56 protein-coding genes, 3 tRNA genes and 2 pseudogenes (2 of these 61 only partly in view) are annotated in these 56512 nt (G+C 72.1%); 39 read left to right on the top strand and 22 right to left on the bottom strand.

What is annotated here, in order from left to right:
* From O7617_RS05985 to O7617_RS05970, 4 genes are all read right to left on the bottom strand, one after another.
* Positions 1 to 608, bottom strand: partial view of a tyrosine-protein phosphatase gene (locus O7617_RS05985; RefSeq protein WP_282262060.1) — the 5' portion only. It extends 136 nt beyond the left edge of the window; 608 of the gene's 744 nt are visible here — the first part of the coding sequence; the start codon lies at positions 606 to 608; the stop codon falls past the left edge of the window.
* Positions 609 to 664: 56 nt separating this feature from the next.
* Positions 665 to 1123: a PRC-barrel domain containing protein gene (locus O7617_RS05980; protein WP_282262059.1), complete on the bottom strand. Its 459-nt coding sequence runs from the start codon at positions 1121 to 1123 to the stop codon at positions 665 to 667.
* 132 nt (positions 1124 to 1255) lie between these two features.
* Positions 1256 to 1786, bottom strand: coding sequence for a carboxymuconolactone decarboxylase family protein (locus O7617_RS05975; protein ID WP_282262058.1), 531 nt, complete (start codon positions 1784 to 1786; stop codon positions 1256 to 1258).
* 2 nt (positions 1787 to 1788) lie between these two features.
* Positions 1789 to 1965: a hypothetical protein gene (locus tag O7617_RS05970; protein ID WP_282262057.1), complete on the bottom strand. Its 177-nt coding sequence runs from the start codon at positions 1963 to 1965 to the stop codon at positions 1789 to 1791.
* Positions 1966 to 2279: 314 nt separating this feature from the next.
* Here O7617_RS05970 and cimA point away from each other — a divergent pair, with 314 nt between their 5' ends.
* Positions 2280 to 3863: a citramalate synthase gene (gene cimA, locus O7617_RS05965; protein ID WP_282262056.1), complete on the top strand. Its 1584-nt coding sequence runs from the start codon at positions 2280 to 2282 to the stop codon at positions 3861 to 3863.
* A gap of 123 nt (positions 3864 to 3986) precedes the next feature.
* Here cimA and O7617_RS05960 read toward each other — a convergent pair whose 3' ends face one another.
* Positions 3987 to 4994 (bottom strand): endonuclease/exonuclease/phosphatase family protein, encoded by a 1008-nt coding sequence (locus O7617_RS05960; RefSeq protein ID WP_282262054.1) that lies wholly within the window; start codon positions 4992 to 4994, stop codon positions 3987 to 3989.
* 340 nt (positions 4995 to 5334) lie between these two features.
* Here O7617_RS05960 and O7617_RS05955 point away from each other — a divergent pair, with 340 nt between their 5' ends.
* The 9 genes from O7617_RS05955 (at position 5335) to O7617_RS05915 (ending at position 12900) form a co-directional block, all read left to right on the top strand.
* The gene (locus tag O7617_RS05955; RefSeq protein WP_282262053.1) at positions 5335 to 5838 is read left to right on the top strand and encodes a hypothetical protein; all 504 of its coding nucleotides are present in this window, start codon (positions 5335 to 5337) and stop codon (positions 5836 to 5838) included.
* 224 nt (positions 5839 to 6062) lie between these two features.
* The gene (locus O7617_RS05950) at positions 6063 to 7112 is read left to right on the top strand and encodes a MoxR family ATPase (RefSeq protein ID WP_282262052.1); all 1050 of its coding nucleotides are present in this window, start codon (positions 6063 to 6065) and stop codon (positions 7110 to 7112) included.
* A 23-nt stretch (positions 7113 to 7135) separates the two neighbouring features.
* Positions 7136 to 8131: a DUF58 domain-containing protein gene (locus O7617_RS05945; RefSeq protein ID WP_282264649.1), complete on the top strand. Its 996-nt coding sequence runs from the start codon at positions 7136 to 7138 to the stop codon at positions 8129 to 8131.
* Entirely contained in the window at positions 8128 to 9087 is a 960-nt protein-coding gene (locus O7617_RS05940) for a VWA domain-containing protein (protein ID WP_282262050.1), read from the top strand. Before O7617_RS05945 ends, O7617_RS05940 begins: the two co-directional genes overlap by 4 nt.
* 35 nt (positions 9088 to 9122) lie before the next feature.
* A complete protein-coding gene (locus O7617_RS05935; protein WP_282262048.1) occupies positions 9123 to 10007 on the top strand; it encodes a trypsin-like peptidase domain-containing protein in 885 nt (294 codons plus the stop codon).
* An 87-nt stretch (positions 10008 to 10094) separates the two neighbouring features.
* Positions 10095 to 10391 (top strand): hypothetical protein, encoded by a 297-nt coding sequence (locus O7617_RS05930; protein WP_282262046.1) that lies wholly within the window; start codon positions 10095 to 10097, stop codon positions 10389 to 10391.
* A gap of 305 nt (positions 10392 to 10696) precedes the next feature.
* Positions 10697 to 11122 carry an alternative ribosome rescue aminoacyl-tRNA hydrolase ArfB gene (gene arfB / locus O7617_RS05925; protein ID WP_282262044.1) on the top strand — a complete coding sequence of 142 codons (426 nt, stop codon included), beginning with the start codon at positions 10697 to 10699 and terminating at the stop codon, positions 11120 to 11122.
* A 109-nt stretch (positions 11123 to 11231) separates the two neighbouring features.
* Positions 11232 to 12230: an aldo/keto reductase gene (locus O7617_RS05920; protein ID WP_282262042.1), complete on the top strand. Its 999-nt coding sequence runs from the start codon at positions 11232 to 11234 to the stop codon at positions 12228 to 12230.
* A 73-nt stretch (positions 12231 to 12303) separates the two neighbouring features.
* The gene (locus O7617_RS05915) at positions 12304 to 12900 is read left to right on the top strand and encodes a TetR family transcriptional regulator (RefSeq protein WP_282262040.1); all 597 of its coding nucleotides are present in this window, start codon (positions 12304 to 12306) and stop codon (positions 12898 to 12900) included.
* A 15-nt stretch (positions 12901 to 12915) separates the two neighbouring features.
* Here O7617_RS05915 and O7617_RS05910 read toward each other — a convergent pair.
* Positions 12916 to 13164 (bottom strand): annotated as a pseudogene (locus O7617_RS05910) (3-methyladenine DNA glycosylase); the annotation flags it as partial.
* A gap of 49 nt (positions 13165 to 13213) precedes the next feature.
* On the opposite strand from O7617_RS05910, the gene O7617_RS05905 reads away from it, so the two are divergent.
* Complete coding sequence (locus O7617_RS05905; protein WP_282262039.1) at positions 13214 to 14608, top strand: recombinase family protein; 1395 nt, start codon at positions 13214 to 13216, stop codon at positions 14606 to 14608.
* 333 nt (positions 14609 to 14941) lie between these two features.
* Here O7617_RS05905 and O7617_RS05900 read toward each other — a convergent pair whose 3' ends face one another.
* The 4 genes and pseudogenes from O7617_RS05900 to O7617_RS05885 form a co-directional block, all read right to left on the bottom strand.
* Positions 14942 to 15313, bottom strand: a complete 372-nt coding sequence (locus O7617_RS05900) for a hypothetical protein (protein WP_282262038.1) — start codon at positions 15311 to 15313, stop codon at positions 14942 to 14944.
* A 366-nt stretch (positions 15314 to 15679) separates the two neighbouring features.
* Positions 15680 to 16309 (bottom strand): hypothetical protein, encoded by a 630-nt coding sequence (locus O7617_RS05895; RefSeq protein ID WP_282262037.1) that lies wholly within the window; start codon positions 16307 to 16309, stop codon positions 15680 to 15682.
* A 341-nt stretch (positions 16310 to 16650) separates the two neighbouring features.
* Positions 16651 to 17271 (bottom strand): annotated as a pseudogene (locus O7617_RS05890) (3-methyladenine DNA glycosylase); the annotation flags it as partial.
* A gap of 34 nt (positions 17272 to 17305) precedes the next feature.
* The gene (locus tag O7617_RS05885) at positions 17306 to 18514 is read right to left on the bottom strand and encodes a hypothetical protein (RefSeq protein ID WP_282262035.1); all 1209 of its coding nucleotides are present in this window, start codon (positions 18512 to 18514) and stop codon (positions 17306 to 17308) included.
* A gap of 570 nt (positions 18515 to 19084) precedes the next feature.
* Between O7617_RS05885 and O7617_RS05880 the strand changes: the two genes are divergently transcribed.
* The 4 genes from O7617_RS05880 (at position 19085) to O7617_RS05865 (ending at position 20659) form a co-directional block, all read left to right on the top strand.
* Positions 19085 to 19888 carry a fumarylacetoacetate hydrolase family protein gene (locus O7617_RS05880; protein ID WP_282262034.1) on the top strand — a complete coding sequence of 268 codons (804 nt, stop codon included), beginning with the start codon at positions 19085 to 19087 and terminating at the stop codon, positions 19886 to 19888.
* Between the two features lie 108 nt (positions 19889 to 19996).
* Positions 19997 to 20068, top strand: a tRNA-Gln gene (locus O7617_RS05875).
* 134 nt (positions 20069 to 20202) lie between these two features.
* Positions 20203 to 20275, top strand: a tRNA-Glu gene (locus O7617_RS05870).
* A gap of 311 nt (positions 20276 to 20586) precedes the next feature.
* A tRNA-Glu gene (locus O7617_RS05865) sits at positions 20587 to 20659 on the top strand.
* Positions 20660 to 20971: 312 nt separating this feature from the next.
* Here the strand turns inward: O7617_RS05865 and O7617_RS05860 are convergent.
* Positions 20972 to 21658, bottom strand: a complete 687-nt coding sequence (locus tag O7617_RS05860; RefSeq protein ID WP_007456408.1) for an IclR family transcriptional regulator — start codon at positions 21656 to 21658, stop codon at positions 20972 to 20974.
* Between the two features lie 49 nt (positions 21659 to 21707).
* On the opposite strand from O7617_RS05860, the gene leuC reads away from it, so the two are divergent.
* The 4 genes from leuC to O7617_RS05840 all read left to right on the top strand — a co-directional run bounded on the left by leuC (position 21708) and on the right by O7617_RS05840 (position 26729).
* On the top strand, positions 21708 to 23153 hold the full coding sequence (leuC, locus tag O7617_RS05855; RefSeq protein ID WP_282262033.1) for a 3-isopropylmalate dehydratase large subunit: 1446 nt from the start codon (positions 21708 to 21710) through the stop codon (positions 23151 to 23153).
* 15 nt (positions 23154 to 23168) lie between these two features.
* The gene (gene leuD / locus O7617_RS05850) at positions 23169 to 23756 is read left to right on the top strand and encodes a 3-isopropylmalate dehydratase small subunit (protein ID WP_282262032.1); all 588 of its coding nucleotides are present in this window, start codon (positions 23169 to 23171) and stop codon (positions 23754 to 23756) included.
* Positions 23757 to 23928: 172 nt separating this feature from the next.
* Positions 23929 to 24600, top strand: coding sequence for an HU family DNA-binding protein (locus O7617_RS05845; protein WP_348774172.1), 672 nt, complete (start codon positions 23929 to 23931; stop codon positions 24598 to 24600).
* Between the two features lie 143 nt (positions 24601 to 24743).
* The gene (locus O7617_RS05840) at positions 24744 to 26729 is read left to right on the top strand and encodes an endonuclease/exonuclease/phosphatase family protein (RefSeq protein ID WP_282262030.1); all 1986 of its coding nucleotides are present in this window, start codon (positions 24744 to 24746) and stop codon (positions 26727 to 26729) included.
* A 6-nt stretch (positions 26730 to 26735) separates the two neighbouring features.
* Here the strand turns inward: O7617_RS05840 and O7617_RS05835 are convergent, their stop codons facing one another.
* The 5 genes from O7617_RS05835 to cofC are packed head-to-tail and all read right to left on the bottom strand — an operon-like array spanning position 26736 to position 32427.
* Positions 26736 to 27614: an NUDIX hydrolase gene (locus O7617_RS05835; protein WP_282264648.1), complete on the bottom strand. Its 879-nt coding sequence runs from the start codon at positions 27612 to 27614 to the stop codon at positions 26736 to 26738.
* Positions 27602 to 29122, bottom strand: a complete 1521-nt coding sequence (locus O7617_RS05830; RefSeq protein ID WP_282262029.1) for a CYTH and CHAD domain-containing protein — start codon at positions 29120 to 29122, stop codon at positions 27602 to 27604. Before O7617_RS05830 ends, O7617_RS05835 begins: the two co-directional genes overlap by 13 nt.
* A gap of 24 nt (positions 29123 to 29146) precedes the next feature.
* On the bottom strand, positions 29147 to 31504 hold the full coding sequence (locus O7617_RS05825; protein ID WP_282262028.1) for an RNA degradosome polyphosphate kinase: 2358 nt from the start codon (positions 31502 to 31504) through the stop codon (positions 29147 to 29149).
* A 54-nt stretch (positions 31505 to 31558) separates the two neighbouring features.
* Entirely contained in the window at positions 31559 to 31756 is a 198-nt protein-coding gene (locus O7617_RS05820; protein WP_145785123.1) for a cold-shock protein, read from the bottom strand.
* A 23-nt stretch (positions 31757 to 31779) separates the two neighbouring features.
* Complete coding sequence (gene cofC / locus O7617_RS05815; RefSeq protein WP_282262026.1) at positions 31780 to 32427, bottom strand: 2-phospho-L-lactate guanylyltransferase; 648 nt, start codon at positions 32425 to 32427, stop codon at positions 31780 to 31782.
* 128 nt (positions 32428 to 32555) lie between these two features.
* Here cofC and O7617_RS05810 point away from each other — a divergent pair, with 128 nt between their 5' ends.
* From O7617_RS05810 to O7617_RS05790, 5 genes are all read left to right on the top strand, one after another.
* Positions 32556 to 33299 carry a lysophospholipid acyltransferase family protein gene (locus O7617_RS05810; protein WP_282262025.1) on the top strand — a complete coding sequence of 248 codons (744 nt, stop codon included), beginning with the start codon at positions 32556 to 32558 and terminating at the stop codon, positions 33297 to 33299.
* Between the two features lie 62 nt (positions 33300 to 33361).
* A complete protein-coding gene (locus O7617_RS05805) occupies positions 33362 to 34369 on the top strand; it encodes an NAD(P)H-dependent glycerol-3-phosphate dehydrogenase (RefSeq protein ID WP_282264647.1) in 1008 nt (335 codons plus the stop codon).
* A 7-nt stretch (positions 34370 to 34376) separates the two neighbouring features.
* Positions 34377 to 35495: a cystathionine gamma-lyase gene (locus O7617_RS05800; protein ID WP_282262024.1), complete on the top strand. Its 1119-nt coding sequence runs from the start codon at positions 34377 to 34379 to the stop codon at positions 35493 to 35495.
* Positions 35496 to 35584: 89 nt separating this feature from the next.
* Positions 35585 to 36337, top strand: a complete 753-nt coding sequence (locus tag O7617_RS05795; RefSeq protein WP_282264646.1) for a putative protein N(5)-glutamine methyltransferase — start codon at positions 35585 to 35587, stop codon at positions 36335 to 36337.
* A gap of 415 nt (positions 36338 to 36752) precedes the next feature.
* Positions 36753 to 37802 carry an ROK family protein gene (locus O7617_RS05790; protein ID WP_282262022.1) on the top strand — a complete coding sequence of 350 codons (1050 nt, stop codon included), beginning with the start codon at positions 36753 to 36755 and terminating at the stop codon, positions 37800 to 37802.
* Between the two features lie 328 nt (positions 37803 to 38130).
* On the opposite strand, the gene O7617_RS05785 is transcribed toward O7617_RS05790, so the two are convergent.
* Entirely contained in the window at positions 38131 to 38331 is a 201-nt protein-coding gene (locus O7617_RS05785; protein WP_282262021.1) for a DUF397 domain-containing protein, read from the bottom strand.
* 5 nt (positions 38332 to 38336) lie between these two features.
* A complete protein-coding gene (locus O7617_RS05780) occupies positions 38337 to 39182 on the bottom strand; it encodes a helix-turn-helix transcriptional regulator (RefSeq protein ID WP_282262020.1) in 846 nt (281 codons plus the stop codon).
* 278 nt (positions 39183 to 39460) lie between these two features.
* On the opposite strand from O7617_RS05780, the gene O7617_RS05775 reads away from it, so the two are divergent.
* Together O7617_RS05775 and O7617_RS05770 are read left to right on the top strand one after the other, a co-directional pair.
* Entirely contained in the window at positions 39461 to 39679 is a 219-nt protein-coding gene (locus tag O7617_RS05775; protein WP_145785114.1) for a hypothetical protein, read from the top strand.
* 219 nt (positions 39680 to 39898) lie between these two features.
* On the top strand, positions 39899 to 40999 hold the full coding sequence (locus O7617_RS05770) for a D-alanine--D-alanine ligase family protein (protein WP_282262017.1): 1101 nt from the start codon (positions 39899 to 39901) through the stop codon (positions 40997 to 40999).
* A 247-nt stretch (positions 41000 to 41246) separates the two neighbouring features.
* On the opposite strand, the gene O7617_RS05765 is transcribed toward O7617_RS05770, so the two are convergent.
* Positions 41247 to 41960 carry a DUF3515 family protein gene (locus O7617_RS05765; RefSeq protein ID WP_282262015.1) on the bottom strand — a complete coding sequence of 238 codons (714 nt, stop codon included), beginning with the start codon at positions 41958 to 41960 and terminating at the stop codon, positions 41247 to 41249.
* Positions 41961 to 42194 carry an Lrp/AsnC ligand binding domain-containing protein gene (locus O7617_RS05760; RefSeq protein WP_030335303.1) on the bottom strand — a complete coding sequence of 78 codons (234 nt, stop codon included), beginning with the start codon at positions 42192 to 42194 and terminating at the stop codon, positions 41961 to 41963. It abuts the gene before it with no gap.
* Between the two features lie 153 nt (positions 42195 to 42347).
* On the opposite strand from O7617_RS05760, the gene O7617_RS05755 reads away from it, so the two are divergent.
* Entirely contained in the window at positions 42348 to 43280 is a 933-nt protein-coding gene (locus O7617_RS05755; protein ID WP_282264645.1) for a thiamine-phosphate kinase, read from the top strand.
* 29 nt (positions 43281 to 43309) lie between these two features.
* Complete coding sequence (locus O7617_RS05750; protein ID WP_282262014.1) at positions 43310 to 43771, top strand: GNAT family N-acetyltransferase; 462 nt, start codon at positions 43310 to 43312, stop codon at positions 43769 to 43771.
* 85 nt (positions 43772 to 43856) lie between these two features.
* Here O7617_RS05750 and rpmB read toward each other — a convergent pair whose 3' ends face one another.
* Positions 43857 to 44048: a 50S ribosomal protein L28 gene (gene rpmB / locus O7617_RS05745; protein WP_011905179.1), complete on the bottom strand. Its 192-nt coding sequence runs from the start codon at positions 44046 to 44048 to the stop codon at positions 43857 to 43859.
* 287 nt (positions 44049 to 44335) lie between these two features.
* Here rpmB and O7617_RS05740 point away from each other — a divergent pair, with 287 nt between their 5' ends.
* Complete coding sequence (locus O7617_RS05740; RefSeq protein ID WP_282262013.1) at positions 44336 to 45949, top strand: DAK2 domain-containing protein; 1614 nt, start codon at positions 44336 to 44338, stop codon at positions 45947 to 45949.
* On the top strand, positions 45946 to 48144 hold the full coding sequence (gene recG, locus O7617_RS05735; RefSeq protein WP_282262012.1) for an ATP-dependent DNA helicase RecG: 2199 nt from the start codon (positions 45946 to 45948) through the stop codon (positions 48142 to 48144). Before O7617_RS05740 ends, recG begins: the two co-directional genes overlap by 4 nt.
* 348 nt (positions 48145 to 48492) lie before the next feature.
* Here the strand turns inward: recG and O7617_RS05730 are convergent, their stop codons facing one another.
* Positions 48493 to 50001: a cell wall anchor protein gene (locus O7617_RS05730; RefSeq protein WP_282262011.1), complete on the bottom strand. Its 1509-nt coding sequence runs from the start codon at positions 49999 to 50001 to the stop codon at positions 48493 to 48495.
* 305 nt (positions 50002 to 50306) lie between these two features.
* Here O7617_RS05730 and rsmD point away from each other — a divergent pair, with 305 nt between their 5' ends.
* From rsmD to O7617_RS05685, 9 genes are all read left to right on the top strand, one after another.
* Entirely contained in the window at positions 50307 to 50870 is a 564-nt protein-coding gene (gene rsmD / locus O7617_RS05725) for a 16S rRNA (guanine(966)-N(2))-methyltransferase RsmD (protein WP_282262010.1), read from the top strand.
* Positions 50867 to 51349 (top strand): pantetheine-phosphate adenylyltransferase, encoded by a 483-nt coding sequence (gene coaD, locus O7617_RS05720; protein WP_282262009.1) that lies wholly within the window; start codon positions 50867 to 50869, stop codon positions 51347 to 51349. The genes rsmD and coaD overlap by 4 nt, the downstream gene beginning before the upstream one ends.
* A gap of 231 nt (positions 51350 to 51580) precedes the next feature.
* Entirely contained in the window at positions 51581 to 52078 is a 498-nt protein-coding gene (locus tag O7617_RS05715; RefSeq protein ID WP_088991070.1) for a hypothetical protein, read from the top strand.
* Between the two features lie 111 nt (positions 52079 to 52189).
* Positions 52190 to 52753: a YceD family protein gene (locus O7617_RS05710; RefSeq protein ID WP_282262008.1), complete on the top strand. Its 564-nt coding sequence runs from the start codon at positions 52190 to 52192 to the stop codon at positions 52751 to 52753.
* A gap of 5 nt (positions 52754 to 52758) precedes the next feature.
* Entirely contained in the window at positions 52759 to 52932 is a 174-nt protein-coding gene (gene rpmF / locus O7617_RS05705) for a 50S ribosomal protein L32 (protein WP_030335284.1), read from the top strand.
* Positions 52933 to 53043: 111 nt separating this feature from the next.
* Positions 53044 to 54030, top strand: a complete 987-nt coding sequence (locus tag O7617_RS05700) for a phosphate acyltransferase PlsX (RefSeq protein WP_282262007.1) — start codon at positions 53044 to 53046, stop codon at positions 54028 to 54030.
* Complete coding sequence (rnc, locus tag O7617_RS05695) at positions 54027 to 54965, top strand: ribonuclease III (protein WP_282262006.1); 939 nt, start codon at positions 54027 to 54029, stop codon at positions 54963 to 54965. Before O7617_RS05700 ends, rnc begins: the two co-directional genes overlap by 4 nt.
* Entirely contained in the window at positions 54958 to 55815 is an 858-nt protein-coding gene (gene mutM, locus O7617_RS05690) for a bifunctional DNA-formamidopyrimidine glycosylase/DNA-(apurinic or apyrimidinic site) lyase (protein WP_282262005.1), read from the top strand. The genes rnc and mutM overlap by 8 nt, the downstream gene beginning before the upstream one ends.
* A 223-nt stretch (positions 55816 to 56038) precedes the next feature.
* Positions 56039 to 56512 carry the 5' end (the start) of an MMPL family transporter gene (locus O7617_RS05685; protein WP_282262004.1) on the top strand. 1749 nt of this gene lie beyond the right edge of the window, so only the first 474 of its 2223 coding nucleotides appear in the window; it begins with the start codon at positions 56039 to 56041; the stop codon falls past the right edge of the window.

Below are 56512 nucleotides of genomic sequence, written 5' to 3'. Positions count from 1 at the left end.
GAGGCCAGGAACGGCGCCGGCACGTCCACCCCGCCCGGGGTGACGGTGGCCAGCCAGGCGCTGTACCGGGCCGACGCCTCGGTGCTGAGCGCGTAGTCGGCGGTGATGTCCGCGTCGTCGACGCCGAGCACGGCGAGGGTCAGAGCGCAGACGATGCCGGTGCGGTCCTTGCCCGCGACGCAGTGCACCACCACCGGGGCGTTGGCGGAGTCGGCGATCAGCCCGACCGCCTCGGCCAGCCCGGCGGTGCCGGTCTGGGCCAGGGCGGCGTAACGGTCGGCGAGGTAGCGGGCGAGGCTGGCACCCTCCTCGTGCGGCGTACCCGACCAGTCGTCGTGCTCCGGGTGGATGTGCCGGTAGGTCAGCCCCTGGTAGGCGGGCACCCGGCCGTCGCGCTCCACCTCGGTGGGGCGGCGAAGGTCGATGACGGTGCGGATGCCGATCGCGGCGAACGCGTCCCGGTCGGATTCGGTGAGGCGGTGCAACGAGTCGGAGCGGTAGAGGCGGCCCCGGCGCACGGACCGGTCGCCGTGGCCGAGGTAGCCACCGACGTCACGGAAGTTGAAGGTGGCCGGGAGGGAGATCTGGCTGTCGTCGATGGCGTCCACGCTCACACGGTAACGGCCGGTGGGTCGGTGTCCCACCGGCCGTCGAGTGCGAACCGTCAGCGTGCCGTGCCGGGCGGGAGAGCCCCGTACGTCTCGTCGTAGTAGCCGCCCAGCCGATCCCGGTAACTCGGATCGCTGTGGCTGGTCTCGTCGTACTCCGGGGCGGCCTTGATCTGGTCCCGGGTGCGGTCGACGGAGACGGTGCGCTGGTCGTGGTCGACCTGGTTGACGGTGCCGGCCGGCAGCATCACCTTCTTGCCGAAGATCCACGGGCCGGTGTCCACGACCAGATAGCTGCCGTCCACCTCGTGGCTGGCGCTGTCGATCTTGCCGATTCCGCCGTCGGTGGCCTCGACCTTGTAGCCGACCAGGTCGGCGTCGGCCACCCCGGCGTGGTCCCGGTAGCGCCAGGGGTCGAAGGTGCCGGCCGGCGCCCCGCCGGGCACCGCGCCCTGGTCGCCGCCGCGCAGCGGGTCCGGCCCGGCGTGGGTGGCGTGCGGATCGATCCTGTCCATGCCGTTCACTCCTGACTGTCGCCGATCGTCACGGCGTCGGTGGCTGCGTTCCCCGCAGGAGCTACCCGGCCGTCGGGGGCCGGAAACGGCGGGAGCGCCGGTGCTCAGTCGGAGCCACGGTGGGCTCGCTGTTCAGCCCAGTGCGGCCTCGGCGTCCAGGGTGACCGCCGCGGCGTGCACCACGGCGGCGATCCGCAGCGCCTCGTGGACCTGCTCGGTGGTGAAACCCCGGCCGCGCAGCGTCTGCTCGTGCAGCTCCAGGCACACGCCGCAGCCGGCGATGGCCGACACGGCGAGGCACCACAACTTGAAGTCGCCCTTGTCCACGCCGGGCCGGGCGACGACCCGCATCCGCAGCCGGGCCGGCATCGAGGTGTACCGCTCGTCGCCGATGAGGTGCTTGGCCCGGTAGTAGACGTTGTTCATCGCCATGATCGCAGCGGCGGCCTTGGCCGCCTCGACACCGTCCGGCCCGAGGTGCCCGAGCGCCTCGGCCGCGATCTCCCGCACCACCAGCGGGTTGCGGGCCGCCACCGCGCAGGCCAGCGCGGTGCCCCAGGTCTGCGCCGGGGTCAACGTCGAGGCGCCGATGGTGGAGCCCAGGTTGAGCGCGATGTCCTCGGCGTACGCGGGCAGGGCCGCAGTGATGACGTCCAAGCCCATGGTCAGGCCCCGGTGATCCCCGCCGGGCCGATGACTGTGACGTCGATCGACCCGACGGAGACCCCACGCCACATGCCCTCGTGGGACGCGTGGTTGATCGTCGTGGACGCGTTGGTGACGTCCAGCGATACCCAGGCGGTGAGGCTGTGCTCAGGTAAGCGGTTACTGACGGTGAGCACAGGTCCTCCTTGCCGATGGCTCGGTGGCCATCATCGGATCCGTTCCAGATGCTTCCGCACGCCTGTTCCCGCCGGTGAACGACCTGGTTGCCGTGTGAAGCCGATCACGAGCGGGGCTCATGGCTGAACGAACGCTCAGTAACCGTCCCGCCATGTGGATTGTTTCTCCCAAATCCCGTTCGGGGTGGCAGAGTGGCGATCGTGACCAGCACCGTCCTGATTATTGCGACCTAGCGCGCCGGCCCCCCTCCGCCGAGCGCGCAGACCTCCCGCATTCGCGGGAGGTCTTTTTGTTGCTCCGAGAAAGGATCCTGATGACGTTCCAGGTCTACGACACCACGTTGCGCGACGGCGCCCAGCGCGAGGGGCTCACCTACTCGGTCGTCGACAAGCTGGCGGTGGCCCGGCTGCTCGACGAGTTCGGCGTCGGCTTCATCGAGGGAGGCTGGCCGGGCGCGGTGCCGAAGGACACCGAGTTCTTCCGCCGGGCACGCACCGAACTTCAGCTGCGGCACGCCGTGCTCGTCGCGTTCGGCGCCACCCGCAAGGCAGGCGTCGCGGTCGCCGACGACCCCCAGGTGCGTGCCCTGCTCGACGCGCAGACCCCGGCGGTGGCGCTGGTCGCCAAGGCCGACACCCGGCACGTCGAACGCGCGCTGCGTACCACCGGCGCGGAGAACCTCGCGATGATCCACGACACCGTCAGCCACCTGGTCCGCGAGGGCCGGCGGGTCTTCGTCGACGGCGAACACTTCTTCGACGGCTACCGGCACGACCCCGCGTACGGCGCGGCGGTGGTGCAGACCGCGCTCGCCGCCGGCGCGGAGCGGATGGTGCTCTGCGACACCAACGGCGGCATGCTGCCGTCCCAGGTGACCGCCGTGATCGCCGACCTGACCGACAAGCTGGGCATCGACGCCGGACTGCTCGGCATGCACGCCCAGAACGACACCTCCTGCGCGGTGGCCAACACGATCGCCGCCGTGGAGGCGGGCGTCCGCCACGTCCAGGGCACCGCCAACGGCTACGGCGAACGTCCCGGAAACGCGGACATCTTCGCGATCGTCGCCAACCTCCAACTCAAGCTGGGCCTGCCCGTCCTACCGGAGGGATGCCTGGCGCAGATGGTGCGGGTCTCGCACGCCATCGCCGAGATCGCCAACATCGCCCCCGACACCCACCAGGCGTACGTCGGGGCCGCCGCCTTCGCCCACAAGGCGGGGCTGCACGCGAGCGCGATCAAGGTCGACCCGTTGCTCTACAACCACGTGGACCCGTCGGTGGTGGGCAACGACATGCGGATCCTGGTGACCGAGATGGCCGGCCGGGCCAGCGTGGAGCTCAAGAGTCGTGAGCTCGGGCTGGACCTGGCCGGCAGCCCGGAGGCGCTGACCCGGGTCACCAAGCGGGTCAAGGAGTTGGAGGCGGGTGGTTGGTCCTTCGAGGCCGCGGACGCCTCCTTCGAGCTGCTGGTCCGCTCCGAGTTGCCGGAGGGCGGCCCGGCCCGACCGTTCACCCTGGAGTCGTACCGGGTGCTGGTCGAGCACCGCGAGGACGGCGCGGTGGTCTCCGAGGCGACCGTCAAGATCCGGATACGGGGTGAGCGGGTGATCGCCACCGCCGAGGGCAACGGCCCGGTCAACGCCCTCGACGAGGCGCTGCGGGTGGGCCTGGCCCGGCACTACCCACAGCTGCGCGACTTCGAGCTGGCCGACTACAAGGTGCGCATCCTGGAGGGCAGCCACGGCACCGGCGCGGTGACCCGGGTACTGCTGGAGACGGCCAACGGCGCCGGCCGGGACTGGACCACCGTGGGCGTGCACCCCAACGTGGTCGAGGCCAGCTGGCACGCCCTGGTCGACGCCCTCACCTACGGCCTGGCCCCCACCCCCGTCTAACCACCCCCACCCCCGCCCCTCGCTCGGTCGATCATGGAGTTGTGGTGGTGAACAAAACGGGCCTACATCCGCAAAGCACTCACCACACCTCCGTGATCGACGAGAGCGGCCAGGGGGCGGGGGTCAGGGGCGGGGGAGGGTGAGGTTGGCCAGGACGGGGCGGTGGTCGCTTCCCGGTAGGGCGAGCACCTTCACCCCGTGGACCGCTATGCGCCTGTCGACGAGCACGTGGTCGATGGTGACCGGTGGGATGAGGTCCCCGTCGTACGGCCCCCAGGTGCCGGTCAGACCCTTCCCGGTGGCGTCGGCGGCGTCGACGTACCCGGTGCCCAACAGGGCCCGCAGCGGGCCGTGGTCGAGGGTGGCGTTGAAGTCCCCGGCGAGGATCTGCAGGCCACCGTCCGGGGTGGCCGGTGGTTGAGCCTTCAGGTCGGCGCGCCACGCGCCCACCTGGTCCACCGCGTACGGCGCCGACGGATGGGCCGACTCGACACGTACCGGGGGTGCGCCGGGGACGGCCACCGTGCCGTACGCCTGGGTGAAGCCCCAGCCGTTGCGGTTGTGCCGGAGCCCGACGTCGGTCAGCGGCCACCGCGAGTAGAGCCCCGAGCCGGGTGTGCCGATCTCCGCGTTGAGCTGCCGATGCGGTAGCAGCCGGTCGAGACCGAGCTGGTCCAGGGACGCCTGTGCCTCCGGTGTGAACTCCTGCACGGTGAGGACGTCCACCTCGTACCGTCGGACCAGGTCGACGAGTGTCCGCGCGTCACCGGCGCCGGCGAGCAGGTTGGCGGTGAGCAGCCGCACGGTCGGCCCGTCCGCGGTCGGCTGCGGCGCGGCGAGCGCCCGGGGTGCGACGACGCCGAGCAGTGCCACCGCCACCACGGCCGCGAGAGCCGCCGGCCACCAGCGCCGCAGGGCGAGCGCGAGGCCCAGGGTGAGCACGCTGAAGCCCGCGACGTACGGCGTGAAGGCGAGCGCCTGGACCAGCGGCCCCCGGTCCAGGCCGATCAGCCGGACGGCGGCCCAGAGGGCGGTCGGGGTGACCGTCAGCCAGCAGAGGGTCGTGCCGAGCCGAGCGTTGCGACGTCGGCCCGACGTGGGCGCGGGCGGGGGCGACGCGTCGACGATCATGGCGGTGATCCTAGCGCCGACGCGCTCGACGCAATTTCATGAATGGTGAGGCGCTCATCTTTCACAATTGCCTGACGGCTGATTGACAGCTCGAAAAGCGAGATCAACTATTGACTCCCAGCTTTTTCCGGTGCTACGTTCCATTTGGCTCAAACGACGCAACTCTGAGTAGTAATACCAGCTCAGAGGGGGTGTGGAGCGTTGAGGAATCAACCTCTCCGGAGGAAAGCGAAAAGGTCTTCCTTCCGCTCGTCGCCGTCGCCTCGCCTATTAGTGGGCAGTCATCCGTCCCGCCCCGCGGGTCGGCCGAATTCACCCGGTCACACAAGGGGGACCTGTAATGAGTTCATTCTTCCGACGCAAGGCGGCAGCGGTCACATTCGCTGTCCTGGCGCTCAGCCTGGCCGGTGGGGGCATCGCTGTCGCCCAGCCGTCGGCGAAGGCGCCGCAGGAGGCCGTCCAGCCGGCGGCGCGCGGCACCAACGCGCAGCCGCCGGTCACCGCCGAGTCGGCCCGCATGGCGAAGGCCGCGCTGAAGGCCAACTCGACGCTCGTGGCCTCCACCACCATCGTCGTCGTCAACTCCAACGGCACCAAGGCTCGCGGCACCGGCACCGTGATCAAGTACGGCGTCGGTCAGTACGAGGTGCAGTTCGGTCACAACGTCACGGCCGGCGTCTTCGTGGCCACCGTCGGCCGGGCTGACGCCTGCTGCATTCCGCCTGCCGGCGAGATCGCGGTCGCGCCACGGCTCAGCACACCCAACGCGGTCTTCGTGCAGACCCGCACCTCGGCCGGAGTCCCGACCGACCTGGGCTTCCACCTGGTCGTCCACCTTTCCTGATCGGCTCGACGTTCGGCCCCCGCGCATCCTGCGCGGGGGCCGGACCGTTGTGGCCCGTTCTCCGGAACCCATCGGATATCCCGCTCCGCGGGGAGCGGGTGCTCTCGGTCGACTCGCGTCGGTCGTCACCCTTCCGCGCAGTTCATCCCGGTTCGGGGTGCCGACGGCCTTCTCGGCCCGCACAATCCGACGTTTGCCGGGCACCTGCCCGGGAAGCAAGCACCGTGACGGACATCTCGGACACCCTGGCCAGCGTGCCCACCTCGGTCGATCCCGAGCCGGCCGGCGTCGAGCTGGAACAGACCCTCTTCGAGGTCAAACGCGTGATCGTCGGGCAGGATCGCCTCGTTGAACGCCTGCTGACCGCACTGGTCGCCAACGGGCACTGCCTCCTCGAAGGCGTACCCGGCGTGGCCAAGACACTGGCCGCGCAGACCCTCGCCACCGTGGTCGGTGGCACCTTCTCGCGGATCCAGTTCACCCCGGACCTGGTCCCCTCCGACATCGTCGGCACCCGGATCTACCGGGCCTCCAAGGAGACCTTCGACATCGAGCTGGGCCCGATCATGGCGAACCTGGTGCTGGCCGACGAGATCAACCGCGCCCCGGCGAAGGTGCAGTCGGCGCTACTGGAGGCGATGGCCGAACGGCAGGTCTCGATCGGCGGGCGGAGTTGGCCGGTCCCGGAGCCGTTCCTGGTCCTGGCCACCCAGAACCCGATCGAGTCCGAGGGGGTTTACCAACTCCCCGAGGCGCAGCGCGACCGGTTCCTGATGAAGGTGGTGGTCGACTACCCCAGCGACGCCGACGAGCTGACCATCCTCTACCGGATGAGCACCGACCGGCCGAAGCCGCGCCAGGTGCTCGACGCCCAACGGCTGCGGGACCTGCAGGCCCAGGCGGAGAGGGTGTTCGTCCACCACGCGTTGGCCGAGTACGTGGTGCGACTGATCCTCGCCACCCGCGACCCGGGTCGGTTCGGGTTACCGGAGATCGCCCCGCTGCTGGCGTACGGGGCCAGCCCGCGGGCCACCCTGGGCCTGGTCGCGGCCGCCCGGGCGCAGGCCCTGCTGCGCGGACGGGAGTACGTGCTGCCCGAGGACATCCGGGAACTCGCCGTCGACGTACTCGCCCATCGGCTGGTGCTCTCCTTCGACGCGGTCGCCGACGGGGTGTCGGCCGAGAGCGTGGTGCGTCGGCTGGTCGAGGCCGTGCCACCGCCCCGGCTGGCCACCGGGCACCCACAACCAGCGCCGGACCTGGCGGCGGCATGAGACGAACGCCCGCGCCCGCCGTCGTGCCGGCCGACCCCGGCCTGGCCGAGCTGGCCCCCGACCAGCGGTTGCGCCGTCTGGAACTGACCGTCACCCGCCGACTCGACGGTCTGCTGCACGGTCAGTACCGTGGCCTGCTGCCCGGCCCGGGCAGCGAACCCGCCGGCAGCCGCGAGTACCGGCCGGGCGAGGACGAGGTACGCCGGATGGACTGGGCGGTGACCGCGCGTACCGCCGTGCCACACGTCCGGCAGGTCGACGCCGACCGCGAACTGACCACCTGGCTGCTCGTCGACGGCAGCGCCAGTATGGAGTTCGGCACCGCCGACCTGGACAAACGGGAACTGTCCGTGGCGGCCGTCGCGGCGGTCGGTTTCCTGACCGCGGGCGTCGGCAACCGCCTCGGAGCCCAGGTGCTGCGCGCCGACGGGGTACGCCGCTTCCCGGCCCGCGCCGGACGTACCCATCTGCTCGCGCTGCTCCGCGCGCTGCTCGCCGCCCCGCGGGCCACCGCGCCTCCCGACGGCCCGGGGCGTGCGTCCACTGTCGCCCCGCCGAACCTGGCCGACGGCCTCGACGCGGTGCACCGGATCGCCAACCGACGCGGCCTCGTCGTGGTGGTCTCCGACTTCCTCGACGGGCTGCCCGACGACCCCGACCAGCAGGCGCCCTGGGAACGGACCCTTCGTCGGATGGCCGCCCGGCACCAGGTGCTGGCGATCGAGGTGACCGACCCGCGTGAACTGGACCTGCCGGACGTCGGCCTGATCACGCTCGTCGACCCGGAGACCGGCCGCTGCCGCGAGGTGTGCACATCGGACCGACGGCTGCGCGAGCGGTACGCCGAGGCCGCCGCCGCCCAGCGCGTGCAGGTCCAGCAGGCGTTGCGCCGCAGCGGAGCAACGCACCTGCCGCTGCGCACCGACGGGGACTGGAGCGCGGACATCGTCCGGCACGTGCACGCCCAGCGTCGGCTCGCCGCCGCGCCGGCCGGCGGGCGACGGGGAGGTGCCGCGTGATCTGGGAGTCGCCGCTGCGGCTCTGGCTGCTGCTCGGCGTGCTCGCCCTGGTCGTCGCCTACCTGGTGGTGCAGCGCCGACGCAGCCGGTACGCCGTCCGCTTCACGAACCTGCGGTTGCTGGACCGGGTGGCGCCGGAGCGGCCCGCCTGGCGTCGACACGTGCCGGCCGGTCTCTTCCTGGCCATGCTGGCGCTGCTCGTGGTCGGGTTCGCCCGACCCAGCGCCGAGGTCCGGGTGCCTCGGGAACGCGCCACGGTGATGGTGGCGGTGGACGTCTCCACGTCGATGCTCGCCACCGACGTCGACCCGGACCGGTTGGCCGCCGCCAAACAGGCGGCCCGGCGTTTCGTCGACGGCCTGCCCGACGAGTTCAACGTGGGTCTGGTCGCGTTCGCGGGCAGCGCGGCCGTCCTGGTGCCGCCGAGCACCGACCGGGACGCCCTCGACGAGGGGATCGGCCGGCTGGCCGAGGGCATCACCGGTGTGCAGGGCACCGCGATCGGTGAGGCGATCTCCACGTCCCTCGGCGCGGTCAAGAGCCTCGACAGCGAGGCCGCGAAGGAGCCGCCGCCGGCCCGGATCATCCTGCTCTCCGACGGCGCCAACACCTCCGGGATGGACCCGATGGAGGCGGCGGCGGAGGCGGTGACGGCGGAGGTGCCGGTGCACGCCATCTCGTTCGGGACACCGTCCGGGTTCGTGGACCGTGGCGGACGACCCATCCAGGTACCCGTCGACGGGCAGACCCTCAAGGCGGTCGCCGAGGAGACCGGCGGCATGTTCCACGAGGCCAGCACCTCCGACGAACTGCGCGCCGTCTACGACGACATCGGCAGCTCGGTGGGCTACCGAACGGAACGGCAGGACGTCTCGGCCCGGTTCATCGGCCTCGGACTGGTCTTCGCGATGGGGGCCGCCGCCGGCTCGATGCGCTGGTTCTCCCGACTGCCCTGATCGCCGCAGAACGACGTCGACCGTGAGGAGTGCGCATGGCAGTGCAGACCGGACTGGGCGAACCGCGCGGTCCCTGGTTCATCTCACCGGAACTCGACCCGGACGGGCGCGCCTGGTGGGAGCCGCCCGAGCGGGAACCGGGCAGTCGACGGTCCCGACGGCTGCTCGCCGCGCTGGCCGTGGTGGCGATCTCCACGGTGTCGGGCGCCGTCGCCGGTGGCGTGGTCGCTGGGCGGTACGGAGATCCGGGCGCGTCCGCCGCGTCCGCCGCCCCGGTGCCGGCCGAACTGGTCACGGCGGCGGAGCGGACCGTACCCGGGGTGGTGTCGGTGCTGGCCGGCGGCGCGACCGCCGGCTCCTCGGTCGCCGGTTCCGCGACCGGCACGTCCGCGACCGGCTCCGGATTCGCCGTCGACGACCAGCAGCACCTGATCACCAACGACCACATTCTGGCCAAGGGCGGCGGCGGTCCGGTGACGGTTGAACTGCCCGACGGCCGACGGTTCGCCGCCCAGGTGGTCGGCCGGGAGCCACGAAGCGACCTGGCGGTGCTGAAGGTTCCGGCGTCGGCCGGCCTGACCCCGCTACCCCTGGCCAAACCCGGCGCGACCCGGGTCGGCGAGCCGGTCCTCGCCGTGGGTTCGCCGCTCGGTCTGGCCGGGACGGTCACCGCGGGCATCGTCAGCGCGTTGGACCGGGAGGTGCGACTGGGCAACAACCGGCACACCGCCGTGCAGACCGACGCGTCCATCAACCCCGGCAACTCCGGCGGACCGTTGGTCAACGCCCGGGGCGAGGTGGTCGGAGTGAACACCGCCATCGCCACGATCGACGGCAACGGGTCGATCGGCATCGGGTTCGCCATTCCCATCGACCAGGTCCAGCAGACCGCCGACACCATCATCGGCAAGGGTGGCTGAGCTGCCCGGACAGCCGCCAGTGTCAGATATCCGGCCGCACGGCATCGGGCCATGGAAATATCACTGTCGGTCTGGATACTGGCGGAGGTGGAGCGTCCTCTTCTCGCGGTCCTCCTGCTGGTGGGCCTGTTCATCGGATGTGCAGTGGGGTCGGCGTACGCCCGGGCACGACGCGGGTGGAACGATTACCAGACCGTCAAGAAATCGGTGCCGGGCGCCCGTCGAGGCGCCTGGTTGCTGATCCGTGGCGTCGCCGTGAAGGCCGGGGTGATCGCCCTGCTCCTCTTCGGAGCGGTGGCGTACGCGGCCGTCGGCTCGGACGAGGAGACCGCCGGGCCGGCACCCAGCCAGTCCCCGACGCAGAGTGCACCTCCGCGCCGCTAGGACAGCACCTCGGCACCTCGGCGCCGCTGCGCCGCTGCGCCGCTGCGCCGCTGCGCCGCTGCGCCGCTGCGCCGCTGCGCCGCTGCGCCGCTGCGCCAAGATCCGCGCAACTTCCCTGATGGTGCTGCCTCGGGCGGGCGGGAGGCAGCACCATCCCCGATGTTGTGCGGATCTTCCGGACGGGTGCCCGGCCGTGGATGCCGGCGGCCGACGTTGTCGGCGGGGCGCGGCGGACGGCGCAGACCGGCCACGGGGTTGGGCCGGGGCCCGACCTTCGGCGGTTCGTGGCGGGTTAGCCTCAGGGCGTGGACGACGGACTGCGGGTGACCGACCGGTGGGTCGTCCCCGCCGGGGAACTGCGGGAGCGCTTCTCCCGCTCCTCGGGGCCGGGAGGGCAGGGGGTCAACACGGCGGACTCCCGGGTCGAGCTGAGCTACGACCTGGCCAATTCGCCTGCCGTGCCCGAGTCGCTGCGGTCGCGGGCGATGGCCCGCCTGGCCAACCGCCTGGTCGACGGGGTGTTGACGATCGCCGCCAGCGAGCACCGCGCCCAACTGGCCAACCGGGAGGCGGCCCGGGAACGGATGACCGCCCTGCTGCGAGAGGCCGCCGCGCCCCCTCCGCCGGCCCGTCGAGCGACCCGCCCGTCCCGTGGGGCCAAGGAACGCCGACTGGCCGAGAAGAAGCGCCAGTCCCAGCGCAAGCGCGACCGCCGCGCCGACGGCGAGTAGTCGATCCTCCTTCGTAGGGTCGGGCCTGTCGTGCCCGTCACTGACAGAATCTGGAATCTGTCATCTGAAGGGTGTACGTTGATGAGGTCACCCCAGGAGAGGAAGACCCATGAACACCCGCACCCTCGGCACCGCCGGCCCGACCGTCTCCGCACTCGGCCTCGGCCTGATGGGCATGTCCGACCTCTACGGCACCACCGACGAGGCCGAGAGCATCGCCACCATCCACGCCGCGCTCGACGCCGGCATCACGTTGCTCGACACCGGCGACTTCTACGGGATGGGCCACAACGAGATGCTGCTGCGCGACGCGCTGCGTGGCCGCAACCGCGACAACGCGGTGATCAGCGTCAAGTTCGGCGCACTACGCGACATCGAGGGCGGCTGGAACGGCACCGACCTCCGACCCGCCGCGATCAAGAACTTCCTGGCCTACACCCTGCGCCGGCTCGGCACCGACCACGTCGACATCTACCGCCCGGCCCGCCTGACGCCGGACGTGCCGGTCGAGGACGTCATGGGCACCCTGGCCGACCTGGTCAAGGCCGGTCACGTCCGGCACATCGGCCTGTCCGAGGTGAGCGCGGAGACACTGCGTCGCGCGCACGCCGTGCACCCCGTCGCCGACCTCCAGCTCGAATACTCGCTGATCTCCCGCGACCCCGAGGCGGAGATCCTGCCGACGGCCCGCGAGTTGGGCGTCGGCGTCACCGCGTACGGGGTGCTGTCCCGGGGCCTGATCAGCGGTCACTGGTCGCCGCAGCGCCAGACCGGCGTCACCGACTTCCGCAGCCACCTGCCCCGGTTCGCCGGCGCGAACCTGGACCACAACCTCGCCCTGGTGGACGCGCTGCGCACCGTCGCCGAGGCTCGTGGCGTCACCGTGGCCCAGATCGCCATCGCCTGGGTGCTGTCCCGGGGCGAGAACATCGTGCCGCTGATCGGTGCCCGCCGCCGGGAACGACTGACCGAGGCGCTCGGCGCGGCGGCGTTCACCCCGACCGAGGCCGACCTCGCGGCGATCGAGGCCGCCGTCCCGTCCGGCGCGGCCGCCGGCTCCCGGTACGGCGAGGCGCAGATGGCGCTCCTGGACAGCGAGCGGGCATGACCACCGTGCCGTGGCGCGACCGTCGGCCGGGGGTCGCGCCACGGCCCGTGACCCGGTCAGGAAGGCTGGAGTCATGAGCGACGCCACCGCCCTGACGGCCGACCGGATCCTCGACACCGCCGAGGAGGTGCTGCGCCGGTACGGGCCGGCCAAGGCCACCGTGCTGGACGTCGCCCGCGCGCTGAGCGTCAGCCACGGCAGCGTCTACCGGCATTTCGCCAGCAAGGCCGCTCTACGGGAGGCGGTCGCCGAGCGGTGGCTGGCCCGGGTTTCCACCCCTCTGATCGGGGTGGCCACCGGTGACGGGCCCGCGCCGGAGCGGCTCCGCCGCTGGCTGGCGGAGCTGAGCGGCACGAAGCGCCGGATGGCCCGGGAGGACCCGGAGCTGTTCGACAACTTCCACCAACTCGCCACCCTCTCCGAGGGGGCGGTCGCCACCCACCTCGAGGTCCTCGCCGGTCAGCTCAGCGTGATCGTGGCGGACGGGGTGGCGACGGGAGAGTTCACCGTGCCCGACCCGGCGGTGGCCGGTCGGGCGATCCTGCAGGCCACCGCCCGCTTCCACCACCCGGCTCACCGCACCGAGTGGGACGAGTCGGGGCTCGACGACGACCTGGCGGCGGTGGTGGACCTGCTCATCGACGGCCTGCGTACCCGTCCGACGAGCTGACCCGGGCGGCCGAGGTCAGGCCGGGACGGCGTTGAGGAGCCGCTCGCGCAGAACGGCGCCCCGGTCGGCGAAGGCCCGTTGTGCCGCCGCGTACTCGGCCCGACCCTCCGGGGTCTCCACCCGCACCGGCGGGTAGCCCAGCGCCGCCAGGTCGTACGGGCTGGCCCGCATGTCCAGTGTGCGGATCTCCGTGGCCAGCTCGAACGCGTCGGCCACCAGCTCCGAGTCGACCAGCGGGGACAGCTTGTACGCCCACTTGTACAAACCCCTGCGTATCCTCATCCCAGGCAAGTTCGAGGGAGGGAACGCAGGGATGGACGTCGTCATCTACGCACGGCTCAGCCTGGACAAGATGGGTAACGAGCTGGGCGTTGATCGGCAGCTCGAAGCTTGCCGGGAGTTGGCAGCTCGTCAGGGCTGGACGGTGACACGGGAGCTGATCGACAACAGCATCAGCGCCACGACCGGCCGGGTCCGGCCGGCGTTCGAGAAGCTGCTCACCCTGAGCCCGAAGCCGGACGCCATCATCGTGTGGCATCTCGACCGGCTCGTCCGCCTCACCCGTGAGCTGGACCGGGTGATCAGCTACGGCGTACCCGTCCACGCCGTGACCGCAGGGATGCTGGACTTGAGCAACCCGACAGGCGTCCTGATGGCGAACGTGGTCACGGCGTTCTCCCAGTTCGAGGGTCAGCAGAAGGCTGCTCGTCAGCGTCTGGCAGCCACGCAGCGCGCTTCCCAGGGGCGGCCCTGGTGGTCTGCTCGACCCTTCGGATACGAGCGTGACGGAACACCTCGTGGTGGTGAAGCCGAGGCCGTCCAGCGTGCGTACCAGGATCTGTTGGCGGGGCGCTCCCTGTTGTCGATCGCCGAGGAGTGGAACCGTCAGGGCATGGTCACCACCAGGGGGAGGAACTGGACGGGAGCAAGTGTTCGTCAGCTCCTCATGTCCGCCAGGAACTGCGCTATCCGGACGTACGCAGGGGATGAGGTCGGCCCTGGTAACTGGGATGCCCTGGTGCCCGAGGAGATCTACCGGTCCGCTGTCCGTGTGCTCAACTCTCCGACCCGCAAGGCCGGTGGTGGCGGTCCCCGTCGCAGCCTGCTGACGGGCGTCGCTACCTGCGCCAAGTGCGGTGGCCCCATCCGCACGGCATGGCGTGGGCGCAAGGGCGAGGAGGGTAGCTACGCCGTCTATGAGTGCAAGTTCAAGCACTGCGTATCCCACCGTCAGGACGAGGCTGACACCATGGTCAGTGAGCGTGTGATCCGGTTCCTGACCGCGCCGCAGTTCGCGGAAGCGTTCGAGCAGAGCGAGGATGACCTGCCTGTTCAGCAGATGAGGGACGAGCTGGGGAGCCTGCGGTCACGGCTCGACGATCTGGCCACCGACTACGCTGCCGGACTCGTCACGCGCTCGCAGTTCCTGACTGCATCCCAGACCATGCGCAGCCGCGTGGATGAGCTGGAGGATCAGCTGTCCCAACTGGGAGGTGACAGCGCCGTCAAGGGCGTCACCGGGATGACGGACGAGCAGGTGCGCCGTCACTGGGACGGGTTGGACGTAGACCGCAAGCGCTCCCTGATCCTCGCGGTTGTCGTGACCTGTCGTCTCCGCCAGAAGGGGCGTGGCGTCCGCCGCACCGATGAGCGGCATGTCGATGTGTTGTTCAGGGCGGGAGACCCCGCGAAGGTCGCGAGCATCTGAGCCAGGGGAGGAACCGAACCGGGAAGAGGGCCCCGAAGGGGCCCATCTTCGGGTTCCTGATCTTCGGGTTCTCCGCCGACGCACGAACACCAGGGAGCGCAGCGATCCTGTGGCGCGGACGCTTCGCGTCAGTGCCCCTGCATTCCAGTGCTACTGGTATCCAGCTATACAGATAGAGACCCCTTCGGGGTCTATCTAAGATCTACTGCTTAGAGGTTGTAGATCTACAGCAGAACAGCACTACTCCTACGGAGTAGTTCCTTGGTACGCGCACGCGGGGGCGCGCGCCTACGCGCGTAGGCGGTACATCCTCCCCGGCTTCCTGCCGCTGCATCACCCTGCCGACGCTGGCGCTCCTGACAGCTCACACAGCAGTTCCTGCGAGAGCCGCAACGGTGCGAGGAGGTCTCGCACGTATGCCGCACGTTGTTCGTCGCTGGCGTCCTGCCACCACTCGCCGGCCTGAGCCAGGTGAGCGCGGACGGCCTCTACGCGGTGGGGGTGCGCATCGGCGTTCCGCCAGGTGCGCCACCCTTGGCCCGGGTCGGCGGCCTCAAGGGCGTCAACCAGGCGATGCTGGATGGCGGCTATGAACGGGCTGCCTGCGTAGACGCTTCCAAGATCCTCGGAATTGCACTCCATGAGCATCCGATGAAGCGCCAGGACCTCGTGATAGCCCTCGACTCGTACCGCCTCGACATCCACCGCTCAAGCTTGCCCGATGCCGTCGGCCTAGCTCTTGGCCGGCTCCATCACGCCCTGAGGACCTTCAACCCTCCCAGAGCGCCGCTGAGTCATCGAGTTGACCTTGGGTATACCCGTATACCCTCCGGCCCTGAGCGTGGCTCTCAGGCCGGTCTACGGGCTTGTCTGGGTGGTGATCCAACTCCTCATCATACTGCCGCCGCCTCTCCGGGGGCAAGGAGCTGGCCGTTCGAACCCTGTTATGGCTGGCGGGCCAGCGCTGTCTTCCCAGGTCAAGAGCCAGATCCCCGCTTCTGGGCAACCTCGGAACCGGGGCAAGATGGCGGATGCTATGACGTAGCGGTGCGGAGAGGGTGTCTCAGGGGGTCATGCCCCCACCCTTGCCGGTGGCTCCGCTCCCTCAAGCAGCGCCGCACACACATCGATCAACCGGGCGCGTAGTCGGCCCGCGCGCTGCGAGAACTCGCGTTGACGAGCGACGTACTCGGCCTTGCCCTCGGGTGTCTCGATGGCCACCACCGGTTCCCCGTAAGAGGAGAAGTCGTACGGGGACGCCTGCATGTCGAGCAGCCGGATGTCCCTCGCCAACTCGAAGCAGTCGAGCGCCAGATCCCCCGGAACCGCAGGGCCCAGCTTGGCTGCCCACTTGTGGCAGTCCATCGAGGCATGCAAGCAGCCCGGTTGGTCAAGCTCTACCTGGCTCTCCCTCGTTGGTTGGAGCCGGTTGAGGCTGACCGCGTCAGGGGTGAAGAACCGGAACGCATCGAAGTGCGTGCAGCGGATCTGGTGAGACTCGACCACCGCGTCAGTTCCCTCTTGCCCAAGTCGCAGGGGGAGCGGATGCCGATGCTCACGTTGGCGGTACACCATCGCCCACTCATGCAGGCCGAAGCAGCCAGTGAAGGCTGGCCGCGACGCGATCGCGGACAACAGCCGATGGACGAAGCGTACCGACTCAGCCCGGTCGGCGAGGAACGCTGTGACGTCGAAGCTCACGACTCCGTCCGCATCCGTGGCGTACCAACGCCACTGTCGGTGTGGGGCAGAGCCGTTCGGTCCGGGCTCCAAGGAGATGCCGACGCCCGGGTGCCAGCGTCGGAGCACGGAGGGCCTGGTGCCGTAGTAGTCGTACAAGAAGTCATCGATCGCGTGGCGTTCCCTCGTGGCCTTGCGGGCGCGGTGGCCTGCGGTAAGGGAGTCGGCGCGCTTCTCGTGAGCTGCCAAGAGGGGAAGCCAGCTTGCGGCGGGGATGCTGGTCAACGGTTCGGACCCTTGTTGTCCGCTTCGTGCCGCTTGCATACCCCCCACCTCTGAGAGGTGCCTGAGTTGCGCTTACGCAGATCTATGTTGGCGTGCAGGCACCCCGGCTGTTCCAGGGCGTGCTGCGTCTCCCGGGTCGGCGTGAGCAGGTTCAACCGGCGGGCCGGCGGTGTGAAGAACCGGAACGCGTCGAAGTGGCTGCACCGCACGCCCCGCTCCTCGACGACAGCGGCGGTCCGCTCCGGGCTCAGTCGCAGCGGCCAGGCGTTGTGCCGCAGCTCCGCCTGGGTCTGCCGGTAGACCATCGCCCACTCGTGCATCCCGAAGCAGCCGAGGTGTGGCGCCCGCCCGCTGGTGGCCGCCAACAGGGAGCGGATCCAGGTGATCGACTCGCCGCGCCGCGCGCGTACCCCATCGGTGTCGAGGGTGACCCCGGCGGTGGTGGCGCGGTAGTCCCGGCCGAACTCGGCCGGGTCGGCGTCGTGCAGCTCGACCCCGGCCCCCGGATGCCAGCGCCGTAGCTGGGCCGGACGGTGCGAGTAGTAGGTGAACAGGAAGTCGGCCACCGGATGCCGCTCACCGCGCCGGCGGCGGGCCAGGTGCGGTGTCAGCCAGACGTCCACGCGCTCCTCGTGGGCCCGCCGACGGGCCCGCCACTGCGCGGCGTCGAGCACGGCGGGGGCGAGGGCGGCGGTCACGCACCCCAGGGTACGACCGCCGCCCGCGCACCGGTCAGGGCATCTGCACCCGAACCCCGGCGGAGAACACGCCGCTGCGCAACTCCAACTGCCGGGGTGGGTCTCGACCGTCGACGGTGAAGACCAGCGGGAGCACCATCCGGGTGCCCGCCGCCATCGGGGCGGCGAAGACGTCCCGCCCCAGGTTGGCCGCCCGGGTGGCCGGCTCGTCGGTGGTCACCCAACGCCCACCGGGCAGGTACGCCCGTTGCAGTTGGCTGTGCCAGGGCTGGTGGTCGCCGGTGACGTTGCGCACGCCCACGGTGGCCTGGCAGCGGCGGCCGTTGGCCGGTGCCGCACCGCCGTCGGTCTTTCCGGCGGAGCCGGGCGCGCCGCAGGTCATCCGGTACACGGTGAACTCGAACGCCGACTCCCGCAGCGGCACGCCCACCGGACCGGTGACCCCGGTGCCCATCCACGCACCGCTGGTCGGCTGCTTCTGGGTGTCGATCTGCGAGACCTGCCGGGTCGCGGTCCACCCGGCGGTGCCGACGACACCGGCCAGCACCGCGACGGCGGCGCCCACCAACAACCAGACCGGTGGGGTACGCCGACGCCTCGTCGGCCCCGGCGTCGCCGGCCGTGGATAGATCGTCCCCCGTCCACCGGTCGGCCCGCCGCCACCGGCCAGCGCGGCGGCCGTCACCCGACGCCCGCGCCCGCGTCGACGTCGCCACACCCACACCAGGGCCGCGCTGATCAGCAGCAGGACCGCCAACCCGGCGAGCAACACCGGGTACCGCCGCCAGGGTGGTGCCTCGGTGACCTCGGCCGGCGGTGCCGCCGCCGCCTTCCAGGTGGCCGTGGCGCAGTCGTACGGCCGGGTGCCGTCGCTGGTGAACGCACACGCCGGGGCGGTGAGTGGTTGGCCGGGCGCGGTCGCGGCGAACGCCGTACCCAGAGTGGTGGAACTGTGTGCCGGCAGCCTCAACCGCCAGGTCACCTCGCTCGTGGAACCGCCGGCCCGGGTGGATCGGCCGCCGCCGCTGATCGCGGTCGGCGACGAGCCGGGTGGCAGTTCCTGGCGCACGGTGGTCTCCACCGGCGCGTTGCCCACGTTGCGGACATGGATCCGGTACCTCGGCGCCGGGCTGTTCTCCGGCGCGACCGCGACGGTGACCTGTTGCGGCGGCGCCGACGCCGGTGCCCGGGTGGGTGGTGCCATCGCCGGAGGCGCCGACGGTGGGGTGGGCTCGGTCACCATGGCGACCATCGCGGCCGGTGGCCGGGTGGTGGCCGGGGTCCGTGTGGTGGACGTCTCCGTCGGTGGCCGTGCGGCGCTCGGTCGTGGCGTCGCGGCACCGGGCGGCACCGCCGTGGTCAGCCGTGGCGCGCCGGCCCGTGGTCGCGGTGTGGCCGCCGCTGGTGGCGGCGTCCCGGCCGTTGATCGCGGCGCGGCAGTGGATCGTGGCGCCGCCGTCGGTAGTGGCCCTGCCGTTGGTGCTGGCACGCTGGACGTCGGTGGTGACGTGGCGGCCGGTGGTCGTGGCGTGGCCGCCGCCTCCGGCGTCGCGACCGGCAGGGCCGGCACAGCGGCGAGGATGCCGAGGCAGTGCACGAACACTGCGAGGGCCCTGTGGTGTCGTGTCGATGCAGGCATACGAACGAACCTCCGGAGCCGACGGTAGGGGCGCGCCGCATCCGTGCGGGTACGAAGTCCGGAAGACCGCCCCGCTCACCTCCTGCTCCGATAGGGTGCCGCGCGGTGACGGGTTGAGCACATCCCACTGCCGGTAGTGGCCGGTCGAGGTGTCGGCGGGGCTAGATTGGCCGGGTGCGTATCGCTCGTTTCGCCCATGCCAAGGGAATGTCGTTCGGTGCCGTCGAAGGCGAACCGGAGGCCGGGCCGCAGGGCCTGACCATCGCCGAGATCGAGGGGCACCCGTTCGGCAAACTCTCCTTCAGTGGGGCCCGTTGGGCCCTCTCCGACGTTCGGCTGCTCTCGCCGATCCTGCCCAGCAAGGTCGTCTGTGTCGGCCGAAACTACGCCGACCACGCCGCCGAGCTCGGCAACGACGTGCCCAAGGAGCCGCTGCTGTTCCTCAAGCCGTCCACCTCGGTGATCGGCCCCCGGGACGCCATCCGGCTGCCGATCTTCTCCAAGCAGGTGGAGCACGAGGCGGAACTCGCTGTCGTGATCGGGGCGCCGGGCGCGCGCCGCGCCGACCGGGCCGCCGCCGAACGCGCGATCTTCGGCTACACCTGCGCCAACGACGTCACCGCGCGGGACCTCCAGCGCTCGGACGGGCAGTGGACCCGGGCCAAGGGCTTCGACTCGTTCTGCCCGATCGGTCCGTGGATCACCACCGGTCTGGACGTCTCCGACCTGGAGATCCGGTGCGAGGTGGGTCGCAACCCGGAGGAGATGGAGGTACGCCAGCTCGGCCGGACGAAGGACATGGTCTTCGACGTACCGGGCCTGGTGTCGTACATCTCGCACGTGATGACTCTGCTGCCCGGCGATGTCGTTCTCACCGGCACTCCGGCCGGGGTTAGCCCGCTCGTCGAGGGGGATACGGTCACCGTGCGGATCGACGGCATCGGCGAGCTGACCAACCCGGTGGTTCCCGTCGCCTGATTCGCTGGATGCCCCTGTTTCCGCAGCTCAGAGGTGGTTCGGGGGGATCCGATTTGGCCTGCTGGCACCGGGAGGGTAAAGTTCACTCCCGGCGCCGCAAGGGGCCAATGGGGTATGGGGTAATTGGCAGCCCGACTGATTCTGGTTCAGTTAGTCTAGGTTCGAGTCCTGGTACCCCAGCGCTGCTGGAATTCGTAAGAATTTCAGACGCTGGATTCTGACGGAGTTCGGCTCCGCCCTTCCGGGGGCGGAGAGTGGTCTCTGGTAGAGTGCAGCTCCTCCGCCCGCGAGGGTGGGGGAGCGAAAGTTGTTCTGGCCCCGTCGTCTAGCGGCCCAGGACGCCGCCCTCTCAAGGCGGTAGCGCCGGTTCGAATCCGGTCGGGGCTACATTGTGCACAGCCCGTCTCACCTGGTGAGGCGGGCTGTTTCGTGTGTGTGCTCATGCTCGCCCCGCAGCCCGCCGGCTTGATCGACTGGGCGGCTTGATCGACTCGGAATTCCTGAGACCGTGGTGTCCTGCGCGCTCTGACAGGCCGATTTCATGAAACGCGAGTTGATCTGAGCGGCGCCGCCCCACGTGCTGCCGTTCCTGGCGCGGCGCCCGACCCGGCGAGCCCGGACCCCGTTCTCGCGCCCGCGGGCGGTGCCGTTAGACTACTGCCGCACCGCCCGCGAGGGTGGTGAACGCACGAAGTTCTGGCCCCGTCGTCTAGCGGCCCAGGACGCCGCCCTCTCAAGGCGGTAGCGCCGGTTCGAATCCGGTCGGGGCTACAACCACAGGCTCGTCTCGCTCCCGCGAGGCGAGCCTTTCCTCATGTCCCCGCCCCGCCCCCCGCTCTCGGTGATCAAGAGGATTGCGTCACCGCTTCCGGCGTGTCGTGACGCAGACCTCTTGATCACCAGAGGAGGCGGGGTCCCTGCGCTGGGAGACAGCAACATCGGGGATGTTGCTGTCTCCCGCGCGTCGGAGGCAGCAACATCGGGGAAGTTGCGCGGATCTTGGTGCGGGGGTCCGGGGTGCGGGGGTGCGGGGGTGCGGGGGTGCGGGGGTGCGGGGGTGCGGGGGTGCGGGGGTGCGGGAGGTTAGAGGCCGGACAGGCGTTGGCCGGCTCGCACCACGGCCATGGCGTGGCGCTCGCCGGGGCGGCGGCCCAGGCGCTCGATCGGGCCGGAGATGCTGACCGAGGCGATCACCCGACCGGTGCGGTCGCGGATCGGGGCGGAGACGCTCGCCACACCGGCCTCCCGCTCGGCGACGCTCTGCGCCCAGCCTCGGCGGCGTACCTCGGCGAGGGTCCGGCCGGTGAACTTGCTGCGCGGCAGCAGCGGCATCACCGCCTCCGGCGGCTCCCAGGCCAGCAGGATCTGCGCCGCGGAGCCGGCCGTCATCGGCAGCACCGAGCCCACCGGGACGGTGTCCCGCAGGCCGCTGGCCCGCTCTGCCGCCGCCACGCAGATCCGCTCGTCCGCGCGCCGCAGGTAGAGCTGGGCGCTCTCGCCCGTGGCGTCGCGCAACGCGGCGAGCAGGGGCTCGGCGGCGGTCAGCAGGACGTCCGGCGCCGCGTTGGCCAGCTCGCCCAGCCGGGGGCCCGGTCGCCATCGGCCCTGGGTGTCCCGGACCAGCATCCGGTGGATCTCCAGAGCCTGCGCCAGCCGGTGTGCGGTGGCTCGGGGCAGCTTGGTGCGTTCAACGAGTTCGGCCAGGCTGGCGCCGTCGACACAGGCGGCCAGGATGACCACCGCCTTGTCGAGAACGCCGACACCGCTCATACTGTGTCCCACAAGTCGAAACTTACCTCCCAGAATTTAGGATGTCCAGATGGTGGGAGTCACTCCTCAGCCGAGGACCCTGGCCGAGAAGGTCTGGGACGCGCACGTCGTACGGTCCGCCGCCGGTGAGCCGGACCTGCTCTTCATCGACCTGCACCTGCTGCACGAGGTGACCAGCCCGCAGGCGTTCGACGGGCTGCGGCTCGCCGGGCGCCGGGTGCGTCGTACCGACCTGACCCTCGCGACCGAGGACCACAACACCCCGACCGGGTACGCCGACCCGGCGTTCCGCCTCCGCCGTGGTGACCTGCTCACCATCGCGGACCCCACGTCGCGTACGCAGATCGAGACGCTGCGCCGTAACTGCGCCGAGTTCGGGGTGCGCCTGCACCCGCTCGGTGACGACAACCAGGGCATCGTGCACGTGATCGGCCCGCAGCTCGGTGTCACCCAGCCGGGCATGACGATCGTCTGCGGCGACTCGCACACCGCCACCCACGGCGCTTTCGGCGCGCTCGCCTTCGGCATCGGCACCAGTGAGGTGGAGCACGTACTGGCCACCCAGACGCTGCCGCAGAGCCGGCCGAAGACGATGGCCGTGAACGTGACCGGCCGCCTCGCCCCCGGCGTCACCGCCAAGGACCTGGTGCTCGCGCTGATCGCCCAGGTCGGCACCGGCGGTGGGCGCGGGCACATCGTCGAGTACCGCGGCGCGGCGATCCGGGCCCTCTCCATGGAGGGGCGGATGACCATCGCCAACATGTCCATCGAGTGGGGCGCCAAGGCCGGCATGATCGCGCCGGACGAGACGACCTTCGCGTACCTCAAGGGTCGTCCGAACGCGCCTCAGGGCGCGGACTGGGACGCGGCGCTCAAGTGGTGGCGGACGCTGCCCACCGACGAGGGCGCGCGCTTCGACGCCGAGGTGACGCTGGACGCCGGTCAGGTGACCCCGTTCGTCACCTGGGGCACCAACCCCGGGCAGGGTGCGCCGCTGAGCGCGCCGGTGCCGGATCCGGAGGAGTTCGTCACCGATTCGGAGCGGGCCGCCGCGCGCCGCGCCCTGGAGTACATGGACCTGCGTCCCGGCACCCCGCTGCGGGAGCTGCCGATCGACGTGGTCTTCGTGGGCTCCTGCACCAACGGGCGCCTGGAGGACCTGCGGGCCGCCGCCGACGTGTTGCGCGGCCACCGGGTCGCCGACGGCGTTCGGATGCTCGTGGTGCCCGGTTCCGCCGCCGTGCGGGAGGCCGCCGAGGTCGAGGGGTTGGACAAGGTCTTCACCGACGCCGGGGCCGAGTGGCGGTTCGCGGGCTGCTCCATGTGTCTGGGGATGAACCCCGACACGTTGAAGCCGGGCGAGCGTTCCGCCTCCACCTCGAACCGCAACTTCGAGGGCCGTCAGGGCCGGGGTGGGCGTACCCACCTGGTTTCCCCGCCGGTCGCCGCCGCCACCGCCGTGGTCGGTCGGCTGGCCGCCCCCGCCGACCTGTAGAAGGGACGCCAGGAGATGGACAAGTTCACCACCCACACCGGCACCGCCGTGCCGCTGCGCCGGTCCAACGTGGATACCGACCAGATCATCCCCGCCGTGTACCTCAAGCGGGTGACCCGGACGGGCTTCGCCGACGGGCTGTTCAGCGCCTGGCGGGAAGATCCGACATTCGTACTCAACGATGAGAACTATTCCGGGGCGTCGATCCTCATCGCCGGCCCGGAGTTCGGCACCGGCTCCTCCCGGGAACACGCGGTCTGGGCACTGCGGGACTGGGGCTTCCGCGCGGTGGTGGCTCCCCGCTTCGGCGACATCTTCCGGGGCAACGCCCTCAAGGAGGGCCTGTTGCCGGTCGAGTTGGAATTGAAAGCCGTCGAAGAGTTGTGGGACCTGGTGGAGTCGGATCCGACCACTCCGGTGACCGTCGATCTGACCGCCCGGCAGCTCCGGGCGGGCGAGGCCAGCTGGTCGTTCCCGCTGGACGACTTCAGTCGTTGGCGGTTGCTGGAGGGCCTCGATGACATTGGACTAACCCTCCGCCACGCCGCCGACATCGACTCGTACGAGGCGCGCCGACTGCCGTTCCTGCCCTCCGTGGCATAGCCGTACGCCTGCTCGCACAGCGGATTCCACCCCCATCGGTCCAACCGGTGGGGGTGAATCCGTTGCGACACAAGGGCTTTTTTCTACCGAATGTTTGTGTCTAGGCAGCACAGGGCATAACGTGCGCGCAGAATGGCTCGCGTCGAGTCAGTTGCACAATCGGGAGGAAGTCGTGAACAAGGCCGAGCTCATCGAGGCGCTCGCCGTTCGCCTGGGGGACCGGAAGATGGCGACGGCCGCGCTCGACGCGGTCCTCACCGAGGTCCAGGCGGCGGTCACCAAGGGCGAGAAGGTGGCGATCACCGGATTCGGAGCATTCGAAAAGCGTGTGCGTGGCGCACGAACAGCGCGCAACCCGCGTACCGGCGAGGCGGTGAAGGTCAAGAAGACGTCAGTCCCGACCTTCCGCCCCGGCGCCGGGTTCAAGGAGATGGTGGCCAGCGGCAAGGTGCCGAAGGCCACGGTGGCGACGAAGAAGACCGCCACCAGCACCGCCACGGCCAAGGCCACGGGCACCAAGGCGACCGGCGCCAAGGCGACGGCGGCCAAGACGGCCGCCGGCAAGAAGACCGCCCCGGCCAAGGCGAGCAAGACCGCCACGGCGACCAAGACGGCCGCCGGCAAGAAGACCGCCCCGGCCAAGGCGAGCAAGAGCACCACGGCGACCAAGACCGCCGCCAGCAAGAAGACCGCCGCGGCGAAGAAGACCACCGCGGCGACCAAGTCGACCACGGCGAAGAAGACCACCGCGGCGGCGAGCAAGAGCACGGCGGCGAAGAAGGCGCCGGCGAAGAAGGCCCCGGCCAAGAAGGCCCCGGCCAAGAAGGCGGCCGGCAAGCGCTGACCCGACCCACCACCGAAAGGGCGTCCACCGGTTGGTGGGCGCCCTTTCGGCGTACGCGGGCCGTTGACCCGTCCGGTCCGCTCGCGCAGAATCGCCGTGCCGGCTCCCCCTCCGCCGGCCCGTCGACGGGAAATGGGGCGCCGGTGCGCTATCGCCAGCTCACCACCGGGACGCTCGCGCTGGGCGTCATCCTCCTCATCGACGTGCTGCGGGTCTGGCTGCCCGGCATCATCACCATCTTCGGCCAGGCGGCGTCCACCCCGGCCGAGTTGATGGGTGCGTTCGCCCTCGGCTGGTTCGTGCTGGCGCTGGGCGCACCCGCAGTGGTCCGCCGGGTCGGCGCCCGCCCGGTCACCGTCGCCGCCGCCGTCGCGCTCGCCGTCGCCCGGCTGGCACTCACCGCCGCGCCGGGCGGGCGTACGCAGCTCTGGTTGGCCACCGCCGGGCTGCTCGCCGGGTTGGTCTGGCTGGTCGGCGTCGCCGCCGACACCGACCGTCCGGTTCCGGGGCTGGCGTTGGGTTTCGCGGTCAACGCGGCAGTGCACGCGGTGGGGGACACCGTCGACCTGGTCTGGCGGGGCGACTGGGTGGCGTGGCTGCTCAGCTCCGTCATGGTGCTGTTGTTCCTGGTCGGCACGGCACAGCCGGTAGCGCGGGCCGGTGGCGGAGGCGCGCGAGTCGGTGGCGCGCAGACCGATGGTGTGGGCGCGCAGACCGGTGGTGACAGCACGCGGGCCGGTGGCGGTGGCGCGCGGGCCTGGTTGCTGGCCGGGCCGGCGCTACTGCTGGCGGGGATGGTGGCACTCTCCCCGGCGCTGGCCCGGACCGGGATGTCGTACCTGTTCGCCGGGGACGGTGTGGCGGGTTCGCCGCTGTTCGGCCTGGCACCGGTGCCGGTGGCGGTCGCCGCGTTCCTGTACACCGCGTCGACCCGGCCATCCCCGGGGTGGGGTCGGGCGTACGGGCCGGTGGGCTTGCTGGTGGGCGCGGTGCTGTTCGCCGTCGGCCGGGGCGACCTGCTCGTCGCGGCCGTCCTGCTGACCGCCGTCGGTCTCGGCGCCTGCCTCGCCCTGACCGACCACGCCGACCGCCCGACCCCGACGGCAGCGACCGAGCCGACGGCAGCGACCGAACCGGAAGCGGCGACCCGCCGGGGGTACGCGGTGGCCACCGGCATGCTGGCCTTCGCGCTGGGCGCGGTCGGGTACTACTCCGCCTACGACCTCGGATACCCCAACGCGGCGGTGCCCGTTGTGGTGGCCGCCCTGGTCGCCGTCGTGGCGTTCACCGCCCAACCTGCCCTCCAGTGGCTCCCCGGGCCGTTCCCGCCGCTCCGGGCCGCCACGGCGGTCACCGCGCTGGCCCTGCTGGCGCCCGTGCTCGCCGACGAGGTTCCGGTGGCCGACAACCGGGACGGCCCACCGGAGCGGTTGACGGTGGTGGCGTACAACATCCGGATGGGCTTCGGGCTGGACGGTCGGTTCGACCTGGCCGGGCTCACCGAGGTGGTCCACCGGCAACGCCCCGACGTGGTGCTGCTCAGCGAGGTGGACCGCGCCTGGCTGCTCAACGGCGGGCACGACACCCTGGACCTGCTGGCCGACCGGCTCGGCATGCCGTACGTCTTCGGCCCGGCCGCCGACCCGGTCTGGGGCGACGCGGTGCTCAGCCGTTGGCCGATGGACGATGCGCGGAGCCTTCCGCTGCCGGCCGTCGGGGCGCCGACCGGGGCGCAGGCCCTCGCCGTGACGCTCGACCTGAGCGACGGGGTCCGTACCGCGGTGGTCAGCACCCACCTGCAACCGCCGCCCGGGCAGGGCCCGGTGGTCCAGGCCCGCGCGGTCGCCGACTTCGCCATCCGGTACGCCGCCGGCCGACCGCTGGTGGTCGCGGGCGACCTGAACACCGAACCGGGGGACGAGGCGTTCGGACAGTTCACGGCCGCCGGTCTGGTCGACGCGCTGGCTGCCGCCCGCCCGCTGGCGACCAGCCCCGCCGACGACCCCCGCGAGCAGATCGACCACGTCTTCGTCTCCGCCGGTCTGACCCCCAGCGAGCCGGTCGCGCCCAGCAGCACGGCCAGCGACCACCTGCCGGTCGCGGTGACGCTGACCCTGCCGCCCCGCTGACACGCCCTACAGGCGGTCGGCGGCCACCAACCGGTCGGTCGTGAAGGCGAGCAACCAACCGCCGCCCTTGGGCGTGCTGAAGTCCTCGTCGGTGCGGCCGGTGAGCTGTTCCAGGGCGCCCGGCAGCACCTTGCCCTGGCTGCACACCGCGGCCTGCCCACCGCCGTCGGCCAGCTCCAGCAGCCGGGCGGCGGTGGCCAGGATCTGCTCGTCGCTCTGTTGGCCGGGCTGCGGCTCGTCCAGGTCGCCGCACACCTCGATCGGCAGGTCGAGCAGCGCGGCGGCCGGGTCCAGGGTCTGCACACACCGTCGCGGTGAGGCCGACACCAGCCGGGACGGTCGGAGCAGGGCGACCAGAGCGCCGAGCGCCGTCGCCTGAGCCCACCCCTCGGCGTCCAGGGGCCGCCCGACGTCCGGGCCGGACCAGGTGGCCCGCTTACCGGCGTGTGCGTGCCGGACCAACGCGACGGTCGCGGTCACCGACGGAAGCGCGGCGAACGCCGCGAGCACCTCGGCGTCGTGGGGGTAGCTGACCAACCGGATCGCGTCGTCCACCGCGAGCCAGCGGATGTCGTCCACCTCGGTGCCCGGTTGGAAACCTCCGCTGTCGACGGCGAGCATCGACCAGTAGTCGACGAGCTTCGGCTGCCCCTCGCTGCGGTACCGCACCGACGGCAGCCGGACCTGCGGCACGCCCCGCACGTCGGCCTCCTCGGCCACCTCGCGGACCGCCGCCGCCATCGCGTGCTCGCCCGGCTCCAACTTGCCCTTCGGCAGCGTCCAGTCGCCGTACCGGGGGCGGTGCACCACGCAGACGCGTACGCCGTCGGGGGTCGGCCGCCAGGCCACCCCGCCCGCCGCCCGGATGCCCGTCACGGCAGCCAACTCGTCCGCCGCCGTCGGGTGGCCCGGTGCCAGGCCGCCGGGAGGGAAGCCCGCATCAGGTGTACGCACGCGCGTTCCCGCTCGGCGAGCCGCCCGGCGGTGACCGCCAGCTCGTGGTCGTCCGGCCGCTCGGCGGCGATCTCCAGCCAGGTGTCCGCAGCCACCGCCGCGTCCTGGTGCTCGCCGAGGACGTCCTGCACCCGGGCCAGGGCGCGGGACAGCCGGCGCGCGCCCTTGCCGACGGTGGCCGCCACCGCGTTGACCGCGTACCGCGCCTGCTTGGCCTCCTTGCGGACGGCGTGCCACGTGTCGTCCGGCGACCGCGCGTCCAGCCCGTCGACGCCGTCCGGCCCGGTCAGCCGCGCCCAGGGGCGGGCCACCAGCGCGGGCAGCGCCTCCGCCGCGGGCGCGGTCGCCCGGCGGGTGAGCCGGGGCGAGGCGGAGGCCAGCACCAGGGAATCCACCAGAGCCAGGTAACGCGCGCTGCGCAACGCCTCGTCGATGGCGGCGAGTGCCGAGCGCTGCCGGGCGGCGAGCACCTCGTCGAGCCGATCCACCGCCCTCTCGTCGAGCGGACTGAGCGGATCCGCGTCGGCGGTCCGGCGTAGTCGTGCCCGCAACACCTCGGCGTCGCGGGCCGCGCCGAGGACACCGGCCAGCCACCGCAGTTCGGTGCGCAGCGGACGGGCCCAGGTCTTGCGGAGCAACGGTTTGAAGGTGCGTAGGTCACTGCGGAGGCGGCGGCAGGCCACCCGCATCTGGTGTACGCCGGTGTCGCCACCGGCGGCCGGGGCGCGGAGCCGGACCAGCGGGTCGTGCGCCAGCAGTCGGCGGACCTCCTTGCGGAGTGCCTCGGTCACCACGTCACCGGCGGTCGGCTCGGCGGGCAGCCCGGCCGGGGCGACCAGGTCCGGATCGGCCTGCGCCGTCGCGCCCAGCGCCCGTACGTGCTTCGGGGTGAACGACCCTCCCCGGGCGCCCGCCTCGCGCAGCACCGCGCCGACCCGGTCGAGCAGGTCCCGGTCGCCGGCCTTACGTTCGACCTCGAGTTCGCGGAACGTGTCGGTGGTGGCACCGGAGTCGTCCCGCACCGTCACCCGGTCGTCCACCACCTCGGCGAGCACCGTGCCGGCCTGGTCGCACACCTCGTACGCGTGCCGGACCGTCCGGACCACCGTCACCGGCGCCAGCGGCGCCCCCCGGTGCAGGACGGTGACCAGCTCCACCAGCTCCGGCGGCGGCTGCCCCTTCGGCCCCGGGCGGGAGACCTCGTGCCGGACGCCCGGCGTGCCGGTCGGCAGTTTCACCGTCCAGGGCAGCTCGTCGCCCCGGCGGTGACGTAGCGAGGCACCGGCGCGGGCCAGCCTCAGGTCGACGGTGTCGAGGTAGCGTGCGACGAGCGTCACCGGTGGCAGCGCCCGGACCCGACCCCCCGCCGGTGCGGTGGCGGCCAGGTCCGGCAGCACGTAGGTGTCGTCCACCTCGTACTTCTGCTCCTCCTCCACCATCAACCCAGCCTATGCGGTGATCGGTCAGCCGGCCGTGCCACCGACGCGGCGCAACAGCAGTTCCTGCAGATGCGCCGGGGCGCTGTCGTCGGCGCTGGTACGCCGGGTCCAACTGCCGTCGCCGGCCAGCTCGAACGCGTCCACGTCGGGGCTCATGGCGGCGGTCAGCACCTGGTCCAGCTCGGCGCGGGCGACGGGGTCGCTCACCTGCACCAGCGCCTCCACCCGGCGGTCGAGGTTGCGGTGCATGAGGTCCGCCGAACCCATCCAGAACTCGGCCTCACCGTTGTTGCCGAACCGGAAGACCCGGGAGTGCTCCAGGAACCGGCCGAGGATCGAGCGGACCCGGATGTTCTCCGACAGCCCGGGCACCCCGGGGCGCAACGTGCACATGCCCCGGATGAGCAGGTCGACGTGGACGCCGGCCTGGGAGGCCCGGTACAGCGCGTCGGTCACCCCCTCGTCGACCAGCGAGTTGACCTTGAACTGGACCAGGCCGGGCATGCCCAGTCGGACGTGCGAGATCTCCCGCTCGATGCGCTCGATGAGCCCGGCGCGGATGCCCTGCGGAGCGACGAGCAACCGCCGGTACGCGGTCTGCCGGCTGTAGCCGGTGAGGACGTTGAACAGGTCGGTGAGGTCGGCACCGATCTCCGGGTCGGCGGTGAGCATCCCGAAGTCCTCGTACAGTCGGGCGGTCTTCGGGTGGTAGTTGCCGGTGCCGATGTGGCAGTAGCGGCGGATCTGGTTGCCCTCCTGGCGGACCACCAGCGCGGTCTTGCAGTGCGTCTTGAGCCCGACCAGGCCGTACACCACGTGGCAGCCGGCCCGTTCCAACGTACGGGCCCAGCCGATGTTGGCCACCTCGTCGAAGCGGGCCTTCACCTCCACCAGCACCACCACCTGCTTACCGGCGGCGGCCGCGTCGACGAGCGCGTCGACGATCGGGGAGTCGCCGCTGGTGCGGTAGAGGGTCTGCTTGATGGCCAGCACGTTCGGGTCGGCGGCGGCCTGCTCGATGAAGCGCTGCACGCTCGTGGCGAACGAGTGGTACGGGTGATGCACCAAAATGTCGCCGTCGCGCAGGGTGGCGAAGACGCTGCGCGGCACCTCGCCCTCGGCGAGCCGAGGGTGGGTGGCCGGCACGAACGGCGGGTCCTTCAGGTCCGGCCGGTCGGCCTCGCCGTAGACCTGCCACAGCGCGGACAGGTCCAGCAGCCCGGGCACCCGCAGCACGTCCTGGTCGTCCATGTCCAACTCGCGGACGAGCAGCTCCAACATGTGGTCGGAGATCGACGCGGCCACCTCCAGCCGGACCGGTGGGCCGAACCGCCGCCGGGCCAGCTCCCGCTCCAGGGCCTGCAACAGGTCCTCGTCGCGGTCCTCGTCGACCTCCACCTCGGCGTTGCGGGTCACCCGGAACAGGTGGCACTCGACCACCTGCATCCCACTGAACAGCTGCCCCAGGTGCACCGAGATCAGGTCTTCCACCGGCAACATCCGGACGCCCGGCTGGTCCCGGTCCACCCGGACGAAGCGCGGGACGTTGTTGGGCACCTTCACCCGGGCGAACAGCTCGGAGCCGCCGTCGGGGTCACGAACCGCCACCGCCAGGTTCAGTGAGCGCCCCGAGATGTACGGGAACGGGTGCGCCGGGTCCACCGCGAGCGGGGTCAGCACCGGGAAGATGTGCTCCCGGAAGTAGGTGCGCAGCCGCTCCCGCTCCGGGTCGCCCAGCTCGCCCCAGCGCAGGATGCGGATGCCCTCGTCGGCCAGCTTGGGCAGCACGTCGTCCACGAAGCAGGCGGCGTGCCGGGCCACCAGGGCGGCGGTGCGCTCCGCGATCAGCTCCAACTGCGTCCGCAGGGGCAGCCGGTCCCCGCCGCGCACCGGCAGGCCGGCGGAGAGGCGCCGCTTCAGTCCGGCGATGCGCACCATGAAGAACTCGTCCAGGTTGCTGGCGAAGATCGCCAGGAACTTGGCGCGTTCCAGCAGTGGGGTGCGCTGGTCCTCGGCCAGGGTGAGCACCCGGGCGTTGAAGTCGAGCCAGGAGAGCTCCCGGTTGAGGAAACGGTCCTCGGGCAGCGGTGCCGGCGGTTCGTCGTCCTCCTCCTCGGTGGCGGTCGGGAGGTCGACCGGCAGGACCGGATGGACGCCGACGGAGGCGGGGGCGTCCGCCTCGTCGGTCGTCGGCTCGGGTTCGATGACCTCGTCCAGCCCGGAGGAGGCGGCCCCCGGGTCGTCGGCGAGGGTGTCGGCGCGGGCGGCGCCCGCCCGTTCGGCGCGGGACGGGCGGAAGCGGCCGTCGGTCCCGCGCGCGCGGGAACCGTTGCGGAGGTCGGAGGCGGGCTGGCGGGCCGGGTGCTCGCGAGGGGTGCTCACCCGCTCATAATCACCCGATTACGGTGAACGCAAAATGAACTTGGGTTCGCCGGTTCAGATCATCGTCGGCAATGTCACCCGGACGACCGTGCCGTCGGGATCCGTGTCGATGTGGACCCGCTGCCCGAGTCGGAGAAGCCGCAGCCCGGAGGCGTCGAAGGCCCGCGCCGGGAAGCGCATCTCGGTGCCGTCGTCGAGCAGCAGGACACCGCTGCGCGTCGCCGCGTCGTAGCTGGCCACCGTGCCCTGCATGCTGGCACCGTACACCCGGCGGTTCAACCCGCGGACCGGGCCGGGTGAGCGGCGGCGACGAGTGCGGCGGTTCGTGGCCCCAGCCCGAGCCGGGCGGCGGCGGTCAGGTCCGTCGGGGTGTCCACGTCGCGGCGCAGGCTGGGCCAGTCCCCGGTCAGGGGCAGCGCCCCGCTCGCCGCGTGCGCGACCGCCGAACCCACCCCGAAACGGGGGCCCAACGCGAGGCCGGGCGGGGCGGTCAGCAGCACCGTGCCGCTGCCGGGTGCGTCCGGCACGAACCGGCGTACCCCCGGCCGACCGTTCTGGGCCGCGAGCAGCGCGCCGGCCAGCTCGGCCGGGCGCAGCGCCGGCAGGTCCGCGGTGAGACCGGCCACCCAGCCGCCGGTGGTCCCGGCCGCGCCGTGCCGGAACGCCGCGTTCAGGCCGGCGCGCGGCTCGTCCGGCAGCACCCGCGCGCCGCCCGCCCGCGCCGCCTCCGCCACCCGGGCGTCGTCGGTGACCACCAGGGCCTCGGCGACCGCCGGGCAGGCCAGCACCGCGCGAAGGGTGTCGGCCGCCAGGGCCAGCGCCAGCTCCTCGTGCGGTACGCCGGGCAGCGCACCCCGCAGCCGACTCTTGGCCGCGCCCAGCTGCTTCACCGGCACCACCACGGCCCACCTCGGCTGACTCACGTCCGCAATCCTGCCAGCCGGACGACGGGACCCTCGCTGGCCGTACCGGGGGCGAGCAGGCATGATTTCCGCTGCGGGTGTCGCGGGCGGGGTTTCGCGGCGGGGTTGGGGCGCGACGAGGAGGCACAGTGGCACGGCGAAGGCTGGGGTTCTGGCAACGGTTCGCCGTGGGGCTGGTGAAGCCGGTGATGACCGTGTGGACCCGGCGGAGCTGGCGTGGCCAGGAACACCTCCGTCGCGACGGCGGCATGATCATCGTGGCGAACCACCTCTCGCACGCCGACCCGCTGGTCTCTGCGCACTTCATCTACGACTCCGGGCGCTGGCCGCAGTACCTGGGCAAGGCCAGCGTGTTCCGGGTGCCGGTGGTCGGCTGGATCCTGCACCGGTGCCTGCAGATCCCGGTCGAGCGGGGCAGCGTCGACGCGGTCCGCTCGCTGGACAAGATGGTCGCCGCGCTCAACCGGGGCGGCGCCGTGGTGATCTACCCGGAGGGCACCACCACCCGGCAGCCGGAGCTGTGGCCGATGAAGGCCAAGACCGGCGCCGCCCGGTTGGCGCTGGCCACCGGCGCACCCGTCGTACCGGTGGTGATGTGGGGGCCGGAGCGCATCTTCGATCCGCGGACCAGCCGGGTGAACCTGCGCCCCCGAATCCCGGTGACCGTCGTCGCCGGGGAACCGATCGACCTCAGCCGGTGGGCGGACGCCCAGCCGACCCGGGCCACCCTCGAAGAGATGACGGACACCATCATGCTGCGGCTGCGGGACATGCTCGCCGAGATCCGTGGTGGCACACCGCCACCGCTGTGGGAGCGACCGGCCCGGTCGTCCGCCGGCCGCGAGCAGCAGCAGCAGGGTGAAGCGGCATGAGCGAGCGGATCATCGGGCTCAGTGGTGACTCAGGCCGGCGCGGAGCGCAGTGGAGCGGCGGCATGAGTGGGCACGTCGCGGTGCTCGGCGCCGGCTCCTGGGGCACCGCGTTCGCCAAGATCCTCGCCGACGCGGGACGGGACGTGACGGTGTGGGCCCGCCGCGCGCCGGTCGCGGAGAGCATCCGGGCCGAGCGGCGCAACCCGGAGTACCTGCCGGACCTGCTGCTGCCGTCCCGGGTCACCGCCACCGCCGACGCCGCCGAGGCGATCACCGGCGCCGAGCTGGTGGTCCTGGCGGTGCCGTCGCAGACCCTGCGCGGCAACCTCGCCGAGTGGGCCGGGCACCTGCACCCCGACTCCACCCTCGTGTCGTTGATGAAGGGCATCGAGTTGGGCACCACCAAGCGGATGAGCGAGGTCATCGTGGAGACCGCCGGGGTCGCCGCCGACCGGGTGGTCGTGGTCTCCGGTCCGAACCTGGCCCCGGAGATCGCCGCCGAGCAACCCGCCGCGACAGTGGTCGCCGGAACGAACAGACACCGTACGACGCTCGTGCAGTCGTCGATCCGGACGCCGTACCTGCGCCCGTACACCAACGACGACGTGATCGGCTGTGAGCTGGGCGGAGCGGTCAAGAACGTGATCGCCCTGTCGTACGGCATCGCCACCGCGATGGGTTTCGGCGACAACACCCGGGCCATGCTGATGACACGGGGGCTCGCCGAGACGGCCCGGCTGGGTGTGGCGCTCGGCGCGGACCCGATCACCTTCGCCGGCCTCGCGGGCATGGGTGACCTGGTCGCCTCCTGCTCCTCCCCGCTGGCCCGCAACCGCACCTTCGGTGAGCACCTGGGCCGGGGCGAGACGCTCGAGCAGGCCCAGGCCGCCACCCGGCAGACCGCCGAGGGGGTGAAGAGCTGCCTGGCGATCCGTGACCTGGCCCGCGCGCACGGCGTGGAGATGCCGATCACCGAGCACGTCGAGCGGATCTGCCACGAGGGGATGGACCCACGCCTGGCCGTGGAGACCCTGATGAGCCGCACCGCCAAGCCCGAGTCGTACGAGTGAGGATCCGATGAGCGAGTTGGGAGACGGCACCCGCTGCGTACGCGCCGGCCTGCCCGAGCCGACGCCGGGAGACCCGTTCCTGCCGGGGCCGGTCTTCGCCGCGCCGTACCACCTCGACCCGTTCCAGGGTCAGGGCACGTCGCCGAACGGCTACGGTCGCCCGGACAACCCGACCCGGCGGCTGCTGGAGACGGCGGTGGGCGAGTTGGAGGGCGGTGCGTGCCGCGTCTTCTCCACCGGGCAAGCGGCCATCACCGGGCTGCTGCTGACCCTGCTGCGCCCCGGTGACACGGTGGTGCTGCCCACCGACGGATACTTCCCGGTCCGGGCGTTCGCGACCGAAGTGCTGGAGGCGATCGGCGTCCGGGTGCTCTTCGCGCCGACCGCCGGGCCGTACCCGTCGTTCGAGGGTGTCCGGCTGGTGCTCGTGGAGACACCGGCCAACCCGGGCCTGGACGTGGTCGACCTGGTGGCCCTGGCCGAGAGGGTGCACGCCGCCGGCGCGTTGCTCGCGGTGGACAACACCACGGCCACCCCGCTCGGTCAGCGCCCACTCGACCTCGGCGCCGACCTGGTGGTCGCCTCGGGCACGAAGGCTCTCACCGGCCACTCCGACCTGCTGCTGGGTTACCTGGCCAGCCGGTCCACCGAACTGATCGCCGCGGTGACGACGTGGCGGACGACGACCGGTTCGGTCCCGGGGGCGTTCGACGCCTGGTTGGCACACCGGTCACTGTCCACCCTGGACCTGCGGCTGGCCCGGCAGAGCGCGAACGCCGCCGCGGTCGTCGACCTGCTCGCCGACCGGCCGGACGTGACCGGGCTGCGCTGGCCGGGGCGGCCGGACGACCCCGCGTACCCGGTGGCCTCGGCCCAGATGCGCCGGATGCCGGGGGTGCTCTCGTTCGACCTGGGGAGCGCCGAACGGGTGGGCCGGTTCATCGAGGCCGCCCGGCTGGTGGCGGCGGCGACCTCCTTCGGTGGCCTGCACACCACGGCGGACCGCCGGGAACAGTGGGGCGACGACACCGCACCCGGCTTCGTCCGGCTCTCCTGCGGGGCCGAGGACACCGCGGACCTGGTGGCCGACATCGCCGCCGCACTGGACGCGGCCGGGCCGGTCTGAGGACGCCGGTGCCATCACCGTCCCCGACCGACGCCGTGCGCGACGGCGGCCCCCGCCGGGCGTCAGGCGACGTCAGTCGGGCAGCTCTCGTGGGCCGGCTGCGCGCCGCTGGTTGCGTCTACGCCGAGGACGAGGCCGACCTGCTGCTGGCCGCCGCCGATTCACCGGCCGCGTTGGCCGACCTGGCCGACCGGCGGGTGGCCGGTGAACCGCTGGAGTACCTGCTCGGGTGGGCCGAGTTCGCCGGCCTGCGGATCGCCGTCGACGCGGGCGTCTTCGTCCCGCGCGCCCGGACCGCCCTGCTGGTCGAGGTGGCGGTCGAGGTGACCGGCCCGACCCCGGCCGTGGTGGACCTCTGCTGCGGCTCCGGCGCCACCACTGTCGCGCTGGCGCACCGGCTCACGCCACGCTGGCTGGCCGCCGCCGACGTCGACCCGGCGGCCGTCGCGTGCGCGCGGCGCAACGTCGACGGGTTGACCATCGAGGTGTACGAGGGTGACCTCTTCGCGCCCCTGCCCCGGCGCTGGCGGGGGCGGCTGGACCTCGTCCTCTGCAACGCCCCGTACGTGCCGACCGAGGCGGTGGCGTTGATGCCTCCCGAGGCGCGGCTGCACGAGGCCCCGGTGGCCCTCGACGGCGGGCCGGACGGGCTCACCGTGCTGCGCCGGGTCGGCGTCGACGCGGCCGAATGGCTGACCCCGGGAGGGCACCTGGTGGTCGAGGCCGGTGTCACCCAGGTGGACGCGCTCTGCGCCGCGTTCAGCGCCGCCGGCCTGCTCCCCACCGTGCGCCACGACGAGGACCTGGACGCCACCGCGGTCCTCGCCCGCCGCCCCACCTGAGCCTCGCCGCGCTCGGTACCCGCCGGGTGCCCGTCGCCCGCGCCGGGCTGCCCGCGCCAGGTCCCCCCGCCCCCGCGCACAGGGTGCCCCGCGTTGGGGTGCCTCGCGCACAGGGTCCCCCGCGTTGGGGTGCCCCGCCGCCAAGATCCGCACAACATCAGGGATGTTGGTGTCTCCCGCGTGTCGGAGGCAGCAACATCCGGGAAGTTGCGCGGATCTTGGCGTGGGGCGTGGGGCGTGGGGCGTGGGGCGTGGGGCGTGGGGCGTGGGGCGTGGGGCGGGCCGGGCGTGGCGGGGGGCCGGGCGTGGCGGGGGCCGGGCGTGGGGCGTCGGGCGTGGGGCGGGCCGGGCGTGGCGGGGGAGAGGGCTTGGCACTAGCCTCGGCTCACAATCATGACGGCGGGAGGCGGTTTCGGTGGGCAGCGCAGGGGTGCCGGTGGTCGTCGGGTTGGACAACGGCGGCACGAGCAACAACGCCACCGTGCTGACGGTGGACGGCCGCTTCCTGGTGGACGGGCTGCTGGAGATCCCCAGCGAGGTGCAGGCCGGGCCCGAGGCGGCGATCGAGGCGCTGGCCCGGGCGCTGGACGGTGCCCTGGCCCAGACCGGAGTGCCGCGCGAGCTGGTTCAGGCCGTCGGGCTGGACACTCCCGGCCCGGCCAGCGCCGACGGCGTCATCTCGTCGCGGGGCTCCACCAACTTCTCCCAGCCGGCCTGGCGGGGCTTCGACGTACGGGGAGCGCTGCAACGGCGGCTCGGCCTGCCGGTGATCTACCACAATGACGGCAACGCGGCGGCGCTCTACGCGCACCACGTCCACTTCGGCGCCGAGGCGATGACCCGCTCGTCGGTCGCCGCGATCGTCGGCACCGGCCTCGGCGGTGGCGTGGTGGAGAGCGGTCGGGTGATCGCCGGTGCGGCCGGCATGGCCGGGGAACTCGGTCACGTGCACATCCCGCTGAGCGGGCTGCTCGGCCCGGACCAGCCCGAACCCACCTGCGCCTGTGGCTTCACCGGTGACGTCGAAAGCGTCGCCTCGCTGACCGGCATCGAGCGCAACCTGCTGCCGTACTGGCTGACCCGGTACCCGGACCACCCGCTCGCCGCCGAACCGGTGGCCCGGGCCGCGAAGCTGGTACGCGGATACGGCGAACGGGGGGACGCCCTCGCGCGGGACCTGTTCACCCAGCAGGCGATGGCGTTGGGACGGCTGTTCACCGTGGCGGCGAACTTCACCGACCCGCACGCGTACTTCGTCGGCGGTGGAGTGGTCGAGGCGGCGCCGGAGTTCCGCGACTGGTTCCTGGCGACGGTCCGCGAGCACACCGTGCTTCGCGAGGAGCAGGCGGCCGTGGCCACCTTCGCGTTGGTGCCGGACCGGGACATGGCCGGTGCCCGGGGCGTGGCGATCGCCGCCCTGGAAAGGCTGCGTGCGGCTCCGGAGCCCAGCCCGCTGGTCGCCTGAAGCCCGCCCCCTTCCGCCGACTGTGCCTTGAGCCCGGCGTGCCCTGCGCCTGGCGTGCGTTGGGCTGGCCGTGCCGAAGGGCCGTTCGCTGATCGGCCCTGCCTGGGCTGGCCGTGCGTTGGGCTGGCCGTGCCGAGACCGGCCGTGCCGAGACCGGCCGTGCCGAGACCGGCCGTGCCGAGACCGGCCGTGCCGAGACCGGCCGTGCCGAGACCGGCCGTGCCGAGGTGGTCGGCCGGGGCTCGGCCCGGCCCGCCGCGCCCTCTTGTCGACGGCGCGGCGGGCGGTTGGCAGGCGTCGGGTTCGCTGCGTGGGGCGCGGGATCTGGTCAGGGGCGGGGTGGTGCTTGGGCGAAGGCGGCCCAGGCGGCGGTCGGGAACAGCAGGGCCGGGCCGGCCGGGTCCTTGGAGTCGCGGACGGCCACCAGCCGCGGCAGCGCGGCAACCTCGACGCAGGCGCCCTCGTCGCCGCTGCGGCTGCTCTTGCGCCACGCCGCTGCGGCCAAGGCCGCTGTGATTGTCGGTGTCATCGGTCCTACCGTCCCTTCAGGACTGACAGGAGCATCTCGCGGCTGTCCGCCGGGCTGAGCGCCACGCTTCGGAGATGCTCCATGATCTTGGTGCAGGTACGCGTCTCGCCGGCCCGGTCCAGGATCATCTGACCCGCGACTGTCTCCACCGAGGCGATGATCGGGTCCTCCGGGTCGGCGAACTCGAGGATGTGCAGTGAGCCCCGCGTGCCCCGGTGGTAACCGGCCGACAGTGGGATCACCTGGACGCTGATGTTCGGCAGCTCGGCCATCTTGACCAGGTGGCGTAGTTGACCGTCCATCACCGACCGGTCGCCGACCGGGCGTAGCAACGCGCCCTCGTCGATGATCGCGTCGAAGATGGGCGGGTTGTCGCCGGTGAGCCGTTGTTGTCGGTCCAGCCGGATCTTGACCCGTTGCTCCACCAGATCGTCGCCGAGGGTGTGCGGCCCGCCGCGCATCACGCCACGGACGTAGTCGGCGGTCTGCAACAGGCCGGGCACCACCGAGGGCTCGAAGTTGGCGATGGCCGTGGCCTCGGCCTCCAATGCGATGAAGTCGATGGTGCGCGGGTCCAGCAGGTACGAGTACGACACCCACCAGCCCGGCTTGCGGGCGTCTTTGGCGAGTAGCACCGCTGCGGCCACCTCCTCGGCACTCACCCCGTACGACGTGAGCAGGGCGCGCACGGTGGCGGGGGTGATCAGGGTCTGGGCGTTCTCGTATCGGGAGAGGGTGCTGCGGGTGCTGTTGATCTCATCCGCCGCGGTCTCCAGCGTCAGCCCGGCGGCTTCCCGGTGATGGCGCAGGGCGATGCCGAGCCGGCGGGCACGGGCGGTCTTCGGAGCCATACATCGATGGTCGCACACATTCGCGGGAACGTCTGCATGAGAGAACGTCGATGAGAGTTGCATTCACGGCTGTACACGTGTCAATCTGTTATCGCGTCCTCACCACCGGTTGTCGTGGCGACGGTGGTGGTGAGCGACCGGAGGGGATGGGGCGCGCGGCGATCGGGTTTCTCCCCCGTACCCGATCGTCGCGTGCCGCCCCGCCATCCCGGCCCGCCGGAAGGAGACGACGTGGGAACCTGCCCGCAGCCCCCCGCCGTGCACGCGGGCGGCCGTCGATGACCCGCTTCCTCGTGGTGCTCACCGACGTGCGCCCGGTGGAGGGCATCGAGCGCAACGAGCGGGTCGCGCCGGAGCGCCGCCGGCAGGTGGTCGGTGCCAGCAGTCGCGAGGCCGCCGACCGGATCGCCGGGGCGTTCATGGCGCTGGGCATGGTGCGGGCCGGCCGGCAGCGGGTGAAGGTGATAGCCGTCGGTCGACGGCACTCCCGGGACTGAGGTCGACGGCACTCCCGGCGCTGGATAGGCCCAGGTCACCGGCCTGCGAGACCCCTACCGCACCGTCACGCACCGTATATCCTCTGTTGACCGATTGCCGTGTCGTGCCGTGGCTCGCCGGGTATCGCCTCGCCCCGCCGCCACGCACAGTAAGGTCAACCGGGTGAGCGCCACCGGCGAGCACGACCAGCCGCAGTCGCGTACGAAGAGGTGACCGGAGTGACCACCCCAGGCAAGACCCGCGTGGCGATCGTGTTCGGCGGCCGCAGCCCGGAGCACGGCATCTCCTGCGTCAGCGCCGGTAGCGTGTTCGAGGCGCTCGACCCGGACGAGTTCGAGGTGGTGCCCGTCGGCATCACCCGGGCCGGCCAGTGGGTGCTGACCGACGGCGATCCCGCCCAGCTCGCGATCAACGCCCGTCAGTTGCCGGAGATCACCGCCGACTCCGGCGACGACGTCGTGCTGCGCGCCGACCCCACGGGCAACGGGTTGATGGTGCTCGACCCCACCGAGGGTCCGCGGGTGCTGGCCGACGTGGACGTGGTCTTCCCGGTGCTGCACGGCGCGTACGGCGAGGACGGCACCATCCAGGGAATGCTGGAGATGGCCGGCATCCCCTACGTCGGGGCGAACGTGTTCGCGTCCGCCGCCGCGATGGACAAGGAGTTCACCAAGAAGCTCTGCGCCGTCGAGGGCATCCCGGTCGGCGCGTACGCGGTGCTGCGCAACGGGATGACGCTCAGCGAGCAGGACAAGGAGCGGCTGGGCCTGCCGGTGTTCGTCAAGCCGTCCCGGGCCGGGTCGTCGTTCGGCGTCAGCAAGGTCAGCGACTGGGCGCAGCTGGACGACGCGGTCGCCGCCGCCCGGAAGTTCGACCCGAAGGTCATCATCGAGGCCGCCATCGTCGGCCGTGAGATCGAGTGCGGTGTGCTGGAGGGCGAGGCCGGCGGCGCGCCGGAAGCGTCGGTGCTGGCCGAGGTGCGGGTCGTCGCCGACCACGACTTCTACGACTTCGAGGCGAAGTACCTCGACGACTCGTGCGAGTACGACATCCCGGCGAACCTGCCGGAGCGGGTGACCCGCCAGGTGCAGGAGTACGCGGTCCGCGCGTTCACCGCACTGGACTGCGCCGGCCTGGCCCGGGCGGACTTCTTCGTCACGCCCGAGCTGGACGTCTACCTCAACGAGATCAACACGATGCCCGGGTTCACCCCGACGTCGATGTTCCCGCGGATGTGGGCGGCCGCCGGTCTGGAATATCCGAAGCTGGTCAACCGGCTGATCCGCACCGCCCAGCGGCGCGGCGTCGGCCTGCACTGAGTCAGCCGGCCCCGCCCGGTCAGTCGGCGCGGGGCCCGCCCAGCGTCGGCCGTCGACGGCGGGGCCCACGCGACGTGAGCCCGCCGACGGCAGCGTCGGCTCAGCGTCGGCCGCCGATGGCAGTGCCCACGCAACGTGAGCCCGCCGACGGCAGCACCGGCTCAGCGTCGGCCGTCGACGGCAGCGCCGACGTAACCGCCGACGGCAGCCACCGCTCAGCGTCGGCCGCCGACGAGGACGCGCCTGCTCAGCGTTGGCAGCCGGACGGGATGGCGCCGCCGGACGGCACGGTCGCCACGATCGTGCTGGAGATGGCCGGCACCCACTGCAAGGGCTGCTCGTACGAGCGGGGAACCCGCACGGTGATGAGCGTCTCCCGGTCGACGGTGCTGAGCACTGCCGCGTCGGCCTGCTCGGCCAGGTGCCAGCAGACCCGGTTGACCGTCCAGACCTCGTCGGTGCTGGGGAACGTCGGCTCGGTGCCGCCGCAGGCCACGGTGAGCGCCGGATCGCCGTACGCGGCGTTCTGCTCGGGACCGGCGGTCACCGGCCGCTGGGCCAGGTCGCGGATGCTCGCCGGTAGTTGGGAGAGCAGTGCCCGGCAGACGGTGGCCGGTCGAGCGGCCAGCGCCGGGGCGGCCATCTGCACGGGGGTGGTGGACTGCACCTGGACGCCGCCGGCGGACGGTGTCGGCGCGGCGACCGGCGTGTCCGGGGCGAGCTTGGTGAAGGCCAGCACTGCCACCAACAACGTGACGGGCAACGCGATCAACGTGGCCAGGAGGGCGGCACCACGGATGGTCCGGTCCCGACCGGCCGGCGCGGCGGCGGGCTGGTCGGCCGGTTCGCGGTTACCGTCAGCCGGCCCACGCGTCCCGTCAGCCGAGTCACCCGTCCCATCGGCCGCCTCGCGCGTCCCGTCGTCGTCCAACGCGGAGGAGGAGGTCGTCATCTCGTCCACTTACAGCCGCACCACCGAACACGTGAGGGTGCGGGTGATCCCGGGCACCATCTGCACCTTGCTGACGATGAGTTTGCCCAGCTCGTCGACGGTGTTCGCCTCGGTGAGGACGACCACGTCGTACGGCCCGGTGACGGCGTCGACGCGTACGACGCCGGAGATGTCCGCGATGAGACCCGCCACGTCACGTGCGCGGCCGACCTCGGTCTGGATGAGGATGTACGCCTGTACCACGACTCGACCTCCGTCCGTCGCCGCTCGGGAGCGGCCCGAAGGGTGAAACTACCTTACGGACCAGGTCTGATCCCTATCGGTGGTCAAGGAGCAGCGGTGAGCGAGCAGGGCGGAGCCGGGCGGCACGGGCGGAACGGCGGCGGTGGCGTCAGCGTGTCCGGGATCGGGGAGTTCGGGCTGATCGGGAGGATCACCGCTCGACTGTCGTACGGGCCGACGACACTGCTCGGCCCCGGTGACGACGCGGCGGTGGTGACCGCCCCGGACGGCCGGGTGGTGGCCTCCACGGACGTGCTGGTCGACGGGCGACACTTCCGGCGGGACTGGTGCTCGGCCCGCGACGTGGGGCACAAGGCGGCGGCCGCCAACCTGGCGGACATCGCGGCGATGGGCGCGACGCCGACGGCCCTCTTGGTCGCCCTCTGCATGCCGGCGGACCTGGAGACCGGCTGGGCGGAGGAGTTGGCGGACGGGCTGTCCGCGGAGGCGGCGACGGTCGGCGCGAGTGTCGTCGGCGGGGACATGTCCTCCAGTCCCACGCTGACCGTCGCGGTGACCGCGCTCGGCGACCTGCAGGGGCGCCCGCCGGTGGTGCGGTCCGGTGCCCGTCCGGGGGACGTGCTCGCCCTGGCCGGACGCACCGGGTACGCGGGAGCCGGGCTGAACGTGCTCACCCGGGGGTTCCGGACCCCCCGGCTGCTGGTCGAGGCGTACCGGCGGCCGCAGGTGCCCTACCCGGCCGGGCCGCAGGCCGCCACGCTCGGCGCCACCTCGATGATCGACGTGTCGGACGGGCTGCTCGCCGATCTCGGGCACGTGTCGACGGCGAGCGGGGTGGCCATCGACGTCCGCCGGGACGCGTTCGAGGTGCCCCGGCAGATGGCCGACGCCGCGCAGGCGCTCGGCGTCGACCCGTACACCTGGATCCTGGCCGGTGGCGAGGACCACGCGCTGGCCGCGACCTTCCCCCCGGCGGTGGCGTTGCCACCGCAGTGGCGGCCGATCGGTGTGGTCACGCACGGTGGCGGTGTGACCGTCGACGGCGCGCCCTACGACGGCCCGACCGGCTGGGACCACTTCCGTTAGGGCCCGGCACCCGCCGTACCCTGGACACCGTGAGTGAGATCGAGATCCGGGCGGTGCGGTTCGACGCACCGGTGGCGCAGCAGTTGATCCGAGCCGCACTGGCCGACCTCGGTGCCCGCTACGGCGGCTCCGGCGACGACACCCCGGTGGACGCGAGCGAGTTCGAGCCGCCGGACGGTGCGTTCCTGGTGGCCTACCTGGCCGGTGAGCCGGTCGGCTGTGGCGGCTGGCGCAGCCACGGCGCGGACACCGCGGAGTTGAAGCGGATGTACACGGCGCCGGCGGCGCGGGGGCGCGGCGTGGCCCGCGCGGTCCTGGCCGCCGTCGAGCGCTCGGCCCGTGAGCAGGGCCGCAAGCGGGTGGTCCTGGAGTGCGGTGACAAGCAGCCCGAGGCGATCGCCATGTACGGCTCAGCGGGGTACGAGCGGATCCCGAACTTCGGCTTCTACAAGGACGCGGAGGGCTGCGTCTCCTTCGGCCGCACCCTCTGAGGGCGAGCGGTCCCCACCACACGACAGAGCCGGCGGACCTCAGGGTCCGCCGGCTGAGCCGTACGAGAGAGTGGGTGCTACCGCGTCAGGCGCGGGTGACCTTGCCGGCCTTGATGCACGAGGTGCAGACCTTCAACTTCTTGGTGTTGCCGCCACCGGCCGGGGTACGCACCGACTGGATGTTCGGGTTCCAGCGGCGGTTGGTCCGCCGGTGCGAGTGGGACACGTTGTGGCCGAAGCCCGGTCCCTTGCCACAGACGTCGCACACGCTAGCCACGGGATACTCCTGGGATTGATACGTTCATGGGGTCGCCGGCAGGTGCTACCCGGGCAACCTGGTCAGGTTACCCGATGACTCGCCGACCCGGCCAACCGGCCCGGTCCGGCGCTCGTTCGCGCTCCGGCTCCCACCTGGTCGAGGGCCCGTCCGCCCGCGAGTGGGCCGGCCCGGCGGCAAGGCTACCGGAGGTGTCCGCCCGCGCTGCGGTCACCGCGAGACCGGGACGCGGAGGACACGCCGGACGACTCCGGCGCGTGTCGGTGCGCGCCAGTAGGCTTCTGCCCGTGCTGGACACCCTCGACGCCGCCACGGTCCGCCGCTGGTGCGCGAGTGGGTTGGCCGCGCTCAAGCGCCACCAGGGCGAGATCGACCAGCTCAACGTCTACCCGGTGCCCGACGGTGACACCGGCACCAACCTGGTGCTCACCTTCACCTCGGCGCAGCAGGCGCTCGCGATGGATCTGGACACTCTCCCCGACAGCGGGCCGACCGCACACGGGCACGCGCTGCGGCTTTTGGCGCAGGGCGCGTTGCTCGGCGCGCGGGGCAACTCCGGGGTGATCCTCTCGCAGATCCTGCGGGGGGTCGCCGACGAGGTCGCCGGGGTGCCTGTGGTGCGCGGCCGGGAGTTGGCCGCCGCGCTGCGTTCCGGCACCGCCGCCGCGTACACCGCGGTCGCCCGGCCGGTCGAGGGCACGGTGCTCACCGTGGTCGCGGCGGCCGCCACGGCAGCCGAACAGGCCGACAGCGACGACCTGCCGGCGGTGGCCCGCGTCGCGGCCCGGGCCGCGACCGAGGCGCTCGCCCGGACCCCGGAGCAACTGCCGGCGTTGGCCCGCGCGGGTGTCGTCGACGCCGGTGGCCGAGGGCTCTGCGTGCTGCTCGACGCCCTGGTCGCGGTGCTCACCGGCGAGACCGACGCCCGGCCCGCGCCGCCGCCGCGCTCCGTCCGTCCGGCGGCCACCGCCGCCCGGGAGACCGGCTCCGAGGAGTACGCGTACGAGGTGCAGTTCCTCCTCGACGCAGGCGTTGAGGCGGTCGACGGGTTGCGGCGGACGCTCGACGCCTTGGGGGATTCCCTGGTCGTCGTCGGCGACGGGCGGGAGCCGGAGGCCACCTGGAACGTGCACGTGCACGTCAACGACGTGGGCGCGGCGGTCGAGGCCGGCGTCGCCGCCGGTCGGCCGTACCGGATCTCGGTGACCCGCTTCGCCGACCAGCCGGAGTCGCCCCCGGGGCCGGTGGCGACCGGCCGGGCCGCGGTGGTGGTCGCCACCGGGGGTGGCATCGCCGAGTTGTTCGCCGCGGAGGGCGCCACCGTCGTGCCGGGTAACCCGTCCACCGGTGAGTTGCTGGACGCCGTCCGCAGCACCGGTGCGGCCCGGGTGGTGGTGCTGCCCAACGACGCCGACACGGAGGCCGTGGCCAGCGCGGCGGCGCGCGAGGCCCACCGGCACGGCATCAAGGTGAGCGTGGTGCCGACCCGCTCGCCCGTGCAGGCGCTCGCCGCCCTCGCGGTCCGCGACGGCGACCGCCGCTTCGAGGACGACGTGATCGCGATGGCCGAGGCGGCCGGCGCGTGCCGCTACGCCGAGGTCTGCCACGCCAGCCGGGAGGCGCTGACCGTCGCCGGGCCGTGCCGCCCCGGCGACGTCCTGGCGCTGGTCGAGGGGGAGGTGCACCTGATCGGCACCGACCTCACCGACACCTGCGCCGCAGTCGTCGACCGGATGCTCGGCGGCGGCGGCGAGATGGTCACCCTGTTGGCCGGGCTGGACGCCCCGGCCGGGCTCACCGACGCCGTCCGCGCCCACGTCGCGAGTCGCTGGCCGTTCGTCGAGGTGCACGCGTACCCGGGGGGCCAGCCGTTTTATCCGCTCCTGGTAGGGATCGAATGAGCGAACCAGCCACCGTGGACACTCCGCTGAAGAAGCTGGTCGGGGACAAGACGGCCAAGGCCTTGGCCACGCACCTCGACCTGCACACCGCGGGTGACCTGGTCTACCACTTCCCGCGCCGCTACGACGAGCGCGGCGAGCACACCGACATCCGTTCCCTGGACGTCGGCGAGCAGGTCACCGTGCTGGCCCAGGTGCAGCGCACCGCGGTGCGTCCGATGCGGCAGCGGCGGGGCAACCTGCTGGAGGTGACCGTCGGCGACGGCTCCGGCGGGGTCCTGACGTTGACGTTCTTCGGCAACCAGGCGTGGCGCGAGCGGGAGCTGCGCCCCGGTCGGTGGGGGCTGTTCGCCGGCAAGGTCACCGAGTTCCGGGGTAAACGACAGCTCAACGGCCCGGAGTACGTGCTGCTCGGCGACGGTGGGGACGGCGAGGCGGCGGTCAACGACGAGATCGAGGAGTTCGCCGGCGCGCTGATCCCCGTCTACCCGGCCGCGGCGGCCCTGCCGACCTGGGTGATCGCTCGGTGCGTACGCGTCGTGCTGGACACGTTCACCCCGCCGGACGATCCGCTGCCGGCCGACGTGCGAGCCGGCCGCAAGCTGGTCGGGCTGGGCACCGCGCTGAAGGAGATCCACCGGCCGTCCAGCAAGGAGGCACTGCACCGGGCACGGCGGCGGCTCAAGTGGGACGAGGCGTTCGCCGTCCAGTTGACCCTGGTCCAGCGCAAGCACCGGGCAGCCGACTGGCCGGCCCGACCCCGCCCGGCCCGGCCAGGTGGGCTGCTGGAGGCCTTCGACGCCCGTCTGCCGTACGAGCTGACGGAAGGCCAGCGCGACGTGGGCGTCGAGATCGCCGCGGACCTGGCCGCACCCCACCCGATGCACCGCCTGTTGCAGGGTGAGGTGGGCTCGGGCAAGACCGTCGTGGCGTTGCGGGCGATGCTTCAGGTGGTCGACGCGGGCGGGCAGGCCGCGCTGCTGGCGCCCACCGAGGTGCTGGCCGCCCAGCACCACCGCGGCATGCTCGACCTGCTCGGGCCGCTCGGCAGAGCCGGCGAGCTGGGTTCCGCCGAGCACGCCACCCGGGTCGAGCTGGTCACCGGCTCGCTGGGCGCGGCGGCCCGGCGGCGGGCGCTCGGCGAGGTCGCCAGCGGTGCCGCGGGCATCGTGCTCGGCACCCACGCCCTGCTCTACGAGGGGGTCGACTTCGCCGACCTCGGCCTGGTGGTCGTCGACGAGCAACACCGCTTCGGTGTGGAGCAACGCGACGCCCTGCGGGCCAAGGCCGACCAGCCGCCACACGTACTGGTGATGACGGCCACGCCCATCCCGCGCACGGTGGCGATGACCGTCTACGGCGACCTGGAGGTCTCCACCCTCTCCCAGCTCCCCCGGGGGCGGTCGCCGATCGCCTCGCACGTGGTGCCGGCCGCCGAGAAGCCGGCCTACCTGGACCGGGCCTGGCGTCGGCTACGCGAGGAGGTTAACGCCGGCCACCAGGCGTACGTGGTCTGTCCCCGGATCGGTGACGGTCCCACCTCCGACGAGGAGCCGCCACCCGAGGACGACAACGGTCGACGCCCGCCGCTGGCGGTGACCGAGGTGGCACCGCTGCTGGCCGAGGGGCCGCTGCACGGGCTGCGGATCGGGGTGCTGCACGGTCGCCTGCCGGCCGACGAGAAGGACGCGGTGATGCGGTCCTTCGCCGCCGGTGACCTGGACGTGCTGGTGGCGACCACCGTGATCGAGGTCGGCGTGGACGTGCCGAACGCGACCGTGATGATCGTGTTGGACGCGGACCGTTTCGGTGTCTCCCAACTGCACCAGTTGCGGGGTCGGGTCGGCCGGGGTGCCGCCGCCGGGCTCTGTCTGCTGGTCAGCGAGGCGGCCGAGGGGTCGTCGGCGCGGGAGCGGCTGGACGCGGTGGCGTCCACCAGCGACGGTTTCAAGCTCGCCGAGCTGGATCTGGAACAGCGCCGTGAGGGTGACGTGCTGGGCGCCACCCAGTCCGGGCGCCGGTCGCACCTGCGGCTGCTGTCGCTGCGACGGGACGCCGAGCTGATTCGCGACGCCCGTGCCGAGGCGATCACCCTGATCGAGGACGACCCGGAGCTGACCCGCAACCCGGCGCTGGCCGCCTCGGTGGCCGCGTTGGTGGACGAGGACCGCGCGGAGTACCTGGAGAAGGGCTGAGGTCGCCTGACCTGCCCTCGACCGGCCCGCGCTGGCCCCGCTGCGGCCTGCTCCGGCCCCGCTGCGGCCTGCTCCGGCCCCGCTCCGGCTCGCCCCGGCCTCTTCCGGCGTGGGCCAGGCTCGTGATCCACTCCCGTTTCAGGAAACCGGGGTGTCGAGCCCTGGGGGATGCCCCGACTTCAATGACTCCGAGTCGATCACGCCACCCAGGGTGGCCGGTGGGCCGCGCAGCCGGTGGGCCGCGCAGCGTATGCGAGGTTGCCCAGGGCTTGGTGGGCCACCCCGCGCACGACAGAGGGCGCGCCGACCGGGTGGTCGACGCGCCCTCTGTCGTCAGAGCGGGTTGTCTCAGGCGGTGAAGGTCACCCGACGCCGCCGGGCGATGACGAAGAGCACCGCGCCGGCGATCAGCAGCGCGATCGCACCGGCGGCGATGCCGCCCGCCGCCGCACCGGTGACCGGGAGGCCCGGCTCCTCGCCACCGGCGCCACCGCCGCCGCAGTTGCCCTCCGGCGTGTAGATGGCTTCCATCTCCAGGTCGAGGTCGGGCAGCGCGACGAGCGCCGACTCGGTCTTGCCGGCCGTGAAGGTCACGGTCTCCGACTCGCCGGAGGCGACCGTACGGGTCTCGTTCTTGTCGCCGTAGGTGAACGTCGCCTTGACCGGGAGGCCACCCTCGGGGTTGGTCACGGTGAGGGCGAAGTCCTTGCAGTCGGCCTTGGTGGTGACGACCGGCAGCGGGCAGTCCTCGGGGCGCTGCCACGAGTACGTGCCGTTCTCGACGACCTTGCCGTCGACCAGCACCTCGATCTTGCCGGCGTCGGCGGCGGGAACCACGACGCTGGTGTCGGCCTTGCCGGCCGGGACGGAGACCTTCTTGGTGAAGCCGTTCTCGCCCTTGACCTCGAACTCGACCGCGTACTTGCTGATCTTGCCGTCGTTGCTCAGCGACACGGCGACGGAACCGTCGCAGTTGGACGCGAAGGTCGAGGCCGGGGTGGTGCAGCTCTTGCTGCCGCCGTTGTACCAGCCCTGCGGGCCCTTCGAGCGGTTACCCGGGGCGCCCGCCGAACCGAGCTTCTTGTCGCCGTAGCGCTTGCCACCGTCGACCAGCTCGTCGATGACCTCGTCCTTGCCGCCCCAGATCAGGTCGACCTGGGTGTGGCAGTCCGGGATCTCCACGTTCAGCTCGATCTCGGTCTGGGTGCCACCGATCCAGTTGCTGTCCGGCGTGCCGTAGACGTACTGCGGGGTGGCGAACTGCGGCCGGGGTGCGAAGTACGACACCAGCGTGAACCACTGCTTGCCCTCGCCGCAGAGCGGCAGGTCACCGTCGAGCTTGACGGTGGCGGTGCCCTTCGGACCGTCGAAGGTGTGGCTGTACGTGGCCTTGTCGACGTCGACGCACTTCGGTGCCGGCGCGCAGGAGCTGTCGGCGGCCAGGTTGATGCTGCCGTCGTTGGTGGCTTCCTGCCCGTTCTTCTTCCACTTGCCGAAGATGGTGAGCTTGGCGGTGGCGGTGTCGCCCGGCACCCGCTGGACGGCCAGGACGCTGGCGCCCTTGCGGATGACGGTGCCCTGCAGCGGGACCGCCTCGGAGCCCTCGACGGGCACGGTGACCTCGGTCGCCGGCTCCGCGGTCACCGTCTTGAGGGTGACCGCCTTGTCGCGCTCGCTGTTCTCGACCTTCCAGGTGATCACGCGCTCGCCGGTGAGCCGGTCACAGTCGGCTACGGCGGTGATCGTGGTGTGGTGCGCGCTGGCCGGGCCGGCCACCGCGACTGCCCCGGTGAGGCCGATGAGGGCGGCTCCCAGGATGGCCAGCGGTCGCTGTAGCGACAGCTTGGGACGGATCACGGGTACTCCTGGAGTGCTGAAGCGTCAGGGGTGTGGCACGGGAGTGACAGTGGACGGTCGCTGCACGTCCGATCGGAGAGGCGCCCTCCCGTACCGCGGGCCGGTGGGTTGCCGCCGGCACCCGGCAGACCCTAGCGAGATCGCCGGTCGTGAGACAGCGCTCAGGATTTGCTAAGACGGATGTTATGAAGTTGAGATCATTGATATACGAGAAGTGATCACGTGATCTTCGTGGTGGTACCGACCGTGTCGGGCGATAGGTCCGACGGGTCGCGTAGCGTCGCGGGTATGAGCAGGAGGAGACCGTGACCCGGATCGTGGCCGGCGCACTCGGTGGTCGGCGGATCGCCGCGCCTTCCGGCGCCGGCACCAGACCCACGTCCGACCGGGTCCGGGAGGCGTTGTTCAGCGCCGTCGAGGCCGAGGTCGACCTCGACGGCGCCCGCTTCGCCGACCTGTACGCCGGTTCCGGCGCGGTCGGGCTGGAGGCGCTCTCCCGGGGTGCCCGGCACGTGCTGCTTGTCGAGTCCGACCCACGGGCGGCCCAGGTGATCCGGGAGAACGTCGCGACCCTGGGCGTCGGCCCGGCTGCCCGCCTGGTCGCCGGCAAGGTGGCGACGGCGCTGGCCGCCGGCCCGGACGGCGGGCCGTACGACGTGGTCTTCGCCGATCCGCCCTACGCGGTCCCGGACGAGGAGATCACCGCCCTGTTGGCCGCTCTGGTCGACGGCGGGTGGCTGGCGCCCGACGCGCTCGTGGTGGTGGAGCGGTCCAGTCGGACCAGGCAGTTCGACTGGGTGGACGGCATCACCTCCGACCGCAGTCGCCGTTACGGCGAGACCACACTTTGGTACGGTCGCCGATCATGAGACGTGCGGTGTGCCCCGGTTCGTTCGATCCGGTCACCAACGGACACCTCGACATCGTCGGGCGGGCCAGTCGGCTCTTCGACGAGGTGATCGTCGGTGTGCTGGTGAACCAGTCGAAGAGTGGCCTGTTCACCGTCGAGGAGCGGATCGACATGCTCCGCGAGGTGACCTCGTCGTACGGGAACGTGCGGGTCGAGTCGTTCCGGGGGCTGCTGGTGGACTTCTGCCGGGCCCAGCAGGCGAGTGTGCTGATCAAGGGTCTGCGGGCGGTCAGCGACTTCGACTACGAGTTGCAGATGGCCCAGATGAACATCGGGCTGGCGGGCGTCGAGACGTTGTTCATGCCGACCAACCCGCTCTACTCGTTCCTCTCGTCGAGCCTCGTCAAGGACGTGGCCAAGTGGGGCGGCGACATCTCCGCGCACGTCCCCGACCCGGTCCGTAAAGCCCTCCAGGCCCGGCTCGGCCCCCGGAGCTGATCCGCTCGCTCCCTGGCGGCGGTCGCAGCGCCCGGGTCGCCCTCCCGCCCCTTTTGCGCGAATTCGAGGCAAGAGTACGGGCACGGTGGGCGCCGGGTGACGATGTCGCGACGCGCCGGGTTGGGGTGGATGGGGCGCGGGTGGGGCGGGCACGCCATGATTGGTGGCGCGGGGAACGGCCGTAGCCCGCATCATGGAGGTCGGCCGAAGAACGACAGGAGTGAGGTACCGGTGGACCCGCTCGATCGCATCGACGAACTGATCGCCATGGTGGAGCAGGCCCGCTCCGTCCCGATGTCGCGCAACAACTGCATGGTCGACCGGGGCGAGACGATCGCGGCCCTCGACGAGATACGTGCCGACCTCCCTGCCGACCTGCGTCGTGCCGCCGCGCTCCTGGAGGAGCGGGACAAGATCATGGAGGCCGGCAAGCGCGAGGCGGACCGGATCATCAGCGAGGGTGAGGCAGAACACGCCCGCCTGGTCTCGGTGAACGAGATCACCGTGTCGGCCGAGCACGAGGGTGCCCGGATCATCGCCGAGGCCCGGGCCGAGGCGCAGCGGCTGCGTGAGGAGGTCGACGACTACGTCGACACCGCGCTGGCCAACTTCGAGCAGTTCCTCACCCGGGCGCTGGCCTCGATAGAGCGCGGCCGGGACAAGATGCACGCCCTGCGGGAGATCGGCACGTTCGCTGGGGACGAGGCGGAACGCCCGCTACCCTTCTGAGCGGCACCTCACCAGCCGACATTCTCGCCGCAGGCGTCGCCCCCGGTTCGACGGTCCGGCGGTCGTCCAGGTAACCTTTTTTGTCGGCCTCTCACCGGCCGGAGTCTAACTATGCCCAAGCACTCGCCATCGACACTCAACCCCAGGTCGCCGCTGGTCCTCGACACGAGGGACCTGCCGCGCCGCCCTGGCGCGTTGCGTGAGGTCAAGCGGGTCGTGCCGGCACCGGCGGACCTCGGTGTGGAGATGATCGGCGTGCCGGAGGGTGCGGATCTCGACCTCGATCTGAGGTTGCAGTCGGTGTCCGAGGGCGTGCTCGTCTCCGGGACCATCACCGGTCCCGTCAAGGGCGAGTGCGGCCGTTGCCTGCGCGAGATCAACGACTCGATGGGCGTGACGATCCAGGAGCTGTACGCGTACGAGGACAGCACCACGGACGCCACGACCGACGAGGACGAGGTGGGCCGGATGCAGGGCGATCTGATCGACCTGGAGCCGGCGCTGCGGGACGCGTTGGTGCTCACGCTGCCGACCAACCCGCTCTGCCGGGAGGACTGCCCAGGACTGTGCCCCGAATGCGGGGCGCACTGGGACGATCTGCCGGCCGACCACAGTCACCAGCAGATCGACCCGCGTTGGGCGGGCCTGTCGCAACTGACCGTTACAGAGGAGTAAGAACCGTGGCCGTCCCGAAGCGCAAGATGTCGCGCAGCAACACCCGGTCCCGCCGGGCGAACTGGAAGGCGACCGTGGTCGCGACCGTTGCGTGCCCGCAGTGCAAGTCCCCGAAGCTGCCGCACGCCGCCTGCTCCGTCTGCGGCACCTACAACGGCCGCCAGGTTCTCGAGGTCTGACCTGGACGCCCAGTGACGCCCCCGACCTCAGGTCGGGCGGCGCGCGCATCCTGGCATTCGCCCGGTGCCCCGGCTCCCTCCGACGCCCGGCCGACTCCGGCCGGCGTTCCCGTGGAGCCGGGCACCGCGCGGATCGCCGTTGACCTCCTCGGCGGGGACGACGCTCCCGCCGTCGTGGTTGACGGCGCTCTGCGGGCCATGCGCGCCGACCCTGATCTGCACCTGCTCCTCGTCGGCCCGGCCGAGGTCGCCGACGAGTTGATCGCTGAGCTCGATCCGGCGCAGCGCGTCCGGGTCGCGGTGCGGCCCGTCCGCGACGTGGTCGGCATGGCCGACCACCCCAGCGCCGCCCGCGCGGAGAGCACCGTCCGCGCCGCGGTCACCGCCGTCCGCGACGGCACCGCCGACGCTCTGGTGTCCGCCGGTGCCACCGGTGCCACCGTCACCGCTGCCGTTCTCGGCCTCGGCCGCTGGCCGGAGATCCGCCAACCCGCCCTGGTCGCCACCCTGCCCGCCGTGGCCGGGCCGGTCGTCCTGCTCGATGTCGGTGGCTCCCTGGAGCCCCGCCCGGCCACCCTCGCCCGGCACGCCGTCCTCGGCGCCGCCTACGCCGCGGTGGCCCACTCGATCTCCGCGCCCCGGGTCGGGCTGCTGTCGGTCGGCACCGAGGCCGGCAAGGGGGACCGGGTCCGTCGGGCCACCGACCCGTTGCTCACCGTCGAGCCGCTCCCCGCCGGGGCGCGCTACGTCGGCCTGGTCGAGGGGTACGACGTGACCCTCGGCGCGCGCGCCGACGTGGTCGTCACCGACGGCTTCACCGGTAACGTGCTGCTCAAGGCCATCGAGGGCGCGTACGCCATGGCCGGCGGTCCTCCCGCCGAAGGTGGCGCTCCCCGCGCCGCCGCCCTCCTGGGCGTGGCGGGGACGGTGGTCGTCTGCCACGGTTCCGCCCGCGCCGGCGACGTCGCCTCCGGCATCGCCCTCGCCGCTCACCTGTGGCGTCGGCGCGCCACCGATCTGGTCTCCGCGTTGCTCGACGGCGACGCCGTGACGGACCGCACCAACCGTTCCACCGACACCGAGGTACGCACATCATGAGCAACGACAAGAGGCGGCGGGTGTCCGTCAGTCACCTGGAAGCGGCTTTCGGCGTGAGCCTCGAACCCGAGCTGCTCCAGCGCGCGCTGACCCACCGCTCGTACGCGTACGAGAACGGTGGGCTGCCCACCAACGAGCGCCTGGAGTTCCTCGGCGACTCGGTGCTCGGCGTGGTGATCACCACGGCGCTGTTCCACAACCACCCGGACCTGCCCGAGGGGCAGTTGGCCAAGCTGCGGGCCAGCGTGGTCAACATGCGGGCGTTGGCGGACGTGGCCCGTGGTCTGGGTCCGGACGGGCTCGGCGCGTACCTGCTGCTCGGCAAGGGCGAGGAGACCACCGGCGGCCGGGACAAGGCGAGCATCCTCGCCGACACGCTGGAGGCGCTGCTCGGCGCGATCTACCTCCAGTACGGGTTGGACACGACGGGCATCGTCATCCACCGGCTGTTCGACCCGTTGATGGCCGAGTCGGCCGGTCGGGGGGCCGCGCTGGACTGGAAGACCAGCCTGCAGGAGCTGACGGCGGCGCTCGGGCTGGGTGTTCCGGAGTACCGGATCGAGGGCACCGGCCCTGATCATCTGAAGACCTTCACCGCCTGGGTGGTGGTGGCCGGCAACCGGTACGGCGGTGCCGAGGGGCGCAGCAAGAAGGAGGCCGAGCAGCGCGCCGCCGAGGCCGCCTGGCGGACGCTCGCCGAGCAGAACGGCCAGAACGGCGACGAGGGCCAGACCAATGGTGCCGCCCCGACCAGCCAGGGCGGGCAGGCCAACGGCGCCGCGCAGACCAACGGTGCCGGGCGGACCGGCGACGAGTCGGTCGGTCCGCTGGAACGCGCCGAGCGGGCAGCTCAGGCCGAGCAGGCCGACCACCTGGCGCAGGCCCTGCCGGCCGGGGGCGCCGACGGCCACGAGACCGGGTCGCGGCGTGCCTGAGCTGCCCGAGGTCGAGACCGTCCGGCAGGGGCTGGCCGAGTGGGTCGTCGGCCGCCGGATCGTCTCGGTCGAGGTCCGTCACCCGCGTGCGGTCCGCCGGCACGTTCCCGGTGACGTGCACTTCGCCGACGTGCTCGCCGGTCGGACGGTGCTCGACGCCCGCCGTCGCGGCAAGTACCTGTGGCTGCCACTGGACAGCGGCGACGCGATAGTCGGTCACCTCGGCATGTCCGGTCAGATGCTGCTCCAACCGTCCGGCACCGTCGACGAGACCCATCTGCGGGTCCGGTTCCGGTTCGCCGACGACGGGCCGGAGCTGCGTTTCGTCGACCAACGCACGTTCGGTGGGCTCTCGGTGAGCGAAGGCGGAGCCGAGCTGCCCGACGAGATCGCACACATCGCCCGTGATCCGATCGACCCGGCGTTCTCCGACGCGGGGTTCGTCGCCGCGCTGCGTCGCCGGCACACCGAGGTGAAACGGGCCCTGCTCGACCAGACCCTGATCTCCGGGGTGGGCAACATCTACGCCGACGAGGCGCTCTGGCGGGCTCGACTGCACGGCGGGCGACCCACCGACGCGCTGACCGGCCCGGCCGCGCAGCGCCTGCTCGGCCATGTCCGCGACGTGCTCGGCGAGGCGATCCGTGAGGGCGGCACCAGCTTCGACGCCCTCTACGTCAACGTCAACGGAGAGAGCGGTTACTTCGACCGGGCGCTCAACGCGTACGGCCGTGAGGGTGAGCCGTGCCGCCGGTGCGGTACGCCGATCCGCCGCGAGGCGTTCATGAACCGGTCCTCGTACAGCTGCCCGCGCTGCCAACCGCGGCCCCGGGGTTCCCTTCGGGGATGACCCGGAGTCGACTCCGGGGCGGCATCGGCGGGTCGCGGCGGACCGCTCCGGGCCGTACCCCGGCGTACGTCCGATTCGTGGGTTGATGCCCGCCGGGCCGACCCCCGTCGGCCCACCCGGGGTTTCCGGGGTGGGCCGGGGCCGATCCCCGATGTGACTGCCTCGTCACGCCCCTAACGTCAGCACCGTTGACCGGGGGGCTGACGTGACAGGGGGAGCCGAGATGCGGAGAAGACCGGTGACGGTGCGGTTGGCGCGGTGGAGCGCCGAGCACCCGTGGCGGGCGATCGCGCTGTGGGCGGTGTTCGTGGCGGTGTGCTTCGTCGGCGGCAACGCCGCTGGTCTCAACGAGGCCACCAGCGGTGACCAGGCCATCGGTGAGGCGGGGCGGGCGGGCCTGATCGTGGACGCCGCCGACTTCGACGACCCGGCCGTGGACAACGTCCTGATCACCTCTCGCGGCGGTGCGCTGGACCGGGCGGCGGCCACGGCAGCCGCCGACGACGCGGCGGCCCGGCTGCGCACGGTCGTCGGGGTGGCCGCGGTGGGGCAGCCGGTCACCGCCCGCGACGGTTCGGCGCTGCTGGTGCCGGTCACCATGTCCGGTGACCCGGAGACGGCGTCGGAGCGGGTGCAGCCGTTGCGCGACGCCACCGCCAGCGTGCAGGCGGCGCATCCGCAGGTACGCGTGGAACAG

It is taken from the genome of Micromonospora sp. WMMD1155 (assembly GCF_029581275.1).
Classification (GTDB): domain Bacteria; phylum Actinomycetota; class Actinomycetes; order Mycobacteriales; family Micromonosporaceae; genus Micromonospora.
The sequence above is the reverse complement of the archived record's forward strand: the minus strand, read 5'-3'. Positions and strand labels throughout refer to the sequence as shown.

Bases quoted from the DNA above. Each gene is read 5' to 3' on its own strand.
- O7617_RS05980 (WP_282262059.1), bottom strand. From the start codon at position 1,123: ATGGACAGGATCGATCCGCACGCCACCCACGCCGGGCCGGACCCGCTG.
- O7617_RS05975 (WP_282262058.1), bottom strand. From the start codon at position 1,786: ATGGGCTTGGACGTCATCACTGCGGCCCTGCCCGCGTACGCCGAGGAC.
- cimA (WP_282262056.1), top strand. From the start codon at position 2,280: ATGACGTTCCAGGTCTACGACACCACGTTGCGCGACGGCGCCCAGCGC.
- O7617_RS05960 (WP_282262054.1), bottom strand. From the start codon at position 4,994: ATGATCGTCGACGCGTCGCCCCCGCCCGCGCCCACGTCGGGCCGACGT.
- O7617_RS05955 (WP_282262053.1), top strand. From the start codon at position 5,335: ATGAGTTCATTCTTCCGACGCAAGGCGGCAGCGGTCACATTCGCTGTC.
- O7617_RS05935 (WP_282262048.1), top strand. From the start codon at position 9,123: ATGGCAGTGCAGACCGGACTGGGCGAACCGCGCGGTCCCTGGTTCATC.
- O7617_RS05920 (WP_282262042.1), top strand. From the start codon at position 11,232: ATGAACACCCGCACCCTCGGCACCGCCGGCCCGACCGTCTCCGCACTC.
- O7617_RS05915 (WP_282262040.1), top strand. From the start codon at position 12,304: ATGAGCGACGCCACCGCCCTGACGGCCGACCGGATCCTCGACACCGCC.
- O7617_RS05905 (WP_282262039.1), top strand. From the start codon at position 13,214: ATGGACGTCGTCATCTACGCACGGCTCAGCCTGGACAAGATGGGTAAC.
- O7617_RS05885 (WP_282262035.1), bottom strand. From the start codon at position 18,514: ATGGTGACCGAGCCCACCCCACCGTCGGCGCCTCCGGCGATGGCACCA.
- O7617_RS05860 (WP_007456408.1), bottom strand. From the start codon at position 21,658: ATGAGCGGTGTCGGCGTTCTCGACAAGGCGGTGGTCATCCTGGCCGCC.
- leuC (WP_282262033.1), top strand. From the start codon at position 21,708: ATGGTGGGAGTCACTCCTCAGCCGAGGACCCTGGCCGAGAAGGTCTGG.
- leuD (WP_282262032.1), top strand. From the start codon at position 23,169: ATGGACAAGTTCACCACCCACACCGGCACCGCCGTGCCGCTGCGCCGG.
- O7617_RS05830 (WP_282262029.1), bottom strand. From the start codon at position 29,122: ATGGTGGAGGAGGAGCAGAAGTACGAGGTGGACGACACCTACGTGCTG.
- O7617_RS05820 (WP_145785123.1), bottom strand. From the start codon at position 31,756: ATGCAGGGCACGGTGGCCAGCTACGACGCGGCGACGCGCAGCGGTGTC.
- O7617_RS05805 (WP_282264647.1), top strand. From the start codon at position 33,362: ATGAGTGGGCACGTCGCGGTGCTCGGCGCCGGCTCCTGGGGCACCGCG.
- O7617_RS05800 (WP_282262024.1), top strand. From the start codon at position 34,377: ATGAGCGAGTTGGGAGACGGCACCCGCTGCGTACGCGCCGGCCTGCCC.
- O7617_RS05785 (WP_282262021.1), bottom strand. From the start codon at position 38,331: ATGACACCGACAATCACAGCGGCCTTGGCCGCAGCGGCGTGGCGCAAG.
- O7617_RS05780 (WP_282262020.1), bottom strand. From the start codon at position 39,182: ATGGCTCCGAAGACCGCCCGTGCCCGCCGGCTCGGCATCGCCCTGCGC.
- O7617_RS05775 (WP_145785114.1), top strand. From the start codon at position 39,461: ATGACCCGCTTCCTCGTGGTGCTCACCGACGTGCGCCCGGTGGAGGGC.
- recG (WP_282262012.1), top strand. From the start codon at position 45,946: ATGAGCGAACCAGCCACCGTGGACACTCCGCTGAAGAAGCTGGTCGGG.
- coaD (WP_282262009.1), top strand. From the start codon at position 50,867: ATGAGACGTGCGGTGTGCCCCGGTTCGTTCGATCCGGTCACCAACGGA.
- O7617_RS05710 (WP_282262008.1), top strand. From the start codon at position 52,190: ATGCCCAAGCACTCGCCATCGACACTCAACCCCAGGTCGCCGCTGGTC.
- rnc (WP_282262006.1), top strand. From the start codon at position 54,027: ATGAGCAACGACAAGAGGCGGCGGGTGTCCGTCAGTCACCTGGAAGCG.